At 70.9% G+C, this 57,179-nt stretch carries 51 protein-coding genes and 2 tRNA genes (1 of these 53 running past the window's edge); 20 read left to right on the top strand and 33 right to left on the bottom strand.

Features of this window, described 5'->3' with window-relative positions; translation table 11 throughout:
• Positions 1–190, bottom strand: partial view of a DUF3830 family protein gene (locus tag OF819_RS14205; protein WP_267243866.1) — the 5' end (the start) only. The gene continues 311 nt to the left of window position 1, outside the view; the window shows 190 of its 501 coding nt (coding positions 1–190); it begins with the start codon at positions 188–190; its stop codon lies beyond the left edge, outside the window.
• A gap of 42 nt (positions 191–232) precedes the next feature.
• Between OF819_RS14205 and ehuB the strand changes: the two genes are divergently transcribed.
• The 6 genes from ehuB to OF819_RS14175 all read left to right on the top strand — a co-directional run bounded on the left by ehuB (position 233) and on the right by OF819_RS14175 (position 4,307).
• A complete protein-coding gene (ehuB, locus tag OF819_RS14200) occupies positions 233–1,132 on the top strand; it encodes an ectoine/hydroxyectoine ABC transporter substrate-binding protein EhuB (RefSeq protein ID WP_267243865.1) in 900 nt (299 codons plus the stop codon).
• On the top strand, positions 1,129–1,803 hold the full coding sequence (gene ehuC / locus OF819_RS14195) for an ectoine/hydroxyectoine ABC transporter permease subunit EhuC (protein ID WP_267243864.1): 675 nt from the start codon (positions 1,129–1,131) through the stop codon (positions 1,801–1,803). The genes ehuB and ehuC overlap by 4 nt, the downstream gene beginning before the upstream one ends.
• Entirely contained in the window at positions 1,800–2,450 is a 651-nt protein-coding gene (gene ehuD, locus OF819_RS14190) for an ectoine/hydroxyectoine ABC transporter permease subunit EhuD (RefSeq protein ID WP_267243863.1), read from the top strand. Before ehuC ends, ehuD begins: the two co-directional genes overlap by 4 nt.
• On the top strand, positions 2,440–3,219 hold the full coding sequence (ehuA, locus tag OF819_RS14185; RefSeq protein WP_267243862.1) for an ectoine/hydroxyectoine ABC transporter ATP-binding protein EhuA: 780 nt from the start codon (positions 2,440–2,442) through the stop codon (positions 3,217–3,219). The genes ehuD and ehuA overlap by 11 nt, the downstream gene beginning before the upstream one ends.
• 165 nt (positions 3,220–3,384) lie before the next feature.
• Positions 3,385–4,146 carry an IclR family transcriptional regulator gene (locus tag OF819_RS14180; protein WP_267243861.1) on the top strand — a complete coding sequence of 254 codons (762 nt, stop codon included), beginning with the start codon at positions 3,385–3,387 and terminating at the stop codon, positions 4,144–4,146.
• An 84-nt stretch (positions 4,147–4,230) separates the two neighbouring features.
• Positions 4,231–4,307: transfer RNA gene (locus OF819_RS14175), tRNA-Lys, on the top strand.
• Between the two features lie 67 nt (positions 4,308–4,374).
• On the opposite strand, the gene OF819_RS14170 is transcribed toward OF819_RS14175, so the two are convergent.
• The 4 genes from OF819_RS14170 to OF819_RS14155 form a co-directional block, all read right to left on the bottom strand.
• Positions 4,375–7,728: an amidohydrolase family protein gene (locus OF819_RS14170; protein WP_267243958.1), complete on the bottom strand. Its 3,354-nt coding sequence runs from the start codon at positions 7,726–7,728 to the stop codon at positions 4,375–4,377.
• A 167-nt stretch (positions 7,729–7,895) separates the two neighbouring features.
• Positions 7,896–8,483, bottom strand: a complete 588-nt coding sequence (locus OF819_RS14165; protein ID WP_267243860.1) for a lytic polysaccharide monooxygenase auxiliary activity family 9 protein — start codon at positions 8,481–8,483, stop codon at positions 7,896–7,898.
• 188 nt (positions 8,484–8,671) lie between these two features.
• Complete coding sequence (locus OF819_RS14160; protein ID WP_267243859.1) at positions 8,672–11,179, bottom strand: SPFH domain-containing protein; 2,508 nt, start codon at positions 11,177–11,179, stop codon at positions 8,672–8,674.
• A gap of 56 nt (positions 11,180–11,235) precedes the next feature.
• A complete protein-coding gene (locus OF819_RS14155) occupies positions 11,236–12,549 on the bottom strand; it encodes a peptidoglycan-binding protein (protein ID WP_267243957.1) in 1,314 nt (437 codons plus the stop codon).
• Positions 12,550–12,744: 195 nt separating this feature from the next.
• Here OF819_RS14155 and OF819_RS14150 point away from each other — a divergent pair.
• From OF819_RS14150 to OF819_RS14140, 3 genes are all read left to right on the top strand, one after another.
• Positions 12,745–12,818 (top strand) — tRNA-Lys (locus OF819_RS14150).
• A 157-nt stretch (positions 12,819–12,975) separates the two neighbouring features.
• On the top strand, positions 12,976–14,781 hold the full coding sequence (locus OF819_RS14145; protein WP_267243858.1) for a glycosyltransferase: 1,806 nt from the start codon (positions 12,976–12,978) through the stop codon (positions 14,779–14,781).
• The gene (locus tag OF819_RS14140; protein WP_267243857.1) at positions 14,778–16,748 is read left to right on the top strand and encodes a kelch motif-containing protein; all 1,971 of its coding nucleotides are present in this window, start codon (positions 14,778–14,780) and stop codon (positions 16,746–16,748) included. Before OF819_RS14145 ends, OF819_RS14140 begins: the two co-directional genes overlap by 4 nt.
• Positions 16,749–16,880: 132 nt before the next feature.
• Here OF819_RS14140 and OF819_RS14135 read toward each other — a convergent pair whose 3' ends face one another.
• The 14 genes from OF819_RS14135 to OF819_RS14070 form a co-directional block, all read right to left on the bottom strand.
• A complete protein-coding gene (locus OF819_RS14135) occupies positions 16,881–17,885 on the bottom strand; it encodes a glycoside hydrolase family 6 protein (RefSeq protein WP_267243856.1) in 1,005 nt (334 codons plus the stop codon).
• A 175-nt stretch (positions 17,886–18,060) separates the two neighbouring features.
• The gene (locus OF819_RS14130) at positions 18,061–18,738 is read right to left on the bottom strand and encodes a class F sortase (RefSeq protein ID WP_267243855.1); all 678 of its coding nucleotides are present in this window, start codon (positions 18,736–18,738) and stop codon (positions 18,061–18,063) included.
• Between the two features lie 2 nt (positions 18,739–18,740).
• On the bottom strand, positions 18,741–19,574 hold the full coding sequence (locus OF819_RS14125) for a hypothetical protein (protein ID WP_267243854.1): 834 nt from the start codon (positions 19,572–19,574) through the stop codon (positions 18,741–18,743).
• A gap of 141 nt (positions 19,575–19,715) precedes the next feature.
• Positions 19,716–20,495 carry an HAD-IIA family hydrolase gene (locus OF819_RS14120; RefSeq protein ID WP_267243853.1) on the bottom strand — a complete coding sequence of 260 codons (780 nt, stop codon included), beginning with the start codon at positions 20,493–20,495 and terminating at the stop codon, positions 19,716–19,718.
• Between the two features lie 85 nt (positions 20,496–20,580).
• Positions 20,581–22,164 (bottom strand): alkaline phosphatase family protein, encoded by a 1,584-nt coding sequence (locus OF819_RS14115; protein WP_267243852.1) that lies wholly within the window; start codon positions 22,162–22,164, stop codon positions 20,581–20,583.
• Between the two features lie 33 nt (positions 22,165–22,197).
• On the bottom strand, positions 22,198–23,265 hold the full coding sequence (locus OF819_RS14110; protein ID WP_267243851.1) for a 2-aminoethylphosphonate ABC transporter substrate-binding protein: 1,068 nt from the start codon (positions 23,263–23,265) through the stop codon (positions 22,198–22,200).
• A 33-nt stretch (positions 23,266–23,298) separates the two neighbouring features.
• A complete protein-coding gene (locus OF819_RS14105) occupies positions 23,299–24,114 on the bottom strand; it encodes an ABC transporter permease subunit (RefSeq protein WP_267243850.1) in 816 nt (271 codons plus the stop codon).
• A complete protein-coding gene (locus OF819_RS14100; RefSeq protein ID WP_267243849.1) occupies positions 24,101–24,997 on the bottom strand; it encodes a 2-aminoethylphosphonate ABC transporter permease subunit in 897 nt (298 codons plus the stop codon). Before OF819_RS14100 ends, OF819_RS14105 begins: the two co-directional genes overlap by 14 nt.
• A complete protein-coding gene (locus tag OF819_RS14095; RefSeq protein WP_267243848.1) occupies positions 24,990–26,093 on the bottom strand; it encodes an ABC transporter ATP-binding protein in 1,104 nt (367 codons plus the stop codon). The genes OF819_RS14100 and OF819_RS14095 overlap by 8 nt, the downstream gene beginning before the upstream one ends.
• Positions 26,090–26,848, bottom strand: a complete 759-nt coding sequence (locus OF819_RS14090) for a phosphonatase-like hydrolase (RefSeq protein ID WP_267243847.1) — start codon at positions 26,846–26,848, stop codon at positions 26,090–26,092. The genes OF819_RS14095 and OF819_RS14090 overlap by 4 nt, the downstream gene beginning before the upstream one ends.
• A 5-nt stretch (positions 26,849–26,853) precedes the next feature.
• Positions 26,854–27,975 (bottom strand): TIGR03364 family FAD-dependent oxidoreductase, encoded by a 1,122-nt coding sequence (locus OF819_RS14085; protein ID WP_267243846.1) that lies wholly within the window; start codon positions 27,973–27,975, stop codon positions 26,854–26,856.
• A gap of 162 nt (positions 27,976–28,137) precedes the next feature.
• Entirely contained in the window at positions 28,138–28,899 is a 762-nt protein-coding gene (locus OF819_RS14080) for a GntR family transcriptional regulator (RefSeq protein ID WP_267243845.1), read from the bottom strand.
• A 224-nt stretch (positions 28,900–29,123) separates the two neighbouring features.
• The gene (locus OF819_RS14075) at positions 29,124–30,110 is read right to left on the bottom strand and encodes a hypothetical protein (protein WP_267243844.1); all 987 of its coding nucleotides are present in this window, start codon (positions 30,108–30,110) and stop codon (positions 29,124–29,126) included.
• Positions 30,111–30,490: 380 nt separating this feature from the next.
• Positions 30,491–31,741, bottom strand: coding sequence for an ROK family transcriptional regulator (locus tag OF819_RS14070; protein WP_267243956.1), 1,251 nt, complete (start codon positions 31,739–31,741; stop codon positions 30,491–30,493).
• Positions 31,742–31,803: 62 nt separating this feature from the next.
• Between OF819_RS14070 and OF819_RS14065 the strand changes: the two genes are divergently transcribed.
• Both OF819_RS14065 and OF819_RS14060 read left to right on the top strand, forming a co-directional pair.
• On the top strand, positions 31,804–32,883 hold the full coding sequence (locus OF819_RS14065) for a Gfo/Idh/MocA family oxidoreductase (protein ID WP_267243843.1): 1,080 nt from the start codon (positions 31,804–31,806) through the stop codon (positions 32,881–32,883).
• On the top strand, positions 32,880–33,359 hold the full coding sequence (locus OF819_RS14060) for a heme-degrading domain-containing protein (protein WP_267243842.1): 480 nt from the start codon (positions 32,880–32,882) through the stop codon (positions 33,357–33,359). Before OF819_RS14065 ends, OF819_RS14060 begins: the two co-directional genes overlap by 4 nt.
• A 143-nt stretch (positions 33,360–33,502) precedes the next feature.
• Here the strand turns inward: OF819_RS14060 and OF819_RS14055 are convergent, their stop codons facing one another.
• The 4 genes from OF819_RS14055 to OF819_RS14040 form a co-directional block, all read right to left on the bottom strand.
• Positions 33,503–34,363 (bottom strand): fumarylacetoacetate hydrolase family protein, encoded by an 861-nt coding sequence (locus OF819_RS14055; protein WP_267243841.1) that lies wholly within the window; start codon positions 34,361–34,363, stop codon positions 33,503–33,505.
• 120 nt (positions 34,364–34,483) lie between these two features.
• Positions 34,484–35,185 (bottom strand): YidC/Oxa1 family membrane protein insertase, encoded by a 702-nt coding sequence (locus tag OF819_RS14050; protein WP_267243840.1) that lies wholly within the window; start codon positions 35,183–35,185, stop codon positions 34,484–34,486.
• A 109-nt stretch (positions 35,186–35,294) separates the two neighbouring features.
• Complete coding sequence (locus OF819_RS14045) at positions 35,295–35,588, bottom strand: DUF6412 domain-containing protein (RefSeq protein ID WP_267243839.1); 294 nt, start codon at positions 35,586–35,588, stop codon at positions 35,295–35,297.
• A gap of 43 nt (positions 35,589–35,631) precedes the next feature.
• Positions 35,632–36,438 (bottom strand): class E sortase, encoded by an 807-nt coding sequence (locus OF819_RS14040; protein ID WP_416370539.1) that lies wholly within the window; start codon positions 36,436–36,438, stop codon positions 35,632–35,634.
• 109 nt (positions 36,439–36,547) lie between these two features.
• On the opposite strand from OF819_RS14040, the gene OF819_RS14035 reads away from it, so the two are divergent.
• The 3 genes from OF819_RS14035 to OF819_RS14025 all read left to right on the top strand — a co-directional run bounded on the left by OF819_RS14035 (position 36,548) and on the right by OF819_RS14025 (position 41,732).
• Positions 36,548–37,549 (top strand): SEC-C domain-containing protein, encoded by a 1,002-nt coding sequence (locus OF819_RS14035; protein WP_267243838.1) that lies wholly within the window; start codon positions 36,548–36,550, stop codon positions 37,547–37,549.
• A 71-nt stretch (positions 37,550–37,620) separates the two neighbouring features.
• The gene (locus OF819_RS14030) at positions 37,621–40,749 is read left to right on the top strand and encodes a DUF3427 domain-containing protein (RefSeq protein WP_267243837.1); all 3,129 of its coding nucleotides are present in this window, start codon (positions 37,621–37,623) and stop codon (positions 40,747–40,749) included.
• Positions 40,750–40,826: 77 nt separating this feature from the next.
• Positions 40,827–41,732 carry a restriction endonuclease gene (locus OF819_RS14025; protein ID WP_267243836.1) on the top strand — a complete coding sequence of 302 codons (906 nt, stop codon included), beginning with the start codon at positions 40,827–40,829 and terminating at the stop codon, positions 41,730–41,732.
• On the opposite strand, the gene OF819_RS14020 is transcribed toward OF819_RS14025, so the two are convergent.
• Entirely contained in the window at positions 41,702–42,370 is a 669-nt protein-coding gene (locus tag OF819_RS14020; protein ID WP_267243835.1) for an ATP-binding protein, read from the bottom strand. The two genes, OF819_RS14025 and OF819_RS14020, sit on opposite strands and share 31 nt — an antisense overlap.
• Before the next feature lie 203 nt (positions 42,371–42,573).
• Between OF819_RS14020 and OF819_RS14015 the strand changes: the two genes are divergently transcribed.
• Together OF819_RS14015 and OF819_RS14010 are read left to right on the top strand one after the other, a co-directional pair.
• Positions 42,574–43,419: a helix-turn-helix domain-containing protein gene (locus OF819_RS14015; RefSeq protein ID WP_267243834.1), complete on the top strand. Its 846-nt coding sequence runs from the start codon at positions 42,574–42,576 to the stop codon at positions 43,417–43,419.
• Entirely contained in the window at positions 43,419–43,613 is a 195-nt protein-coding gene (locus tag OF819_RS14010; RefSeq protein ID WP_267243833.1) for a DUF397 domain-containing protein, read from the top strand. Before OF819_RS14015 ends, OF819_RS14010 begins: the two co-directional genes overlap by 1 nt.
• A gap of 82 nt (positions 43,614–43,695) precedes the next feature.
• Here the strand turns inward: OF819_RS14010 and OF819_RS14005 are convergent, their stop codons facing one another.
• On the bottom strand, positions 43,696–44,961 hold the full coding sequence (locus OF819_RS14005; protein WP_267243832.1) for a VanZ family protein: 1,266 nt from the start codon (positions 44,959–44,961) through the stop codon (positions 43,696–43,698).
• 443 nt (positions 44,962–45,404) lie between these two features.
• Here OF819_RS14005 and OF819_RS14000 point away from each other — a divergent pair, with 443 nt between their 5' ends.
• Positions 45,405–46,145, top strand: a complete 741-nt coding sequence (locus tag OF819_RS14000; protein WP_267243831.1) for an alpha/beta hydrolase — start codon at positions 45,405–45,407, stop codon at positions 46,143–46,145.
• Positions 46,146–46,246: 101 nt separating this feature from the next.
• Here OF819_RS14000 and OF819_RS13995 read toward each other — a convergent pair whose 3' ends face one another.
• Positions 46,247–46,816, bottom strand: coding sequence for a maleylpyruvate isomerase N-terminal domain-containing protein (locus tag OF819_RS13995; protein WP_267243830.1), 570 nt, complete (start codon positions 46,814–46,816; stop codon positions 46,247–46,249).
• A 334-nt stretch (positions 46,817–47,150) separates the two neighbouring features.
• Between OF819_RS13995 and OF819_RS13990 the strand changes: the two genes are divergently transcribed.
• Positions 47,151–47,432 carry an acylphosphatase gene (locus tag OF819_RS13990; protein ID WP_267243829.1) on the top strand — a complete coding sequence of 94 codons (282 nt, stop codon included), beginning with the start codon at positions 47,151–47,153 and terminating at the stop codon, positions 47,430–47,432.
• Between the two features lie 51 nt (positions 47,433–47,483).
• On the opposite strand, the gene OF819_RS13985 is transcribed toward OF819_RS13990, so the two are convergent.
• Positions 47,484–47,750, bottom strand: coding sequence for a DUF1876 domain-containing protein (locus OF819_RS13985; RefSeq protein ID WP_267243828.1), 267 nt, complete (start codon positions 47,748–47,750; stop codon positions 47,484–47,486).
• Positions 47,751–47,772: 22 nt separating this feature from the next.
• Entirely contained in the window at positions 47,773–48,210 is a 438-nt protein-coding gene (locus tag OF819_RS13980) for an SRPBCC family protein (protein WP_267243827.1), read from the bottom strand.
• Between the two features lie 246 nt (positions 48,211–48,456).
• On the opposite strand from OF819_RS13980, the gene OF819_RS13975 reads away from it, so the two are divergent.
• On the top strand, positions 48,457–49,257 hold the full coding sequence (locus OF819_RS13975; RefSeq protein ID WP_267243826.1) for an excalibur calcium-binding domain-containing protein: 801 nt from the start codon (positions 48,457–48,459) through the stop codon (positions 49,255–49,257).
• A gap of 216 nt (positions 49,258–49,473) precedes the next feature.
• On the opposite strand, the gene OF819_RS13970 is transcribed toward OF819_RS13975, so the two are convergent.
• From OF819_RS13970 to OF819_RS13950, 5 genes are all read right to left on the bottom strand, one after another.
• Positions 49,474–50,799 (bottom strand): DUF445 domain-containing protein, encoded by a 1,326-nt coding sequence (locus tag OF819_RS13970; RefSeq protein ID WP_267243825.1) that lies wholly within the window; start codon positions 50,797–50,799, stop codon positions 49,474–49,476.
• Between the two features lie 123 nt (positions 50,800–50,922).
• Positions 50,923–51,660, bottom strand: a complete 738-nt coding sequence (locus tag OF819_RS13965) for a DUF1707 SHOCT-like domain-containing protein (RefSeq protein WP_267243824.1) — start codon at positions 51,658–51,660, stop codon at positions 50,923–50,925.
• Positions 51,661–51,936: 276 nt separating this feature from the next.
• A complete protein-coding gene (locus OF819_RS13960) occupies positions 51,937–53,031 on the bottom strand; it encodes an ABC transporter ATP-binding protein (RefSeq protein ID WP_267243823.1) in 1,095 nt (364 codons plus the stop codon).
• Positions 53,032–53,058: 27 nt separating this feature from the next.
• Positions 53,059–53,994, bottom strand: a complete 936-nt coding sequence (locus OF819_RS13955) for an ABC transporter permease (RefSeq protein WP_267243822.1) — start codon at positions 53,992–53,994, stop codon at positions 53,059–53,061.
• On the bottom strand, positions 53,987–54,787 hold the full coding sequence (locus OF819_RS13950) for an ABC transporter permease (protein WP_267243821.1): 801 nt from the start codon (positions 54,785–54,787) through the stop codon (positions 53,987–53,989). Before OF819_RS13950 ends, OF819_RS13955 begins: the two co-directional genes overlap by 8 nt.
• A 181-nt stretch (positions 54,788–54,968) precedes the next feature.
• Between OF819_RS13950 and OF819_RS13945 the strand changes: the two genes are divergently transcribed.
• On the top strand, positions 54,969–57,179 hold a 2,211-nt coding region (locus tag OF819_RS13945), incomplete at its 3' end, for a transglycosylase domain-containing protein (RefSeq protein WP_267243820.1).

The raw sequence follows: 57,179 nt of genomic DNA, 5'->3' as shown, positions 1-57,179 counted from the left end.
CGGTCTCGGCGAAGGCCGGGAGCAGGGCGTAGATCTCATTGCGGGCGTACTTGGCGTGGTAGACGTCCCCGGCCAGCGGCAGCGCGTCCCAGACCGCCGCGGATGTCAGGGGGGCCTTGTCATCGAGGAGCCGAGCGGTGCACTCAACTCCGCGCTTGTCGAGGGCTACGGTCACATATCGGTCGGCCATCCTCTACGCATACCCTGCTCACGGCCGGGTAGCCGCGCGCCCATGGCTCGAACACGAGGAACAGGATCGCGGGAAACAGGTGTGCTCCGCAGACGCTCCCTGCTGCTCGGCTCCGCCGCCCTCGGCGCGCTCGGCGTCGCGGGCGCGACGGCCGGTTGCAGCCGGGTGTCGTCGGGTGATGCGCTGGGCCGGCTGAAGTCGCAGGGCACCGTACGGCTGGGCATCGCCGGCGAGGTGCCCTACGGCTATGTCGACGAGCAGGGCGAGTTCACCGGGGAGGCTCCGGAACTCGCCAAGGTGATCTTCCAGCGCCTGGGCATCGACTCCGTGCAGCCGGTCGCCACCGACTTCGCCTCGCTCATCCCGGGGCTCAACTCCCAGCAGTTCGACGTGGTCTCGGCCGGGATGTACATCAACCCGGACCGGTGCGAGCAGGTGATCTTCTCGGACCCCGAGTACCAGATGCTCGACTGCTTCATCGTCCGCAAGGGCAACCCCAAGGGGCTGCACTCCTACGAGGACGTCGTGCGCACGAAAGCGAGGTTCGGCACCGGCACCGGGTATGCGCAGATCGGCTATGCGGTGGCCAACGGCTATCCGGAGGAGGACATCGTCATCCTCCAGGACCAGGTGGCGGGGCTGAACGCGGTCGAGGCCGGCCGTATCGACGCCTTCGCCGCCACGCCGCTGACCGCCCGCGGAGTGGTGAAGAACAGCAGCAAGGCGGAGGCCACGGAGCCGTTCGCCGCCGTCGTGGACGGCGAGGAGCAGATCGACGGCGGCGCCTTCGCCTTCCGCCCCACGGACACCGAGCTGCGCGACGCCTTCAATGTCGAGATCCACAAGATGAGGAAGAGCGGCGAGCTCTTCCGGATACTCAAGCGGTTCGGCTTCACGGAGAACGAGATGACCACCCTCACTGCCGAGGAGCTGTGCCGATGACAGCGGGACTCTGGCAGAACTGGGTGCTGCCCGGCATCTGGATCACCATCCAGCTGCTGGTCTACAGCGCTGCGCTGGCCGCGGTCGTCGCCTTCGGCGTCGGCATGGCACGCACCCACAGCTCACGTTTCGTCCGCTTCCTGGCGGGCTTCTACACCGAGGTCTTCCGCGGCACCTCCGCCCTGGTGCTGATGTTCTGGCTGTTCTTCGTGGTGCCTCCGCTGCTGGGCTGGCAGCTGGTGCCGATGTGGGCTGCGGTGCTGGCCCTCGGTCTCTCCTACGGCGCATACGGCGCCGAGATCGTCCGCGGCGCGCTGAACTCCGTCGCTCCCGCTCAGCGCGAGGCGGGGGTCGCGCTCAGCTTCACCCCCTGGCAGCGGATGCGGCTGATCCTGCTGCCGCAGGCCGTCCCCGAGATGATGCCGTCCTTCTGCAATCTGCTCATCGAGCTGCTCAAGGGCACGGCGCTGGTGTCGCTGCTGGGCGTGGGCGATGTGTCGTTCGCCGCGTATCTGGTGCGGCTGGCCACCCAGGAGAGCGCCCAGATCTACACGATCGTGCTGGTCATCTACTTCGTGCTGGCCTTCCTTGTGACCCGGTCCATGAAGGCGCTGGAGAACAAGACCAAGCGGAACGTCGGCATCAGTGTGGCAGGAGGCGCGTCCAAGTGAACTGGGACTGGTCCGCGATCGCGGACTTCATGCCGCGCTTCTGGGACGGCGTGCTGGTCACGCTGCAGATCCTGGTGCTCGGCTCGCTGATCTCCTTCACGCTCGGCCTGGTCTGGGCGATCGGGTTCCGGGCGCCGACCCGCTTCATCCGGTGGCCGGTGCATGTCTTCACGGAGTTCATCCGCACCACCCCGCTGCTGGTGCAGCTGTTCTTCCTGTACTTCGTGCTGCCGGAGTGGGGCGTGCAGTTCTCCGCGCTGACCACCGGCACGATCGCCATCGGCCTGCACTACTCGACGTACACGGCCCAGGTCTACCGGGCGGGCATCGACGCCGTGCCCGTCGGCCAGTGGGAGGCGGCCACCGCGCTGAGCCTGCCCGCCCACCGCACCTGGATCGCGGTGATCCTGCCGCAGGCGATCCGGCGGATCACCCCGGCGCTCGGCAACTACGTCATCGCGATGCTCAAGGACACTCCGCTGCTCGCCGCGATCGGCGTGCTGGAGATGCTGCAGCAGGCTCGGCTGGAGAGCGCCCAGACGTTCCAGTACACCGAGCCGCTGACCTTGATCGGCATCGCCTTCATCCTCATCGCCTACCCGGCTTCTCTTCTCGTACGAGCCCTGGAGCGCCGCCTTGTCCGCTGACACCGCATCCGAGACGACCGACACGACTGCCGCCAAGCCGCTGATCCGCTTCGAGAATGTGACGAAGCGCTTCGGCGAGAACACCGTGCTGGACAATCTGTGTTTCTCGGTGCAGCCCGGGAAGCATGTGACCCTGATCGGCCCTTCCGGCTCCGGAAAGACCACGATCCTGCGGCTGCTGATGACTCTCGCCTCTCCCGACGAAGGCACGATCGAGGTCAACGGCAGACACCTCTATCCGGCCGCGGAGAAGGAGCGCCGGGAGGCCCGCAAGCAGATCGGCATGGTGTTCCAGCAGTTCAATCTGTTTCCCAATATGACCGCGCTGCGCAATATCACCGAGGCGCCGGTGCGGGTGCTCGGCCTGTCGCGGGACGAGGCGGAGGCGCGCGCCAAGGAGCTGCTGGAGATGGTCGGCCTGGGCGACCGCTGCGACGCCAAGCCGACACAGCTTTCCGGAGGGCAGCAGCAGCGGGTGGCGATCGCCCGGGCGCTGGCGATGCGGCCGCAGGTGCTGCTGCTGGACGAGGTGACCTCGGCGCTCGACCCGGAGCTGGTCGCCGGCGTCCTCGATGTGCTGCGGGACATCGCGCACTCGACCGACATCACCATGCTGTGCGTCACCCATGAGATGAATTTCGCCAGGGACATCTCGGACGAGGTTCTCATGTTCGACGCCGGGAGGGTGATCGAATCCGGATCGCCAGAGAAAATCTTTTCCGATCCGGAGCAGGAACGCACACGCGAGTTCCTCAGCGCAGTGCTCTGACCTGTCATTCCGCAAGCAAGTTTGTCTCTGGCATATGCCGGAGAGATGCGCCCCAGCGTATAGCGCTGGGGCGCCTCATCATTTGCGCCAACAGCCGCCCACGAAGCGGCTCTTGGCCGCTATCGTGGTACGGAAGCTTGCGGTCACAACCTTGTAGGGGGAACCGTGGCGCTGAAGCCCGAGCCGCCGACCGCGCCGTTCCACTCGGTGCAGTACGTCCTGCGCGTTCTGGAGACGATCTCCAAGCACAGCGGCGGAGTCACCGATGTCCAGATCGCGCGCGAGACAGGTCTGCCGACCGGCCACCTCGCGCCGATGCTGGCCATGCTGCGCCACGAGAACTATGTGGAGCAGGTCGCGGACGGCGCGTATGTGATCGGCGACTCCCTCATCCTGCTGGGTTCCGGCGCGACCCGGCAGCAGGCGCTGGAGGCCAAGCTCCAGGACACCCTGGCCGAACTGCGCGACTCGGTGGGTGCGGCGGTCTACATCAGCCGCTATATCGACGGCGAGGTGAAGATCACCCAGTATGCCGACGGGCCGCGCGCCCCGAAGGTGAACGAGTGGGTGGACTTCCGCTCGGCGGCCCATGCGAGCGCGGTCGGCAAGTGCCTCCTCACCCAGCTCGACATCAACGGCCGTCGCGACCACCTCTCCCGTCACAAGATCGCCCGGCTCACCTCGCGCACGATCACCAGCGAGAAACTGCTCTTCTCCAAGCTGGACGCACAGCCGCCGACCGTCCCCGTGCTGGACCTCCAGGAGTACGCCGTGGGCACGGTCTGCGCCGCCGTCCCGCTGACGGCGGGCGCGGCGGTGGGCTGTCTGGCGCTGTCCATGCCGGTCGAACACGCCCACCGGCTGCGTTCCGCGGCGGACACGCTGAACAGGCGGGCGGCGCCGGTGGTGCTGTCGCTCGCGATCTGAGCCCGCTGCATGCTCCGGGTGACGCCGGAATCCCCGGCGGTCAGGAGCACCCTTCCGGACCAGGTACTATTTACGGGTCAGCACGCGCCGCTAGCTCAGTTGGTTAGAGCAGCTGACTCTTAATCAGCGGGTCCGGGGTTCGAGTCCCTGGCGGCGCACCACTGATCCTCTGGGGCTTCTCGGTCAGCCGAGAAGCCCCAGAGGCGTTTTCGGGGCCCGGCCGGCAGGTCAGCGGCGGGTGGCGCAGCAGCCCTCCCGGTCCATCAGGGCATCGGCCGCGGCCGCCCACACCGGGAGGCCGGCCCCGCCCCGCAGGCGGCCCGTGGCACCGGAGGTGTAGCCGGCCTCCAGCTCGGCACGGGCGTGCGGGCGGCCGGCGACCACCGCATGAGTCGTCCGGGCCAGCGCGGAGAAGTCCGTGAACGGATCGCCGTCGACGATCGTGAGATCCGCCAGTTTGCCGGGCTCTGCCGTCCCGAGATCGCGGTGGGCGCCGAAGACGCGCGCCGGGGTCGCGGTCACGGTCAGCAGCGCCTCGGCCGGGGAGAAGCCATGGGCGACCAGGGCGCGCAGCCCCAGATGCAGATGGAGCCCGACCGGGGTCAGCGGGCTGTCCGTGCCCAGGGCGAGCCGGCCGCCGGCGTTCAGGACGGCACGGCAGGTGTCGAACTCACGGCGCAGCGACAGCCGCTCGATGTCGGTGGCGGGCTTCTCGGCGCGCGCCTGGACGGCCAGGACGTCCCACGGCGGCAGCATCGCGGTCACCCTCGGGTCCTCGGCCAGCTCACGGTTCTCCGCGAGGAGGGTGATCGCGCCGAACGGGGTCTCGATCAGATGGAAGCCATGGGCGTAGTTCTCCACGGTGTCCTGGTGGGTCATCCCGTAGGCGGTCATGCCATGGCCGTACTCGGCCCGCTCGGTGGCTGCCAGATGGGTGGTGAGGTCCTGGCCGGTCTGGATGCCCTGGGCGCACAGATGCGATCCGGAGCGCACGCCGAGGCGCTCATGGCCGAAACGCGCCGCCAGGCCCATGGAAGAGGCGGGGGCGCGTACATATGTCTTGACGAAGTCCCAGTCGAGGGCCGCGCCGCGGGCCAGCGAGCGGCGCAGCCCCGCCTCGGTGCGGTGGGCGCGGCCCATGCTGTAGGCGACGCGGGAGCCGTCGAGCAGTTCGCCCGTGGTCAGCAGCCGGGGCCCGGCGAGCCGGCCGGAGGCGATGTCCTCGCGCAGTCTGGCCTGCTCGTACGAGAAGCCGCCGAGCGAGACGTTCGCGGTGATGCCCCAGGCCAGGCTGACGGCGGTCTGGCGTGCGCCGTAGGTGTACTGCCAGGGGTGGGTGTGGGTGTCCCACAGGCCCGGCAGGACGGTGCTGCGCGAGGCGTCGAGGGTGCGGGCGGCGCGGCGGCCCGAGCGGTGCGGCTCGATCGCGGCGATGCGGCCGTCGCGGATCAGGATGTCCACCTCGTCGCGGGGCCGGGCCTCGCCGCCGCTGCCGACGACGCCGTCCCAGAGGCGGCCCGCGCGGACCACGGTGTCGACGGGGGCGGGGCGGCGGTAGTGCAGCCGTACGGGAACGGTGTGCGGTGCGCCCTCGGGCCGGCCGTCGCCGTCGAGACGGAGGAGCCGCAGCCGGGCGGCGGACAGATAGAGCAGCCGCCGGGAGTCGGCGGACCAGGAGGGGTGGTCGGCCGGTTCGCCGGCCAGCAGCCGGGGCGGGCCGTCCGGCGTGCCGTCGGGGCGGACCGGCAGCAGCCAGAGCGCGGACTCGCTGACGCAGGCCAGCCACCGTCCGTCCGGCGACCAGACGGGTCCGCTGGCGTACCGGTCGGAGAGGGAGGCGTGCGGGGCGAGCGGGTGGAGGGCGGACTCGCCGGTGGCGGTGTCGATGACGCGGATGAGGTTGTAGCCCTCGCGGAAGCGGCGGTTGAGGCGGTTGCGGTCACAGAGCGCGATCCGGCGGCCGTCGGGCGACCAGGTCGGCGGGCCGGGGAGTCCGCCGCCGCCGAGCGGTTCGGCGAGCACCCGCTCCCCCGCCCCGCCGCCGGAGCCGCTGAGGCCGCCGGGGCTGCCGGAGCCGCCGAGGCTTTCAGGGCTTTCAGGGTCGCCGGGGCCGCTGGGGCTGCCGGGGCTGCTGAGGTCCATGACGAGCAGACGGCCCGCCAGATCGAGGCAGGCCAGCCGGGCGCCGTCCGGGGAGACGGCTGCGTGGATGCGGCCGCCCGCGGCGACCACCGTGTCCTCGCCGGTGGCCAGATCGCGGCGGCGGACGGTGTTCAGCCCGCCCTCGCGGTCGTCGACGTACAGCAGCGCCCGCCCGTCGGGGGTCCACGCGGGCTGCTGGAGGTAGGTGTCGGGCGGGGCCTGGAGCACCTTGCAGGGGCGGCCGCCGCGGGCACTGACGTGCGCGGTCCACAGGGCGTTGAGGCTGACGAAGGCGACCGTGCGGCCGTCCGGGGAGAGCGCCGGGAGGTGGATGCCGCGCACCGGCCGGGGGCGGGCCGGTTCAAAGCCGTACTCCTTGGTGCGGTAGCGGGGACGGTCGACGGGGAGCGCGGCGGTGAACGGAACACGTGTCCCGCCGCTGTCGCGATGCGGACGGACGACGGTGAACTGCCCGTCGACCGTGAGCAGCAGCCGCTCGTCGTCCAGCCAGCGCGGCGGCGCTCCGGTGATCTCCCCGTCCACGGCGGCGGCCTCGCCGTCCACCACCAGGACGATCTTCTCGTAGCGGGTGGTCGAGCCGATGGCGCGCAGCCAGGCGAGCCGTCCGCCCGGGGAGAAGGCGGGCGTGAGCAGGTTCCCCGGCTCGGTCTCGGCGTGCTCGACCGTGACGGGGCCGCCGTCGGCGGGCACAGCCGCCAGGGCGCGGGCCGCCACGGACCTCCCCTCCGGCTCGCCCCGCACGAAGACGATCCGCGTGCCGTCCGGGGACCAGGCGGGGTCGAAGTCCTCAAAAGACGTCGACGGGCCGTCCTGGCCGGGCAGACCGTCCTGGCCGGGCAGGCCGGTGAGCCGGGTGAGACGGCCGGTGCGCACATCGGCCGTCCAGATCCGGTAGGGGCTGCCGGCGACCGGGTCGCCGCCGCGCTCGGAGGAGAACACGACGCGGGTCCCGTCGGGTGACCAGGCGGGACAGCGGTCGTCCCAGGGGCCCTCGGTGAGCCGCCGCAGCCGGGAGCCGTCCGCGGCCATGGTCCAGATGTGGAAGTGACCGTCCTGGAACGCGGCCATCGCCACCTGCCGGCCGTCCGGGGAGCAGACCGGGCGGCAGGGTTCCAGACCGGGCTCGGTCAGGGCGCGGGCGGGCGAGCCGTCGCCGGGCAGGGACCACAGGACGTTCTGCACCTCGGCGATATAGCGGCCGCCTGCGGCGGGGGCGGCCGCGCCGTTGGTGGCGGCGGTGAAGCGGAGCCGCGCGGGCCGTCTCTCGGCGACGGCGGCCGAGGCGGGGGCAGGGGCGTGGGCGGGAGCGCTTGCGGCGGCCGTGGGGGCGGCTGCGGCAGGTACGGCGTCGAGCGCGGCTGCCGCACCGGCGGCCAGGGCGGCCTGAGTGGCGGTGTGCAGAAACTGGCGGCGCGGCATCGACGGCACGGCGGCGGCTCCCTGTCTGCGCTCGGGTCTCTCCGGGCCTGTGCCTTCCCTCCGTCCACCGCCGTCACGCGAGTCTGGCGTCCACTCGCCCGGAAATCGCCGCCGCGCCCGGCCCCCGCAGAAGCGCGGCGCGCGGCGGCGACCAGCCGGCCACTCGGTCAGAACTGCACGTCCGAGCAGGCGTAGAAGGCGTTGCCCGTGTCGTGCACGGTCCACACGGCCAGGATCAGATGGCGTCCGGACTTCTGCGGCAGCGTGCCGGAGTGGGTGAGGGTGGGCGGCGGCTGGTTCCCGCCGTACGGCACGGTCAGGAACGGCTGTGGCTCAAGCGCGGCGCGGGTCAGCTTCTGGCTGGGACTCCAGCCGTTCTTGGTGATGAAGTACTTGAAGTCGGTGGTGCGGTGGCGGGCGGTGAACTGCCAGCGGAAGGTGTAGTTCTGCCCGGACGAGACGCTGGTGGCGGGCCAGGCGCCGCCGCGCGGGTCGTCCAGCTCCGCGAAACGGCCGTTGCCGCCCGCGCAGATGGCGCCGTCGGCGGGCCCGGCGGCCGGGAAGCCCTTGGGGCCCTCGACGCTCTGCGGCTCCCACTGGATCTGGCCGCAGTTGGAGACGGTCTTGTTGGCGCAGAGTTTCTGGCGGCTGATGGGCGAGTCGGTGTAGCCATGGCTGCTGGCGCTGCCCGTGGCGAGCAGGGACACGCCGGTCACGGCGAGGCCGACGACGGCCGCGCCTATCTTTTTGCGCATGCTTCGCTCCTGAGAAGAACGTGGGGGAGTTCTGTGAGCCGTGCTGCACGCGTGCGTTGTGGAGTGCGGCGCGATCCCGGGGTTGGCGGTGCCGCGGGACACGCCGATCCAGGTCTAGACCAAGTTTCAATGTATGGAACGGAGTTCACCTTGTCCAGACCACTCGCTCCCCTGCCACGACCTCGCCCTCAGCCCTCCGGCCGCTGTGAACGCCCTGTGTAGAAGGCCACGGTGAGGTCCTTGACGAGCGCCTTGCGTTCGTAGTCGTCGAGTTCGACGAGGCCGCGCGAGGTCAGCCGGCTGACCGTGTCGTCGACCGCGTCCACGACCGACGTCAGCACGCTGTCCCGGTGCTTGGCGTCGATCGCCGCGATGCGCCTGCGCTGCATCGCCGCGGCCACCTCGGGCGCGTAGTCGATACGGGTGGGCTGTGCGGAGAACACCTCGATGCCGATGGGGCGGCACTCCGCCTGGAGCAGCCGGGTGAGCGAGTCGCCCACAGCCTCGGCGTTGCGCAGCGTCGGAGCGTCCTGGTGCAGCTGGTGGAAGACGTCGGCGGGAAGCTGGGACAGCACCCGCGCCATCGCGGACTCCACATGCTCGCGCAGAAAGCGTTCATGGTCCTCCACGCCGAGCGCCGCACGGACCGTGTCCTTGACCCGCCACACCACGAGCACGACGGCGCGCAGCGCGGTGCCGTCCGCGTCGACCACCGGCATCGGCTCGCTGCGCCAGTGCCGCAGCCGTACGTCGACACGGCGGCGGAGCAGCAGCGGGCTCACCCACAGCAGGCCGGTGCGGCGGACGCTGCCGCGGTACTCGCCGAAGAGCGTCAGCACCATGGCGTACCCCACGCGGCCGCGGCCAAGGCCGCCGAAGCCGAAGAGGGTGAGCAGGACGCCCAGCGCGAGCAGGCACCAGACGCCGAAGCCGATGCCGGTGTACGTGTACGAGGGGAGCCCCAGCAGCCGTGTCAGCCAGCCGGGCAGCACCCCGGCGCCCCACAGCACCGCGCCGATCCCGGCGGCGGCGGCCGACCCGGCGACCACCCCGATCCAGCCCGGCAGCGCGGGGCCCGGCCGCTCGGCCAGCTTGGGGTCGAGCAGCGGCGCGGCCCGCGGCGTCAGCGGCTCCGGCGCGATCGGCCGCGCCTTGGGCAGCTGCACCTTGGGGAACTCCCCGGTCAGGGGCTTTCGGTTCACCACCGCGGGAGGCAGTGGGATCGAGCCCGTGTCGTCGTCGCGGAACAGCAGATGCACGGGGATCTCGGTGGTCGTCTCGCTCGCGATGAGCGGGTTCCGGCGCGAGGAGCCGCCGGTCTGCTCGCCTGGCGCGCTGTCGGGGGGCGCACCCGCGAGCCGGCTCGCGTCTGACACGGCGGGCGCGTGCGGGGGGCTGTCCTGGCCGCCCGGAATTGATCCCGCGTGCCCCTGCCCGGCGGCGTCGTTGAGCAGATCAGCGGCGGAGGGCCCAACGGCGGCCATGAACACCGCCCGCGGGGACGAGCCCGCATCCCCGGGGGCGGCGGCTCCGGCCTCGCGCCCCGGCCCCTCCGGCTGTCCCGCCCCCCTGCCGCCGTACGACGCCGGACCCGCGCCGGACCCCGCCCGCGCGGCAGCGACCCCGTCGGCGTGGTCCGGCCCGCACGCCGCCGCACCCGCAGAAGAGCCGTTCCCGGCCGTGTGCCGCGACTGCGCCGCCGACGGTTCACCTCCGTCGGCGGACGCCTCGTCCGGGAGCCCCGGACCCGGGCCGCCGTGCGACGCCGGCCGCCCGCCGGCGGAGTCCGCGGGCACATGGCCGGCCTGCCCGCCGCCGTCTTCCGCCGGTCCAGGCTCGTACGACGGCACGGCGGTTGCGCCGCCGCCCTGCCCTGCCGACGACGCCTCGTCCACACCGGCGGCGGACAGGCCCGGGGCACTCGGGCCCCGGTCGCCGTCCGGGACCGAGTCCGCGTCGGCCCCCGGCCGGCCGGCGGTGGACCCGGTACCCGGCTGCGAACCGCCGGGCACGGGCTCGTGCCCCGCTGCCGACGCCACTGGTTCCGGTCCGGCGGCGGCCGGGTCGGGGGATGCCCAGCCGCCCGCCGGACCGTCCGGCGCGGGAGACGCCCCCGCCGCATACCGCGCCGTTGGCCTCGACCGCCCGCCGCCGGACGGGGTGTATGCCCGACCGGTCCGCTCGTCGGCCGCCACCCCGTCCGGGAGAGCCCCTCCCCAGCCGCCGCCCGGCTCCGCCCCACCGGGCGTACCGGCCGCCGGCGTCCTGTGCGCACCGGCGGAGTCCGGGCCGGTCCCGGCCCGCAGCCCCGAGGCCCGGCCGTCCGGCGTGCCATCCGGCGGAACCACGACCACGTCCGCGTACCACGGCTTCGCCGCCACCGGTTCTCCCGCATCGGCGCGCTTCCCGCCAAAGCCGCTGCCCGCCGCACCGGCGGAGGCACGGCCCCAGGGGTCCCTGGCCCGCGGCCCGTCCGCCGCAGAGCCGGCCGGTCCCGTCGGCGGGCGGGCCGGCGCGCCGCCGGTCCGGCCGCCCCTCGCCGCGTGGGCGTACGCGGTGCCCGCGCCGCCGGTGAGGGGGCGGACGTGCACCGGCGGATCGGGCTGTTCGCCCGGTGCGCCGCCGTACGCCCCGTCCGGGTGCTCGGGCGGCGGCTGGGGCTCGCCGTGCGGCTCTGCTGGTGGGGTGGTGTTCATGGCTGCCGCCTCTGCTGGTCGTTCCGGCGTTGCTGTCGTGATGCGTGGGGGGCGGGTCAGGTGAAGAGCCGCCGCCAGGTCTCCGGGCCCGGATAGCCGTCAGCCGCGGCGCCGCGCCAGCCCTGGGCGCGCTGGAATGCCTCGACGTTGCGGCGGTCGGCCTCCGTCCAGCGGGGGCCGGGGCCGGACCGGTAGTGCGTTCCGTATCCGCGGGCGACGAGCTGCTGCCCGAGACGGGTCACATGGCTGTTCGACTGGCCGGGCCGGAAGTGGCCCGGCCCCGGGAAGGCCGGGGGCTCCGCCGCCGTCCCGCCCGATCCGCCCGCACCGCTGGACCGTGCCGCCGGGATGTCATAGCCGGCCCCCGTCACCAGCCGCCGCCAGGTCTCCGGGCCGGGGATCCCGTCCGCGCCCGCGCCCCGCCAGCCCTGGGCGAGCTGGAACGCCTCGGTGGCGCGGCGGTCCGCCTCGCCCCAGCGGGGGCCGGGGCCCACGCTGTAGAAGCGCCCGCCCCCGCGGTCGACGAGCATCTCGCCGAGCCGGGTGACGTAGTGGTTGTCGGCGCCCGGCCCGAAGAACCCCGCGCCAGGGAACACATCGGTCGCACTCTCGCTGCCCCCGCCCCCGCCGCCGCTGGTCAGGCCCTTGTAGCGGTACGCCACATAGCTGCCGGAGTGGGTCCAGTACGCCATCGGCGTGGCCTGCTTGCGGGTGTGCGGCTTGGTCTGCTCGTACGCGACGTAGTAGTCGTGCGTGTAGTCCGTCCAGCCGCCGAAGATCGTGACGTGCGACCCGGTGGTCGGGTTCAGCGGGTTGTGGAACAGCAGGATGTCGCCCGGCTGCAGATCCTCCCGGGAGATCTTCGTGGCGAACTGCGCGAGGCTGCCGGTCCACTCGTTGCCCGGCAGGTTCCACGCCATGGAGACATAGCCGGAGCAGTCCTGGCGGTACCCGTCCGACCAGTACTTCTGCATGCTGTACGGGACCTTGGCCGCCACCCACTTCTTGGCCCGGTTGATGATCTCCGCCCGGGTCATGGGGCGGAGCGGAGCGGCCTCCTGGCCGTCGGCGGGGCGGCCCGCGGGACCGGCGAGCGGGCGGCCGTGCAGGGGGCCCGCGCCGCCCTGCTCGGACGGCGGGTCCGGCTCCGCCACCCGGTCCGGCCCCATGGGGAGCCCGACCGCCGCCGCGCCCCCGGCCCCGGCGCCGCCGCCGAGCACCACGCCCGCCGCGGTCACCAGGACCAGCGCTCTCCGGCAGCCGTGCGCGGCCGGGTGCCCGCCCGCCGCGAGGGCCCTGCGCCGCTCGGCGCAGCCCGGGCAGTCGCAGTCGGCGGCCGGCTCGTACTCCTGGAACACCGGGACGGTCATGCGCTCCCCTTCCACACCCATCAAGATCTTCTGACGCTCTGTCACGTGCGCCAGTGTCTCAATCGTCTGGACATAACGCATTTTGACGGATGAAAAGGAAAAAACGACAACACGACAGGCCGGTGAGCCGCGAAGACGATCACCCGGCGGTCCGGAGCACCCGCCCGCGTCCGGTAGAGTTATGCAGGTCAGCAGGCGCCGCTAGCTCAGTTGGTTAGAGCAGCTGACTCTTAATCAGCGGGTCCGGGGTTCGAGTCCCTGGCGGCGCACGCGCATACCAAGACCCCCTTCACCAGCAGGTGAGGGGGGTCTGGTCATGTTCTGGGCAGTTTTTCTCCCGCGGTCCCCCGGGCATCGTGCAACCGCTGAGCGAAGGCCGTGTGTCTGTAGAGACAGCGCGCAGCCGGAACACTGCGGGGGGTACGGATGGCATCTGAGACCGGGCGCCCTCCCGGCCGTCCGGCGACGGCCCTGCCGCGGTACGACTACGAGCACTACAGCCGGCTCGCGGGCCCCCTCACCAGCCCCGATGACGACGCTCCCGGCGAGCGCGCCCCCGGCGGAGGCCATACGCCCGGCGACAGCGGCGCCCCCGGCGGCGGCCGCGCCGCCGACGGCCCCTACCGGGTGCGCTACCGCTCGCTGCTGTCGCAGGAGCCGCACCGCATCCGCGCCGCCCTGCTGCTGGGCGCCGCACCCCTGGTGTCGCTGGGGCTGCTCGTCTGGCTGATGCAGCCCCGGCACTGGACCGAGCGCGACCCGAACCTCGACAACGACACCCTCCTCGTCCTCGACGCGATCATGCTCGTCTCGATCGGCCTGATCGAGCTGTTCCGCACCCTGAACGTCCTGTCGAACGCACACGCGACGCTCGTGGCCCGCGACCCCGTCCCGGTCGTCCCCGAGAGCGGCACCCGCGTCGCCTTCCTCACCTCCTTCGTCCCCGGCAAGGAGCCGCTGGAGATGGTGACGAAGACACTGGAGGCGGCCGTCCGCATCCGGCACCGCGGGCCGCTGGAGGTCTGGCTGCTCGACGAGGGTGACGACCCGGCCGTCAAGGAGGTCTGCGCCCGGCTTGGCGTACGGCACTTCTCCCGCAAGGGCGTCGCCCGCTGGAACCAGCCCACGGGCCCGCACCGCGCGAAGACCAAGCACGGCAACTACAACGCCTGGCTTCAGGCCCACGGCGACGACTACGACTTCTTCGCCTCCGTCGACACCGACCACATCCCGCTGCCCAACTATCTGGAGCGGATGCTCGGCTACTTCCGCGACCCGGACGTCGGCTTCGTCATCGGCCCGCAGGTCTACGGCAACTACGACACCTTCGTCACCAAGGCCGCGGAGTCCCAGCAGTTCCTCTTCCACGCGCTGATCCAGCGGGCAGGCAACCGCTATGGCGCGCCCATGTTCGTCGGCACCTCCAACGCCGTGCGCATCCGTGCGATCCAGCAGATCGGCGGGCTGTACGACTCGATCACCGAGGACATGGCCACCGGCTTCGAGATCCACCGCGCCCGCAACCCGGCCACCGGGCGGAAATGGCGCTCCGTGTACACCCCCGACGTGCTGGCCGTCGGCGAGGGCCCGAGCGCCTGGACCGACTTCTTCACCCAGCAGCTGCGCTGGTCCCGCGGCACCTACGAGACGATCCTCAAGCAGTACTGGAAGGGCTTCTGCTCAATGCCGCCGGGCAAGCTCTTCAACTACACCATGATGGTCATCTTCTATCCGATGTCCGCGCTCAACTGGATCCTCGCCGCCCTGAGCTGCGCGCTCTTCCTGGGAATGGGCGCCTCGGGCGTACATATCGACCCGGTCATCTGGATGATGCTGTACGGAAACGCCTCCGCGCTGCAGATCGGCCTGTACATCTGGAACCGCCGGCACAATGTCTCGCCCCACGAGCCGGAGGGCTCCGGCGGCCTCGCGGGCATGGTGATGTCCGCACTCTCCGCGCCCATCTACGCGCGCTCGCTGCTGGACGCCGTGCTGCGCCGCAAAAGCTCGTTCGTGGTGACGCCCAAGGGCGACTCCTCCAGCCCCGACACGCTCTTCGGGACCTTCCGCATCCATCTGTTCTTCCTCGCCGTCTTCGGCGGATCGCTGGTCTCCTCGTTCTTCTTCGGGCACGACCACCCCGCGATGATCACCTGGGCCGCACTCGCCCTGCTGATCACCGCGGCGCCGATCGCCATCTGGCGGCACGAGATCTGGGGGCACAGGACATGAGCAGCAACGCCGCCCGCCGCGGCAGTCGCACCCCCCTGGGCCGCCGCGCCCGCCGCATCGCGGTCGCCGCCGCCGTGGTGATCGCCCTGGCCGGGATGAACGGTCCGGCCCTGTGGCGCTTCGCCTCGGAGCAGTACCGCGAATTCCGGATCAGCCGGCCCGCGTACAAGGCGGCCAACGGCCACTGGGAGCTGCTGGACGTCCCCGGCGAGTACCGGATCAACACCATTCACGCGGCCCTGCTGCACACCGGCAAGGTCCTGCTGATCGCGGGCTCCGGCAACGACCAGAAGAACTTTGACGCGAAGAAGTTCGAGTCGGTGCTGTGGGATCCGGAGACCGGGGAGTTCACCAGGATCCCCACACCGAAGGACATGTTCTGCGCCGGGCACACCCAGCTGCCGGACGGCAGACTGCTGGTCGCGGGCGGCACCAAGCGGTACGAGAAGCTGGAGGGCGACGTCACCAAGGCCGGCGGTCTGATGATCGTCCACAACGAGGACCCGGACGCGCCCAAGACGCTCCCGGCAGGCACCAGGTTCACCGGCAAGGCGAACGGCAGGACCTTTGTCTCCAAGGACCCCGTCCTCATCGAGCGCGCGGAGAAGATATTCGACCCCGCCACCGGGAAGTTCCTGCGCACCGAGGCCGGACTCGCCCGTGTCTATGTGGAGGCCGAGCGGTCCGGGAAGCAGTACGAGACCGGCGCCGAGGACAACTATCGCATCCACGGGCTCACCGGCGACGACCGGCGCAATGTGTACGGCACGGCGCAGAAGCTGGCGCTCGACAAGAAGGACTTCCAGGGCATCAAGGAGGCCTTCGAATTCGACCCGGTCGCGGAGCGGTACATCCCCGTCGACCCGATGAACGAGGCCCGCTGGTACCCCACGCTGACCACCCTCGAAGACGGCAGGGTGCTCGCCCTCTCCGGGCTCGACGAGATCGGGCAGATCGTCCCCGGCAAGGACGAGATCTACGACCCCGGGACGAAGAAGTGGACGTACACCGGGATCGAACGCCGGTTCCCCACCTATCCGGCGATCTTCCTGCTGGCGGACGGCCGGCTCTTCTACTCCGGCTCCAACGCCGGATACGGGCCCGCGGACGTCGGGCGCGACCCGGGCGTCTGGGACCTTGAGACCGACACCTTCGAGAAGATCCCCGGGCTGAGCGACCCGGACATCATGGAGACCTCGGCGACGGTGATGCTGCCGCCCGCGCAGGACCAGCGCTTCATGGTGATCGGCGGGGGCGGGGTGGGCGAATCCCGGAAGTCGACGCCCAGGTCCCGGCTGGTGGACCTTCAGGGCCCCAGCCCACGCTTCCGGGACGGCCCCTCCCTCGACGAGGGCACCCGCTACCCCAGCGCCTCCCTGCTGCCCGACGACACGGTCCTGGTCACCGGCGGCTCCCGCGACTACCGCGGGCGCGGCGCCTCCAACATCCTCCAGGCCCGCCTGTACGACCCCGGGAGCGGCGCGTACCGGAGGGTCGCCGACCCCGGGGTCGGGCGGAACTACCACTCCGGATCGGTGCTGCTGCCCGACGGCCGGGTCATGATCTTCGGCTCGGACTCGCTCTTCGCGGACAAGGCCAACACCCGGCCGGGCGCCTTCGAGCAGCGCATCGAGCTCTACAGCCCGCCGTATCTCCACCGCGGCCCCCGCCCCGAGCTGACGGACGGCCCCACGACGGTGGAACGGGGCGGCACGGCCGTCTTCCGCACCGCCGGCGACCCCTCCGCCATCCGCACCGCCCGCCTGCTGCGGCCAAGCGCCGTCACCCATGTGACGGACGTCGACCAGCGCGCGATCGCCCTCAAGGTCACGGAGACGGAGGACGGGGAGGGCGTGCGGGTGACGGTGCCGGGGAACAGGGCGGTGGTGCCGTCGGGGTGGTACATGCTCTTTGTGGCGGATGGGGAGGGGAGGCCGTCGGAGGGGGTGTGGGTCCGAGTGCGGTGACGCCTGCGGCGGGCCTTTTCCCCTCCCCGCCCCTTCCCGAAACTGGGGGCTCCTCAAGCGCCGGAGGGGCTGGAAAATCCAGCCTCGCCGGCGTTTGAGGCGCGGGGGCCCGGGGGCGGAGCCCCCGGGGGGTCAGGGCGCGTTGCGGGCGAGTTCCAGCGCGTAGCTCGGCCACCAGCCACCCGCCCGCGGCCCGCCCCGGCAGTCGCCGTCGGACTCCCCCGGCCGCTTGATCCACAGATACGCGTCGACGAGCGCGTCCGCGGTGCGGGCCGTCGGAGGCTCACCGAGCGCCCGGCCGGGCGGATTGCACCAGTTCTCCGATGGATCGCCGCCGGTGTAGGGGCCGTTGCCGTTGCGGCTGGTGTCGACGACGAAGTGCTTGCCGCCGACCTTCGACGACAGCGACTTGCCGAAGGCGATGCTGGCGTCGGTCGGATAGAAGTTGGAGACGTTCACGGCGAATCCGTCGGCCCGCTCGATGCCGGCCCGCCGCAGCGGCTCGTGCAGGGCGTCGGGCCGGGACCAGCCGGCGTTGCCCGCGTCCAGGTACACGGTGGTGTGCGGCTGCTGCTTGAGGCGGGCGATCGCCCCCGCGAGCAGGGCGTACCGCTCCTCGTGGAACTCGGGGGGCGTACAGCTGTCGACCAGGTGCAGCACCGCGTCCGGCTCAAGGATCACCGTGGCCCGCCGGTCCCCGATGCCCCGTGCGACCTGGTCGACCCATGTGCGGTAGGCGTCGCCGTCGGGTGCGCCGCCCTTGGAGAACTGTCCGCAGTCGCGGTGGGGGATGTTGTAGAGGACGAGGAGCGCCTCCCGGTCCGCGGCTGCCGCGGCCTCGGTGAGCCGCCTGGTCTCGGCTTCCGGCTCATCGGTGCCGATCCACTCGGCCACCGGCCGTGTGGCGATCCGTTCGATCAGCTCGGCGTTCCGCGTCTCTCCTGCCGCGCGGTAGGCGGCGGCCTGCCGGGCCGCGCTGCCGTCCGGGTTGACCCAGTACGACGTCTCGGCGGCGCGTTTTCCGCCTGCGGCGGGCGGCGGGTCCCCGTCGCCGCCCGATGAACACCCCGCCGGGGACAGCGCCGCCGCCACCCCCGCCGTGACAGCCAGCGCCCTGCCAAAACGACCGAAGTACATCCGTTCCCCCTCGAACCCTGCCGAGCCGCACGTCATCGGGCGGTTTCATCGTGGCACAGGGCCGGGGCGGGGGCAGCCCGGATCGTGTTCTGGGCCTGGCGGGTTCGCCGCACGGGAGTGACCACAGCCCCGCGGCACGCATCGGTGCACCGGCGCATCGGCGCATCGGCGCGCGTCACGCCTTCCCGACACCCGTCAGATACGCGGACACGACGACATTGGCCGTGTAGGCGTTCGCCCGGCTGTCGAACTCCCCGCCGCAGGTGATCAGCCGCAGTTCGGCGCGGCCCTTCTGGTGCGGTCCGTACGCCTTGTGCGCATCGAAGCGGCCGCGCTCGAAGACCTGGACGTCGTCGACCGTGAACTCCGCGACCGAACCGTCGTCCCTGGCGACCCTGACCTTGGCGCCGGGCCGCATGGTGCTCAGCCCGTAGAAGACGGCGGGCTTGGTCAGGGTGTCGACATGGCCGACGAGCAGGGCCGGGCCCCGCGCGCCGGGCTGGGCGCCGGAGTCGTACCAGCCGACCGTGTGCGGCATGGCGTACGGCGGCGGGTCGACCGCGCCGGCGGCGTCGAGGCCGCGAGCGAGCACGGGCGCGGCGACCCCTATCGAGGGGACCTCGACGCGGTGGGGTCTGGCGGGCTCCAGCGGGCGGTGGGCGGGCGGCAGTTCGACACGCAGCGGGCGGCCGACCGCCGCCACATCGCCGGTCGTGGGCGCGGATGCGCCGCGCGGCACGGCGGTGATCTCCCGTCCCCAGAGCCAGATCGCCAGCAGGAGCACCGCCCAGACCACTCCAGTGAGCAGCCGGCCGTTCCCTGACGGGCCGTCGGCGGAGGGGGCGGGGGACATCTTCAGTCCGCGCCCGGCCGGCGACGGCGCGAGGAGCGGAAGGCCACGGCAATCGCCGCGACGCCCGCGAGCACCAGGCCGATCACGGTGTGCGGGGTGCTGGGGCCGGTCTCGGCGACGTCCGGACGGGCGGACGGCTGTTCGGCCGCCTGTCCTCCGGCCAGGGTGGCGGTTCCGCCGCCGCCCGCGCGCACGGGCGCCACCGGGCTCGCGGGCCGCGGCGATGCCTGCGGCCCGCCCGCGGAGGGCCGCGGCTGGCCCGACTGCCCCGGCCGGTCCGCCAGCTGATCCTGCGCCGACCGGTCCTGAAGCCGGTCCTGTGCCGGCCCCGGCGGGTCCGGCCGCTGCGGGCGGCCCGCGGAGTCCTTCGCCGGGTCCGCCCCCTCAGGGCGCTCCGACCGCTCGGGCCGCTCCGGGCGCTGTGACAGATCCGGCTTTTGCGACTGCCCCGGCTGCCGGGAGGGATGCGGCTGGGCGTACCGGTGGACGACCTCGATCCGGCCGGCCTTCGGATGTTCCCGGCCGCCGCAGTCGACCTGGATCTCATACGCGCCGACCTTCACCGTGGACTTGACGGTGGTGCTGCCGATCAGCCGAGTGCGGGCGCCGTCGTCGGCGGCCAGTTCGGCGTCGGCGACGAACGCCTTGGACGAGACCGTCCCTCTCGCCTCCGGGCAGCCGGTGACCCGCACCTCCACCTCACCGCCGGGAGCCAGGGCAGCCGGCGTCGGCGTGGCCTTCACAGGGTCCGCGGCATACGCGGCCGGGCCGGCAGGCGCGATGATCAGTACGCCTGCCACCCCGGCACCGCGGAGCGCAATCAGTCCTGAACGCATCGTGAACCTCCCATATCAGAAGGTTCGTGCCCGGTGCGTTGCTTCGCATCCGCAGGGGTGGCCGACTAGCCCATACGGACGGCCGACCGGGTCAGCAGCGGTCCGGTGCAGTCCGGTGCGCTCTGCCGCGTTCAGATGCGTTCAGATGCGGTCGACCAGATCGGCGATCGAGTCGACGACGGTGGACGGCCGGAAGGGATAGCGGTCGATGTCCCCGGGGCCGGTCAGACCTGTGAGCACCAGGAAGGTCTCCATGCCCGCCTCCAGCCCGGCGAGCACATCGGTGTCCATCCGGTCGCCGATCATCGCGCTGGTCTCGGAGTGCGCCCCGATCGCGTTCAGGCCCGTGCGCATCATCAGGGGGTTCGGCTTGCCCGCGAAGTAGGGCTCCTTGCCGGTCGCCTTGGTGATCAGCGCGGCGACCGATCCGGTGGCGGGCAGCGGCCCTTCGGTTGAGGGGCCGGTCTCGTCGGGGTTGGTGCAGATGAACCTGGCCCCGCCGTTGATCAGCCGGATCGCCTTGGTGAGCGCCTCGAAGCTGTAGGTGCGGGTCTCGCCGAGCACCACATAGTCGGGGGCGTGGTCCGTGAGGACATAGCCGATGTCGTGCAGAGCGGTGGTCAGCCCGGCTTCGCCGATGACGTACGCGGTGCCGCCGGGCCGCTGGTCGTCCAGGAACTGCGCGGTGGCGAGCGCGGAGGTCCAGATGTTCTCCAGGGGCACCTCCAGCCCCATGCGCGCCAGACGGGCGTGCAGATCGCGCGGCGTGTAGATCGAGTTATTGGTCAGGACGAGAAAGGGCAGTCCCGCCTCCCGCAGCTTCTTCAGAAAGGCGTCGGCGCCCGGAATCGGCACGCCTTCGTGGATCAGGACACCGTCCATGTCGGTGAGCCAGGATTCGATCGGCTTGCGCTCTGCCATCAGACGGACTCCTGCCGTGCGCGTGGTGCGGTGGGTGTGGTGCCAGGGGCGCCGCGACGACGGTGTGGCGACGCCCCCAGCCTAGTCAAGCCCCCGTGACCTTGACCCCGTCGATCACCCAGTACCAGTTGTTCGCCCCTGTGTAGCGGAAGCGGAAGCTGACGTGCATCGCGGCGGACGGGCCGCCGGGGACGGGCACGGTCAGCGACTGGGGCTGCGAGATCACATCGGCGTCGTAGCGCTTGACGAGCACCGGCGTGCCGCCGTTGAAGGAGGCCAGGACCTCGGCGCGCTGGCTGCCCTCCTGCCGGTAGAAGGCGGTGAAGTCGAGGCGCGCGGCGCTCGCGCCGGATATGTCGTAGGCGGGGGTGACCAGGGTGGTGTCGTACGGCCCCGAGAACGACCGGTCCGACCACTCGTCGGAGTCGGCGACGGCGAAGACGCCGCGGGCCCGCACATTCAGTTCACGTTGCTGGTCGCGGTGGGTGCGGGACCAGAACTCATCGGTGGCGAAGGACCAGCCGCGCCACTCGGTCACCCCGCCCATGCCCATCGCGCTGTTGTCGATGGACCAGCCGCTGGGCGGGGTGCGGGTGAAGCCGAGCACCCCGGCCGGGATGCCCGTCTCGTCGACCCGGCCGGACAGGGAGGGGTGCAGCGTGTCGAAGGCGTCGGCCGAGCGCTGCTGGAGGGGCTTGCCGTCCAGGCCCCAGGACGGATCGGGGTCGATGCCCAGCTGGTGGAAGACGGTGGCGGCGACATCGACGAGCCGGGTGTCGACGGGCCGCGCGCCCGCGGGGATGCCGGGGCCCGCGGCAAGGACGAAGGTGCGCCGCTCCTCGATCGAGCTGCCCCCGTGGCCTCCCGCGTCCACATGGCCGTGGTCGGTGCAGACGATGACGGTCCAGCGCTCGGAGGCGTATGTGGGGCGGGCCTCGATCGCGGCCCGCAGCCGCCCGGCGTAGGAGTCCTGGACGGCGATGGCGTCGAGGTAGCGGCGGCCTGTGCCATGGGCGTGGGCGACGACGTCGGTGTTGCCGAAGTACACGAACAGCACATCCGGGTTCCGCTCGCGCAGGACCGCCTCCGCCTGGTCCGCGATGGTCGCGTCATGGCCGGCGTAGCCGTCCCGGTCGCCGTCGAGGGCCAGGACGGCGTCCGCTCCTGCGGTGACGGCGCCCTGGGTGTGCAGCGGCTTCCAGTCGACCGCCGCGTACGTGGACAGCTCGGGCCGTACGGCGGCGAGGCGCGCCAGGAAACCGGGGTAGCGGTCGTAGTCCTTGCCCGCGAAGGAGTTGTCCCGCACGCCGTGCTTGTCCGGCCAGACGCCGGTGGAGATCGTGGACCAGCCGGGCCCGGAGGAGGTGGCGGCCATGGGGTTCGCGTACAGCAGGGACAGGCCGTAGGCGCCGTCCCGCATCAGCTGCTTGAGGTGGGGTGCGTCGGCGGCGTCGATGCGGTCGTGACGCAGCCCGTCCATGCCGATGACGAGCACCTTGTCCGTGCTGACGCCGTCCGGGAGGGCGGGTGCGGCCGCGGCGGCGGCAGCGCGGGCGGCTGCGGCAGGGGCCGCGCCGAGGGTGACCGCGGCCGCCGCCGAAGCGGTCAGAACGGTTCGGCGGGGGATGGAGCGGCGGGTGGTGGAGCGCGGTGTTCCGTCGTCGGGCATCTGATTCCTCCTGGTTTCAGAGCGGTTCGGGCCTCAACTGCCGGTCGCGGTCTTCCAGGCGTCGATGTACGCCGTGAGGTTCTTGCCGATGTCCTGCCAGTCCGGCTCGAAGATCTCCACGCCCTCGATGAGCTTGGCGAGTTCGATGGCGTTGGCGTCGGCGGGCTTGACGTCGCCGCGCGCGGGGAAGCCGCCGCCGACGGCGCTGACCTGCTTCTGGGCCTGCTCGCTGAGCATGTAGTCGAGCAGCTTTCTGCCGTTCTCGCTGTGCGGGGCGTCGGCGACGAGCCCTGCCGCGTACGGCAGGGCGAAGGTGGTGGGCTTGCCGTCCTTTCTGGCGGGGAACCAGATGGCCAGGTTCGGCATGGACTTGGACTGGGCGAAGTTCATCTGCACATCGCCGTTGGCGACGAGGATCTCGCCCTTGTCCACCTTGGGGGCCAGCTTGGAGGTGGAGGACGACGGGCCGACGTTGTTGGCCTGGAGCTTCTTCAGATACTCCATGGCCGGCTCCTGGCCGCCGAAGTCGTGCATGGCCTTGATGACGACGGCTGTGCCGTCGCCCGCGACGCCGGGCGTGGAGTACTGGAGCTTGTCCTTGTACTTCGGATCCAGCAGCGCTTCCCAGGTCGTGGGGGCCTCGGAGCCGGTCAGCTCCTTCTTGTTGAGGATGAAGCCGAAGTAGTTGTTGACGACGGACGTCCACTTCCCGTCGCCGGACTTGTCCGCGCCGCTGACCTGCTCGGCGCCCTGGGGCTCGTACGTCTGGAGCAGCCCCTTGGAGTCCGCCTGCTGGATGAAGGGCGGGAGGGTGACCAGGACGTCGGCCTGGGTGTTGGACTTCTCGCGGAGGGCGCGCTGCACGACCTCCCCGGAGCCGCCCTCCACATACTTGACCTCGATGCCGGTCTCCTTCTCGAAGTCCTCGAAGATCCGGTCGTACCAGCCGTCGCCGCCGTCGCCCTTGAGGCCGTCGGCGCTGTAGACCGTGACGGCCTTCTCGTCGGAGGCGGCCGAGGAAGCGCCGCCGCAGGCGGTGAGGGAGGCGGCGAGGGCGAGAGCGCCGCTGACGGCGGCGAGCGGCTTGAGGTGCGTGTTCATGGCTGAGGTTCTCCTAGCGGTACGGGCGCGGTGCTAGCGGTATGCGGCTTTGGTGCGGATACGGGAGACGGCGAGCAGGACCAGCAGCGTCGTGGCCATCAGGACCACGGCGAGGGCGGAGCCGGTGAAGAGGGACCCGCGGTCGGCAGCGGTGAAGATCAGCACCGGGAGCGGTGTCCAGTCCGGCGGATAGAGCATCATCGTGGCGCTCAACTCGCCCATGGACAGGGCGAAGCAGAGCCCGGCGGCGGCGTTGAGCGAGGGCAGCAGCAGCGGCAGCCGCACCCGCAGCAGGACGTACCAGGGGCGGCCGCCCAGGCTGGCCGCGGCCTGTTCGTACATCGGGTCCAGTCGTGCGAGGGCGGCCGACACCGACTGGTAGGCGAACGCGGTGACCAGGACGGCGTGCGCGAGGATCACGATCCAGCGGGTGCCGTTGAGCAGCAGCGGCGGCTGGGAGAAGGCGACGAGGACGGCGAGCCCGACGACCACGGAGGGGACGGCGACAGGCAGTATGAACAGCGCGTCCAGGGCCCTTTTGAGGCGGCGGCCGAGCCTGCCGCGCCCGCCCAGCGAGGCCGCGGCCAGCGCCGCCCAGGCGCCGGCGGCGAGCGCCAGCAGGCTCGCCGCAGCGGCCGTGAGGAGGCTGGTGACGAGCGCGTCGAGGGACTCGTCGCGCACGGCCTCCGCGTAGTGCTCGACGGTCGGCCCGGACGGCAGCGCCCCCGACCAGTTGGCGGATGCGGACGCGGCGGCGACGACGAGCAGCGGGAGCGCGAACAGGGGCAGGAAGAGCAGGCCGAAGAGCGCCCACAGGGCCCACTTCGCCTTGCGGCTATGCACCAACACGGCGGCTGACCATTCGGTAGAGACTGAACAGGCCCACGGAGAGCGCGACATTGACGACGGCGACCACGCACGCGGCCGCGTAGTCGGATTCGAGGATCGCCTTGCCGTAGACGAGCATCGGGAGCGTGGTGACGCCCTTCGCCCCGGTGAACAGGACGATCCCGAACTCGTTGAGGCACATGACGAGGACGAGGCTGCCGCCCGCCGCGAGCGCGGGCAGCGCCTCCGGCAGGATCACGGTCCGCACGATGCGCGCGGGGCGCGCGCCGAGGCTCGCGGCGGCCTCCAGCTGGGCGGTGTCCAGCTGTGAGAAGGCGGCGAGCAGGGGGCGCATCACGAACGGCGTGAAGTAGGTGACTTCGGCGAGCAGCACGCCCCAGGGAGTGGTGAGGAACCGGAACGGCCCCTCGGGCGCGCCGGTGACATCCGTCCACAGGCCGTTGGCCATGCCGGCGGTTCCGTAGATGAACAGCAGCGCGAGCGTGATCAGAAAGGACGGGAACGACAGGAACACATCGACGAACCGCGCGACGGCCCGTGCCCCGGGAAACGGCGCGAACGCGATGACCAGCGCGAGCGTGAACCCGAGAACCAGACAGCCGGCGGTGGCCCCGGCCGCCAGCCACACGGTGGTCCCCAACGCGTCCCGGAACGCCTTCGAGCCGAGGACCTCGCCGTAGGCGCCGGGTGCGAGGGACTCCTGGACGACCAGCCCGAGGGGATACAGAAAGACCAGCCCGAGCACGGCGACGGGCGGCAGCGCCCAGAGAATCCGGGGCAGGCCCTCGGCGCGCGGGCCGCCGCGGCCGGATGTCCTCGTGGGGCTCGGCGGCCCGGCCGCGCGCGACGGCCCGGCCGCCGGCGACGGCGGCAGGTCACTCATCGCCCGCCCCCGATCCCGTCGGCACCAGCACCGCGTCCTCCGGTGCGAAGTGCAGGACCACGGCGTCCCCCGCCCCTGGCGCGTCCCGCAGGTCCGGCAGGTCCGCCGCGACGGGGTGGCCGCCGACGTCCACGGACAGCCGGTGTGTCGCGCCGCGCCACTGTGTCTCGCGCACGACGCCCCGCAGTGCGTTGGGCCCGTCGCCGAGCCGTACGGCGTGCGGCCGTACGCACAGCGTCGCGCTCCCGCCCGGGACCGCCCCGCCCGCGACGGTCAGCGGAGTGCCCGCGAACCGGACGCAGCCCCTCTCCACCGCAACCGGCAGCAGATTCGCGCCGCCGACGAACGAGGCCGTGAACTCCGTCGCCGGCCGCCGGTACAGCTCCTGCGGCGTGCCGCAGTCCCGCAGCCGCGCGCGGTCCATGACGGCGATGCGGTCGGCGAGGGTGAGCGCCTCGACCTGGTCGTGGGTGACGTACAGCACCGAGACATCCGGCAGTTCCCGGTGGAGCCGCGCCAGCTCGCCGAGCATCCCGGACCGCAGCTGCGCGTCCAGCGCGGACAGCGGCTCGTCGAGCAGCAGCACCTGCGGCCGGATCGCGAGCGCCCGTGCGATGGCGACGCGCTGCTGCTGTCCGCCGGACAGCTCGCGCGGGTACCGCCGGGCATAGGCAGCCATGCCGGTCATCTCCAGCGCTTCGGCGACCCGCGCCGGTATCCCGGCCCACGGGGCCTTCCGGGCGCGCAGCCCGAAGGCGACGTTGTCGGCGACGCGCATATGCGGGAAGAGCGCGTACTGCTGCACCACCATCCCGATCCCGCGCCGGTGCGGCGGCAGCGCGGTGACATCGCGTCCGCCGATGAACACCCGCCCGGCGACGGGCTGGACGAATCCGGCGACGGCCCGCAGCGCGGTGGTCTTGCCGGAGCCCGAGGGCCCGAGCAGCGCCATCACCTCGCCCGGCTCGACGGTGAGGTCGAACGAGTCGAGGACGACGCTGCGGCCGTAGGCGACGGTGACGCCGTCGAACCGTATGCCGCCCGGTGTGCCGCCCGGCGCGCTTCCCTGCGTGCCGTCGGCGTCGGCGGCCGTCACAGCCCCTGCCCCGTAAGGTCCGCGAGGAGGCCGGGCAGTTCGGCTGCCGAACCCAGGATGTGCGTGGCCCCGTGCTGCCGCAGCCGCGGCTCGTCGTGCGCGCCGGTGAGGACGCCCGCCACGACCCCCGCCCCGGACCGTACGCCGCTGAGCATGTCGTACGAGGTGTCGCCGGCCACCGCGATCTGCCGTACGCCGTCCGCCGCCCGGGTGCGCAGGAAGGCGGCGAGCACCATGTCCGGGTGGGGGCGGCCGCGGCCGCCCGCGTCGGCGGGGCAGAGGGTGAGGTCCGCCAGATCGCGCCAGCCGAGGGCGTCGAGGATGGCGTCCTGGGTGACGCGGGCGAATCCGGTGGTGAGGACGACGGCACGGCCCTGACCCCGGAGTTCCTCGATCGCGGCGCGCGCTCCGGGGACCTGTGCGATCCGCCCGTCGGCGACGAGCGTTCCGTACGCGTCCTCGAACGCGGCGTTGGCGGCCCTCGCCTTCGTCTCGTCCCCGCCGAAAAGGTGGCGGAACGCGGAGATCTTCGATTCGCCCATGGTGGCCCGGACATGGCCGAGCATGGGCGCGGGGTCCTCGCCCAGGGCCTGCGCGGCGGCCGTGAAGGCCTGCTCGACCAGGCCGTCGTCGGCGACGGTCGTCCCGGCCATGTCGAGGACGACCAGCTTGATCTGCTCGTTCAGGGGCTCGCGCGGGGGCTCGTTCAGGGGCTCGTTCAGGGACTCGTTCAGGGACTCGTTCAGGGGATTCATCGGGTTCACCAGCCCAGTTCGCTTCCGGTCTGTTCGGCGATGGCGGGCGCGCAGGTCATGCCGCGCCCGCCGGGCCCGGTCACCAGCCACACGCCCTCGCGCACCTGTTCGCGGTGCACGACGCGGGAGGGGTCGGCGCACTGCGCGTACACCCCCGCCCAGCGGCGGCGGATCGCGGGCAGCGGTCTGCCGAGGAACCCCTCGACGACCTGCGTGAGGTGCTCGTAGGGGTCTTCGAGCGTGTCGAAGGCGAAGGGGTGCTCGTACTCATGGGTGTCGCCGATGGTCAGCCCGCCGTCGAGGCGCTGCACCATCAGCAGCTGCATCCGGTGCGCGGCGGCGGTCGGGGCCTGCGGCCGCGCGGCGTTGAGAGCGTCGAGCGCCTCGGAGGCGTACGCCGGGTAGTAGCGGAAGGAGTCGGCGTCGGCGACGGAGGTGGTCAGCTGCTCGCCGAGCGGCGCGGTCTGCGCCATCTGGAGGCGTACGCGGCGCACCGGGAGGTCCGGGGCGAGTTCGCGGACCAGTCCGCCGAGCCAGGCGCCGGTGGCGAGGACGACGGCGTCGCCGCGGTGGACGTCCCCGTGGTCGTCGCGTACCGCGCCGCGGCCGACGACCTCGCGCACCTCGCGGCCGGGCAGGAAGGCGTACCGGCCGGAGGCGCGCAGCGCGGTGCGCAGGGCGAGCTGGGCGGTGCGGGGTTCGACGGCGGCGTCGCGTTCGCAGTGCAGCGCGGCGGTGAACTCGCCGCGCAGCGCCGGGTTGACGGCGCGCGTCTCGTCGGCGGTGAGCAGCTTGTAGCCGCGGTCGGCGGCGTCCGGGCGGGCGAGGGCGGCCTCGGCGACGGCCAGTTCGCGCTCGCCGCGTACGGGGGTGAGCGAGCCGCACGGCCGGAAGCCGAGTCCGGGGACGCGCCGGCCGATCCGCTCCCACAGCTCGCGGGCGCGCAGCGCGGTCGCCAGCTCCTCGCCGCCCGCGCGGCCGCTCACCCATATCTGCCCGAAGTTGCGCAGACTCGCGCCCCGGGCCTCCTCCTCGCGCTCGATCTGGACGACCTCGTGGCCGCGTTCCACTGCGTGCCAGGCGTGCAGGGTTCCCACCACGCCGGCTCCTACGACGATGACTCTCACGGCGGCAACGGTGCTGCGGGGCGGTGTCCCGGCGGGGGGCGAACGGCGACGGCCCGGTGAACGACAGCTCAATCTTGGCCCAGACCCGTTATCTTTTCGTGATGATCCAGCGAGCCGGGGCGGAGGGGTCCGCGCCTGCCGGCCCGCCTCTCAGCGTCCCTCTCAGCTCCCCTTCAGGTGCGTGGTGAAGCTGAAGCGGTCCCCGCGGTAGAGGCTGCGCACGCGTTCCAGCGGCAGGCCCTCCGTGTCCCGCGACAGCCGGTGGATCAGCAGCATCGGCAGGGCGGGCGGGGTGCCGATGAGCAGCGCCTCACGGGGGGTGGCGAGCACCGTCTCGATCCGTTCGTCGGCGTCGCCGAAGACGATGCCGAGCCGCTCCCTGAGGTAGGCGTAGAAGGACGAGTCGGGGTCGAAGTCCACGTCGAGCCGGGGCGCCCGGACGACGGAGACATAGGTGCTCTCCAGGCCGACCCGCTCATCGTCGGCGAGCAGCACCCGCTCCAGATGCCAGACCGGCTCGCCACGCTCGACGCCGACCTCCGCGGCGAGCCCGGCCGGACAGGGGAAACGGTCCAGGGTGATCAGATTGCGGCCGGGGGTGCGGCCCTGACGGCGGACGCCCTCGGTGTAGCTGGCGAGCGTCAGCGGCTGCTCCAGCTTGGGCCCGGCGACGACGGTGCCCCGGCCCTGCCGGCGCAGCCGCCCCTCCAGCAGCAGCTCGCGCAGCGCCTGGCGCACGGTCTCGCGGGAGACCTCGTAACGCAGCGCGAGGTCGCGCTCGGTGGGCAGCGGCCCTCCTTCGCCCAGCTCCTCCGTCAGCGCCGCGATACGGGCCTTGACGGCGTAGTACTTGGGTATGCGCCCGTGTTCCGGGATGCCGGACCGGACGGGGGCGCCGGGGGCCTGGTCGTTCGGGTAGTCCACGGGAAGATGCTCGCAGATCTCGGAGCCGTCGGTGATCTCGTCGCTCGCCTGGTCCGACCACCTGGTCCGACCGCCGCCGGGGCCGACCACCCGGACCGACCGCCTGGACCGACCGCCGCCGGGGCCGCCGCCGGGACCGCCGTCCAGGAGGCCGCGCCGCCGGAGCGCAGGCGGGCGGGGAGTCCGGCGTCAGCGAGGCGACCGGGTCAACGGGGTCAACCGGGTCAGCCGCGGCGACGGCCGCCCGTCCTGCGCGCCGCCAGCAGCAGCCCCGCGCCGCACAGCGCCACAGCGGCCGCCCCGGCGCCCAGCCACGGCAGCGCCTGCGCCCCGGTGGCGGCCAGCTCCTTCAGCACTCCGGCGGGCTCGTCCTCCTCCGCGTCGTCGTCGAGGACGGCGAACCGGTAGTCGCCCGACTCCCCCACCCAGTCGCCGTCGCCGCCCTTGCGCTGCACCACCGCGGCGTTGGCCGTCACCCGGACGGGAGCGCGCGTTTCCGCGTCGAAGGCGAGCCGCATGCGTACGGGGACGGAGTCACGCGCGGGCACGGCGAAGCCGGGGAAGCCGGGAGCGTCGACGACGCCGACGATCTCGTCCTCGGACGTCTTCTCCAGAGCCACCGGGCGCCAGCGGCCGGCCTCGGATTCCTGGAATTCGAGCCGCAGCCGGTCGGCGGTGAGGGCCGCGGGGTCGTCCGGGGTGAAGACGACCACCGGGTGGATGTTGTGGCAGGTCTCGCGGGTGGTGTTGCCGAGGTCGAGGGACCACTCCTGGAAGCCCCCGCCGGGCCGGTACTCCCCGGGGCCGTCCTGGACACGGGTCTCGATCGGGAACTCCGGGTCGGACCGGTCGCCGCAGGAGGGCTGCCGGCCGGCGGACCCACGGCGGTCGGGCCCTCCGCCCTCCGGCGAGGCCGGGTCGAGCACCGGGGCGGGCACGGGTACGGGCGCGCGCGCCGGTGAGGGGGCGGGGACGACCTGCGGGACGGGCCCGGGGACCGCCGCCGGGGCGGGCTTCGGGGCGTGCCCCGGGACGGACGCCGGTACGGCCCCGGGGACGAGGACCGCGGCAGGGCCCGGCGGTCCTGCCGCCCGGATGTCGGCCGGGCCGCGGGCCAGCGCCGCCGCGGCCAGGGGCGCGGGGACCGCCACGGGTGCGACCGCGGCCGCGGTCACGGTGAGGGTGACGGTGACGGCGTTGCGCAGTCGCATGGGGTGCCTTTGCTGTCGCGTGCTGCTCGCGGACGGCGGTGCGGCGGAAGCGCGCCGGCCGCCCATGGACTGTCTGCCCCGCGGGCGGCGCGACTCGCGCATCACGGCACAGGACGACCCAACTGCCGTGCGGCTTAGCCCCATCAGCCTAGGTGCGGCCGCAGTCCGAGCGCCGTTCGGCCATCATCGGGACACCGCCCCCGCGATCCCGGTGCTCAGACCGCCGATCGGCCGGGCCGGCGGCCGGAGACGCCGTGATGCGCGGCGGCAAGCGCGCGAGCAGCCGTGGCAGGCGGCGGGCAGGCAGGCGGCAGGGCGGCCGTGGCAGGCGCGCAGGCGGGAACACCGGCCGCACCGGCGACGCCCGGCGCGCCGGGGTGCTACCGCCGGGCCACCGGGACCGCCGGAGTCACCGGGACCGCCTGAGCCGCCTGAGCCGCCTCGGTGACCGGGTGCGCCGGGACGGCCTCCGCCCGTCCGAACACCGGCGCGAGCACCAGCTGTGCCGCCCCCTCCGCGACCAGCCGCGCCCCGCCCGCAGCGACCGGGACGGCCTCGGCGACCACGCCCGTACGCGACGCGGCGAGGACCTCGTCCACCCCCCGTACGAACACCTCTTCCGCCCCCGCGACCACGCGACCGCCCAGCAGCACCCGGTCGACGTCGAGAAGCCCCACGAGGTTCGCGGCCCCGACGCCGAGGACCCGCGCCGCCTCCGCCAGGTCGCCGCGGGCCGCGGCGGCGAGGCACAGCGCCTCGATGCAGCCGCGGTTGCCGCACTCGCACAGGGGCCCGTCCAGCTGGACGACCTGGTGGCCGAACTCCCCCGCCCCCGTACGCGCCCCCCGGTACAGCGCCCCGCCGAGGACAAGCCCCGCCCCCAGCCCGGTACCGAGATGCAGGTAGGCGAATGACCCGCCGGGTCCGCCGGGTCCTCCGGGTCCGCCGGGTCCGCCTGACCCGCCGGATGCGCGCAGAGCGAGGCCGAGCGCCGCGGCATTGGTGTCCTTGTCGAGGACGACGGGCAGGGCGAGGCGGCGGGCGAGGGCGTCACGCAGCGGATAGCCGTCCCAGTGGGGAAACCCGGTGACCCTGCCGGGCACACCGTGCGCATGGTCGAGCGGGCCCGGCATGGCGACCCCCGCTCCGAGCACCCGGCCGTCGTCCGCGGACCGCCCCCCGGAGTCCGCGACCGCACCGACAACCGCCCCGACGACCACGTCCACGACCGTCTCGACAACCGCCTCCGGGTCCGCGCCGAGATCCAGCGGCCTCGTCTCGTACGCGACCGTCTCACCGGCGAGGTCGAGCAGTACGGCCGTCAGCTCGTCCCGGTCGAGATGCAGCCCGACGGCGTGCCCGGCGGACGGGACCAGCCGGAGCACGGCGCGGGGCTTGCCTCCGGTGGACGGGCGGCGGCCCGCCTGTGCCGCCAGCCCTTCGTCCCGCAGCCGTGCCGTGATCTTGCTGACCGCCTGCGGGGTGAGCCCGGTGCGCTCGGCGAGTTCCGGCCTGCTGATGCCGTCCTCGCCCGCCGTGCGGAGCAGATCGAGGACGAGCGCGGCGTTGTGGCTGCGCAGGGCGGGCAGTCCGGCGCCGGCGGGAGACCGCCCTGTGCCTCGGGGAAACATCGTCACCTGCCCATTGTCCGGCCCGCTTGCACTTTGGCAACAGCGTTGCTTAAGTGAGCTCCATGAAGAGTGCCCTTCGCGTCGGACTCGTCGGCTACGGCCTGGCCGGTTCCGTCTTCCACGCCCCGCTCATCGCGGCGACCGAGGGCCTCGCCCTCGACACGATCGTCACCTCCAGCCCCGAGCGCAGGGAGCAGGCGCGCGCCGAATTCCCCGGCGTACGCTTCGCCGAATCCCCCGAGGAGCTGTGGGAGAGGTCCGGCGAGCTCGACCTGATCGTGGTCGCTTCCCCGAACAAGACCCATGTCCCGCTCGCCGCGGCCGCGCTGCGCGCCGGTCTGCCGGTCGTCGTGGACAAGCCGGTCGCCGGGACCGCGGCGGCGGCGCGCGAACTGGCGGCGCTCGCCGAGGAGCGCGGACTGCTGATCTCCGTCTTCCAGAACCGCCGCTGGGACAACGACTTCCGCACTCTCCGCGGACTGCTGGCGAACGGCGAGCTGGGCACGGTGCAGCGTTTCGAGTCCCGCTTCGAACGGTGGCGGCCCCAGCTCAAGGGCGGCTGGCGGGAGTCCGGCGACCCACAGGAGATCGGCGGACTGCTGTACGACCTGGGCAGCCATGTCGTCGACCAGGCGCTCACGCTCTTCGGCCCGGCGGTCCGCGTCTACGCCGAGGTGGACGTACGCCGTCCCGGCGCGGAGACGGACGACGACACCTTCATCGCGCTCACGCACGCGGGCGGGGTGCGCTCCCATCTGTACGTCAGCGCCACGGCCGCGCAGCTCGGCCCGCGCTTCCGGGTGCTCGGCTCACGCGCGGGCTATGTCAAGTACGGCCTCGACCCGCAGGAGGCCGCCCTGCGCGAAGGACGCCGGCCGGGCCCGGAGGAGCCGGCGTGGGGCGTGGAGCCGGAGTCGGCGTGGGGCCGGGTGGGGGCGGGCGAGTCCCCGCTGACCGGCGGCGGCCGGCCGCTGGCCACCGTGCCGGGCGACTACCCGGCGTACTACGCGGCCGTGGAGCGGGCCCTGCGCGAGAAGACCGCCCCGCCCGTCACCGTCGAGGAGGCCGCCGCCACACTGGACGTCCTGGAGGCGGCCCTGCGCTCCGCGCGCGAAGGCGTGACCGTGGAGCTCGCGTCATGAGCGTGACGCACGCACTCACCGCCGAGGAGATCGAGGCGCAGGAGCGCAGGCTCACCCTGCCCCGCTTCACGTACGACGACGCCTGGACGCTCGACAACCTGCTCGTCTCGCTGGCACGGGAGCGCCGCGCCCCCGTCGCGATCGACATCCGCCGCGGCCCGCAGCAGCTCTTCCACTGCGCACTGCCGGGCTCGAGCGCGGACAACGACGCCTGGATCGACCGCAAGCGGCGGGTCGTCGAACGCTACGGGGCAAGCTCGTACCTGGTGGGCGCCAGGCAGCGCGCCAAGGGCACGACGTTCGAGGCGTCCTCGCGCCTCGACCCCGACGTGTACGCGGCGCACGGCGGCTCGTTCCCGATCACGGTCGACGGCGCGGGCGTCGTCGGCACGGTCACGGTCTCGGGCCTGCCGCAGGCCGAGGACCACGCGCTGGTGGTCGAGGCGCTGGAACGCTTTATGGAGTCTCACCTGTGACCGGGGCCAGGCGCCCCCGGACACGGCCTGTCGGCCGTGCCCCCAAACAGGCAGCACAATCAAGCCCCGCCGACGCTTGAGGCGCAGGGGCCCGGGGGCGAAGCCCCCCGCAATCAAGCCCCACCGGTGGCTCCCCCGTCCGGCTACGCGTCCTTGAACTCCTGCCGCTGCCGCCCCAGCCCCTCGATCTCCAGCTCCACGACATCGCCCGCGCGCAGAAACGGCTTCGGCTCCGGCTGCCCGAGCGCCACTCCGGCCGGGGTGCCGGTGTTGACGACGTCGCCGGGGTACAGGGTCATGAACTGGCTGACGTACCGGACGACGTCCGCCACCGGGAAGATCTGGTCCGCGGTGCTGCCGTCCTGCCGGAGCCGGCCATTGACCCACAGCCTCAGGGACAGCGCCTGCGGATCGGGCACCTCGTCGGCGGTGACCAGCCAGGGCCCGAGGGGGTTGAAGGTCTCACAGTTCTTGCCCTTGTCCCAGGTCCCGCCGCGCTCCAGCTGGAACTCACGCTCGGAGACATCGTGCGAGACCGCGTATCCGGCGACGTACGACAGCGGGTCCTCGCTGTCCGCCAGATAGCGCGCGGTCCGGCCGATGACGACGGCGAGCTCCGCCTCCCAGTCGGTCTTGCGGCTGCGGCGCGGCACCAGGACGGTGTCGTACGGGCCGACGACCGTGTCCGCCGCCTTGAAGAACACGACCGGCTCCGCGGGGGGCTCCGCGCCGGTCTCGGAGGCGTGGTCGTGGTAGTTCAGCCCGATGCACACGACCTTGCCGATGCGGGCGACGGGCGGTCCGATGCGCAGCCCGGCGGCGTCCAGCGCGGGCAGCACGCCGCCGGCCGCCGCGTCCCGCACCCGGGCGAGAGCGTCCGGGTCGGCGAGCAGTCCCCCGTCGATGTCCGCCACCAGCCCGGACAGATCCCGCAGGGTGGTCCCGTCCTCGTCGAGCAGCGCCGGACGCTCCGCGCCCGCCGGGCCGACACGCAGCAGCTTCATGGTCTTCTCCCTGTGGTCGAGGTGAGGCCCCGGCCGATGGAGTGCGGCCATCGGAGGATTGGCCGATCCTCCAAGAGCCCCGGCCACTCTGCAAGACCCTGTTCACCACCTGGACCGCCGCTAAGCGGTGAGGAGCGCCCGCTCCGCCGCGGTCCAGGCCGTGCTGACCGTGATGTAGAGGGCGGCGGCGAGGGGGACGACGGCCACGGTGATCAGCGTGCCGAACGACAGCAGCGGCAGCGCCTTCGTCAGGCCCGCGGACACCCCTTCCGGCACCCCCTCCGGCACCGCGCCGCCCGGCACCGCGCCGCCCGACGCCGCGAACTGCCGCTTCGCCCTCACGTACATGAACGTGGCGACGGCCGCGACAATCAGGAACAGGACGACGTACACCAGGCCCGCCGGACCGAACACCCCGCCCTGGCCGATCGCGGACAGCCAGTTCCCCGCGAGCGGCGCCGCGAGCAGCGTCCCGCTGACACTGCCGCCGGCGAACAGGTGGTACATCAGCAGGAACGCGGGCAGCTGCAGCAGACTGGGCAGACAGCCCGCCAGCGGAGACACCTTCTCCTTGCCGTGCAGCTCCAGGACGGCCCGCTGGAGCCGCTCGGGGTCGTTGCGGTACTTCGTGCGCAGCGCGGCGACCTGCGGCGCGAGCTGGGCCCTGGCCCGCTGGCCGCGGGCGGCGGCACGGGAGAGCGGATGGATCGCGAGCCGTACGAGCACGGTGAACACCACGATCGCGGCGGCGGTGGCGGAGGCGTGGAACAGCGGCTGGAGCAGCGCGGCGAGCTGCTCGACAAGCGTGGCGAAAGCGGACATGGGTGACATCAGTGAGCCCTCCGGGGTCTCGTCGTGCCGATGGAGAACATACGTGCGGCATGACGACCACGGAGAAACGCCGTAATGGCTGGCTGGTGTTCGCTCGCCCCTACGCGGCCGTCACGAGGAGACGCCGCCCGGGAGCCCGGGGCCTGGTGCGCCCGCGGGCGTCCGGATCGCGCTGAGGGAGGAAGGCGGTACGCCGCTCACGGTCGCGGATGGCGGTGCGGACGCGGGTACGGGGCACGGCTGGCGCACAGCGCGCACTGATGACGGCGCAGACGGCGGCCGCGGCGAAGGCGAGGGCGACCGCGGCCAGACCGCCGTCGCCGTCGATGAGGAGGACCTCGACGAGCAGCAGGAAGAGGAACGCGACCGACCGGAACACACTTCCTCCCCTCATACGTACATCTGTCCACTCCGTTGTTCACACCCGTTATACACGACTACCGCCCCCGCACCGCGGCCAACTCCCCCCACACCACCAGCCGATAGGCCGAGCTGAACTCCGGCGTGCAGGTGGTGAGCGTGAGGTAGTGACCGGGCCGGTCATATCCGGCAGAGGGCCGCACAAGGCTGCGCGGCACGGGCTGGATCACACCGACGTCACCGGGCGTGGTCTGCCTGAGGGTCTGGTCCACCTCGTAGACGTACACGCCCTGCGCGGTCTCGATCAGCACCTCGTCGCCCTTGCGCAGCCGGTCGATACGGCGGAAGGGCTCGCCATGGGTGTTGCGGTGCCCGGCGACGGCGAAGTTCCCGGCGCGGCCGGGCGCGGCGGAGTCCGGATAATGCCCTGCAAATCCCCTGTCCAGCACACCTCTCTTGTCAACCCCGCGGGCGACGGGAGCGACGACGCCAAGGCGGGGAATGCGGAGGACGGCGTAGCCGCGGAAGGAAGCGGCAGAAGCGGCGTCCGGCGCATCCCTCTCCCCACCCCCGCCCTCACCGTCCACTCCCTCGCCCCCGCCCTCACTCCCGCTCACAACGGGCTGCTCTCCCCTCTCCCCTTCGCCCCTCCTCTTTTCGCCCGTCTCCTTTTCGCCCCTCTCCGCCCGCTCCCACTGCTGCTCAAGGACACGGACGTACTGCCGGGCGTCCTGACGGACCTGGAGGTTGGTCCACCACAGCTGGTGTACGACGAGAAGCAGGACGACCACCCCGAGGGTGACGGCCAGCTCGGCGACGCCCCACAGCACACGCGCGAAACCCGTACGCCGCGCCCCCGCGCGCGCCTGCACCACGACCGCCATCCGCTGCTGCAGCACGGGCGCACGATAGGCGGCGCCGGTCCAAGTCACCAGGAGCAGGTGAGAATCGGGTCACCCCGCTGGACCCGCCCACGGCAGTACGGTGTCTGGCATGCGCCCCGACACGCCTGCCGACCACTCCGCCGAAGCCGAGCGCCTGCTGCGCACCGCCGAGCGCTACCCCGAGGACACCGAGCCGCTGCTCCTGCGGGCCGCGGCCCATCTCGAACTCGCCGGCGCCCGCGAACGCGCCTCCGCCCTCTACGACCGTCTGCTCACGGGCTCCCCGGAGCACCCCCTGCTGGTCAAGGCGCTCCAGGCGGCCAACCTCTGGGAGTACGGACACGAGGCCGAGGCCCGCACCCTGATCAACGGCGTCCGCGCGGCCGCCCCGGCGGACGCGGCCCCATGGGAGATCATCGCGGAGACGCTGGAGTCCCACGACGAGCTAGAGGACTCCCACGACTGCTTCACCGCGGCCCTTGAGCTGCTCCTCCCGGCAGGCGAGGACGACGTCCCCTACTCCGTCCAGTCCCTGCTCACCGGCCGCCATCGCGTCCGCCGCCTGCTGGGCCTCCCCCACGACGACCGCGACGCCCTGGCCGACCGCGTCCACACCGGCGACATCTCCCTGGACGAACTCCACGACCCCAAGCGCCTGTGGGCCCTGGGCTCCGACAACCCCGCGGAACTCCAGGCCGAAATCGCCCGCCTCCACTCCGAACTGGGCTCCTACCGCTCCGCACTCTCCCGCCCCTTCCCGGTGACCGTCCTCCACTGGCCGGAGCCCGAGTTCCACGAACTCCTCACCGCCTGCCCCGAGCTGCAGACGGAATACCCCACGTACGAGGCCCACCTCACGGACATCGAGGCCTCCCTCCGCGAACTCGCCGCCACCGGCACCCGCAACCTGGGCATCGTCCGCGGCACGGTCCCCTCCTACGAGGCCTTCGCCGCCTCCGAACAGTCCACCCCCGCCAACCCGGCGCTGCTCCCCCAATACGCCACCACCCTCGCCGCCCGCGGCCACGCCACCCCGTGGCCACCCCCCAAGGACACCCCCTGCTGGTGCGGCTCCCACACGACCTACCGCGACTGCCACGGGGACGGCTAATACCTGATCCATGTCAGTGGGGCCTGGTACCACTAGAGCAACAAACGGGAGGGACAGAGGTGACCGGCTCCATGGATACAGATCAGCCTGTTGCCGGGCTGTATGAGCAACTCATCACGCTGCGGCTTGAGCACCAGCTGGAAAACCTCAGCCACGGCGGTAGCTGGCAGGCCATCGACGATGCGGTCAGCCCGGATTCGACACCTCATATCCTGGCGCGGCATGTGGCGGCGACGACACAGCGGATCCTCGAACGACTGCCAGCTGATGAACGGGTCCACGCGGCGAATCACATCCTCGAGTCCATGAACACGCTCGAGGGAGCCCGTGAGTGGGTTGACTTGGTCGCAGCCGGTCCGCGACAGCTACTTGCCATCGCCGAGCAGGAGGCCAAAGGTGTCTATGCCACCCGCCCGGCGACGCCGCTCTCCGAGACAGCGCTCATCACCAATTCACCGGAGGACCCAAGCCTAGGGTTTGAGCTTCGTGCTGAACTCGCCACTGCCGATAGAGTCGACCTCCTGTGCGCCTTTGTGAAGTGGCACGGGCTCCGTGTTATCGAGCAGTCACTTGAAGCAGCCCATGCACGTGGAGTACCCATCCGCGTCATCACCACGACGTACATCGGAGCTACGGAGCGACGAGCCCTGGACAAACTGGTCCAGCGTTTCAACGCCGAGGTGAAGGTCAATTACGAGCTGCGATCCACTCGGCTCCATGCCAAGGCATGGTTGTTTAGACGCAAGAGCGGCTACGACACCGCATACGTCGGAAGTAGCAACCTCTCCAAGGCCGCGCTGCTCGATGGCCTGGAGTGGAACGTTCGTCTCTCCTCCATTGCCACTCCTGATGTACTCCGTAAGTTCGAAGCGACCTTTGACTCCTACTGGAGCGAGTCGGCTTTTGAGCAATATATGCCGGACAGGGACTCGTCGCGTCTTGATGAGGCACTCCAGCGTGCGGCGCGAGGCACCAGCACCGCCCCGGGTGGACGTATCACGCTATCGGGCTTGGAGGTTCGCCCCTACCCTCATCAGCGCGACATGCTGGAGCGGCTTGAGGTGGAGCGCACGGTCCATGACCGCCACCGCAATCTTCTGGTGGCCGCCACCGGTACCGGAAAGACCGTCATGGCCGCCCTTGATTACAAACACCTGCGACAGCAGTACGGTCGTGACCTGCGACTGCTCTTCGTTGCGCATCGGCAGGAGATTTTGCGGCAGTCCCTGCGCACGTACCAAGACGTACTCGTTGACGCCAACTTTGGTGAGCAGCTACACAGCGGCATTGTACCGGAAGACTGGCGGCATGTCTTCGCGAGTGTGCAGTCACTCAACGCTCGCTCCCTGGAGCGCTTTGCGCCCGACCACTTCGATGTCATCGTCATCGACGAGTTTCACCACGGCGTATCCCCTACCTACAGACGGATCATCGACCACTTCACCCCCTTGGAGTTGCTCGGCCTTACCGCTACGCCGGAGCGCATGGACGGACGCAACGTCCAGGATGAGTTCTTCGATGGGCTCATCGCCGCCGAAATGCGCCTGTGGGAAGCCCTTGAGAACGATCTGCTCAGCCCCTTTCACTACTTTGGCATCACAGACAACACCGATATGAGCGCCGTTGCCTGGAAGCGCGGATCATACGATGTCTCAGAGCTCGACAACCTCTTCACAGGGAATGACGCTCGGGCACGTCTCATCGTCCGAGCGGTCATCGACAAGGTTACTGACCCGCACTCGATGCGAGCCCTCGGGTTCTGCGTCTCAGTAGCGCACGCGCACTTCATGGCACGATTCTTCGAGCGTGCAGGGTTCAAGGCATGCGCTCTCTCCGGGGAGACACCTCAAGAAGAACGAAAGGCGGCTCTCGATGCTCTCAAGTCGGGCGAGCTTCAGATCATATTCTCTGTAGACATCCTCAACGAGGGCCTCGATATCCCAGACGTCGACACACTGCTGCTTCTGCGCCCCACATCGAGTGCCACCGTCTTTCTCCAGCAGCTCGGCAGAGGGTTGCGGCGAACCGAAAATAAACCGGTACTGACCGTGCTGGACTTCATTGGGCAGCACCGCAAGGAGTTTCGATTCGAGGAACAGTTCCGGGCTCTCACAAATCTCACTCGTAACCGCTTGCTGGACAGCATGGAGCATGACTTCCCCCAACTGCCGTCCGGCTGCCAGATCATCCTTGAGTCCAAGGCCAAGGAAATGATCATCAACAACGTCCGAAGCCAGCTCAGCGTCAATGTGACACAACTCGCCCGCGAGGTTGGCCAGTTCGGCGAGCTTCATCTCTCCACCTACCTGAGAGAAAGCGGCCGGGAGTTGAAGGAGCTTTACCGCGGCAACGGCAACTCCTGGACAGGGCTGCTCCGTCGCGCGAACCTGCTGCCCAAGGAAGGTCCTGAGGGGGAGCACACGCTACTGAAGCGCGTATCGGCCTTCCTGCATGTCGACGACCCGCAGCGGGTTGCCACCTATAGCAGACTGCTGGACGATGACGCACCTGCGTACGCTGAGCTCGACGAGCGAGAGAAGGCTTATGCGCGCATGCTCTACTTCTCGCTCTGGCCCTTGGGAGGCTTCGCCTCCTACCAGGAAGGGCTGGCTTCGCTCCGCCCGCACCACGCCTTTCGCAATGAGCTCCGTCAGGTCCTGGCACACACCCTCGACCGAGCCGATCACGTACCCATCGCACTCACCGGCGACCTAGCCGATCTACCGCTGACGGTCCATGCCTCTTACAGTCGCGAGGAGATCCTCCCGGCATTGGGCCAGTCATTCATTGGTGGATTTATGCCAGGCCACTTCCGCGAGGGAGTGAAATGGTGTGAAAGCATCAGGACGGATGCGTTGCTGATCACCTTGGAGAAGGATGCCAAGGACTTCTCTCCGCAGACGCGCTATCGCGACTATGCCATGAGTGACTCGCTCTTCCATTGGGAGTCTCAGAACCAGACATCGGAGACTTCCCCGACCGGCATCCGCTACCAGACCCACGCCACCCAAGGCAGCCATGTACTGCTCTTCGTCCGTCGCTACAAGAAGACCGATATCGGTGGCCCACAGCCGTGGATGCTCCTCGGCCCCGCCAACTATGTGGAGCACAAGGGAAGCAAACCCATGGGGGTTACCTGGGAGCTCAGACATGAAATGCCAGCGGATGTCTGGACCTACTCCACGATTGCCGCAAGCTAGCGGTTAATCATCCCCCGACCTCATTCCTTGCACGACTAACGAAGAAACGATTCACCGACGACACCGAGGGCATTTTTATGCTGGACATACAAGTTGACGAGCACCGTCGACGTCAGGAGATCCACGAACAATACGGTGGTAGCCCCCAAGGGGGAATCTGCCCCTCCGGGAAGGGGCCTTATATATTCCTCTTCACCGATCACACCAAAGGCCCGCAGTACGGCTACAGAGACGGCTGGGGGACAGATGGCTACTATCACTATTGCGGAGCGGGTCGACACGGAGATCAGCAAATAACCCGCGGCAATAAAGCAGTCTTGGAACACACCAAAACCGGAAAGTCGCTCCACCTATTTGAGGGGATAGCAGCTGGCGTTGTCGCCTACCGAGGCGAGTTTGCGCTGGCGAGTGATAAGCCCTGGTATCGAACCGAAGCTCCTGACGTCGAAGGCATCCAGCGATCGGCCATCATGTTCCGCCTTATGCCGGTGGATGCTTCTTCAGCAAGAGAGCCAAGGATCAACCGAATCCCGGCGTCACAGACGGAAGTTGAAACTACTCCGGTAGAACGCAACCTCACCCCCACGACGTCCGCTAACCGCTCTAAGGAATCGATCATTATAAAGCGGCGGGAGTCGGAGCTAGTCGGCGACTACCGTGATCACCTCGTCAACCTGGGGCATCAGGTCAGTCGATTCAAAATACGACCACAAGGAGAATCCAACTCCCTCTTGACCGACCTCTATGACGCCACCACGGACACACTGATAGAGGCGAAAAGCGCCGCCACACGCGAAGCCATCCGCACGGCGATCGGCCAACTCTTCGACTACCAGCGTTTTATAACGCCAACGCCGTCGCTTGCGATCCTCACGCCTTCTGAGCCACGCAAGGATCTGCGCGACCTCTGTGCCGCGCTCTCCATTCAGACGATCTGGCGGACGGAGCAGGGCTACGCCAGCAGCGAGACATCGTCGGAGTAGGCTTCGGCCTCAAACAGCATCTGTGCCCGGTCCAGCGCTTCGTTGGGATCGCACCCATGGGCGCGCATCCAGTGCAGTAGGTCGGCCATGAGGATGACCGCGTCTCGTTGTGCCTCGCGGACGCCCATCTGACCGAAGACCTCCCACCTCTCTGGCGACGCGCTACAGATCGCCAGAACAGCCTCAGCCTTGCTCACCCGGACATCCTTGAAATGGCCACGCGCCGAATCGAGCCCGGTAGCAAGTTCACACCATGTGATCTTCGAGTCGCCTTTGAGGACGACACCCCACCGCTCGGCCGTCGCGTCGACCAGCGCCATGCCTCTCCCCTCCTCGTCGTCCACCTGCGTTGACACGAGCGTGGGGAGAGCCCGCGCGTCAGGGTCGCGGATCTCGATACGAACAGCAGGGCCGCTCGTCGACACGGCAAGTGTCGCGGGTGTTCCTGACCCCACGTGACGGACCACATTGCTGACCAGTTCAGTGACACACAGCTGAGCCGCTTCGATCACGTTCGGCAGACCCCAAGTCGTCAGGTGCAGCCGCATCACCCGCCGCAGCCCGGCTACCTCCCGCGCCTCCGCAAGGAACGGAAGTTCCCAAGGCTTCCTTGGGACTTCACACCGACACTCGTGCATTTCCAGTCACCTCTCCGGCAGACGGTAGTTACACGCGGTAGCGCCTCGCACCGCTATCGTGACAGTGGAACTCTCAAAATGAAACTCTCATCACTGATGTGAGGGAGCGCAGAACCACATGTGCGCGCTCCCCGCGCACGCACCTTGTCTGTGCAGCGGGTAGGCATGCACGCTCGGGCAGATCAACACGAAGGGCCACAGCAATGGCAGTTGGACCGACCACACGCAGGCGACAACTCGGGGCCGACCTGCGTCGCCTACGGGAGCGCGCAGGCCTCACCCTTGAGGAAGCGGGGGCACGCGTCGGTATCTCCAAGGCGACCCTGAGCAGGTACGAGACCAAGGAGGGAAGCGTCAAGTGGCCCGCTGTCGATGCCTTGTGTCGTGAGTACGGTTCGAGTGAGCAAGAGCGGAGCACACTGGTTGAACTGGCCAAAGGCGCCAGGATCAAGGGCTGGTGGCACTCCCTCGCCGACCCGATCCCCGAGTCAATGAACCTCATGCTGACCTTGGAGGACGAGGTCGTACGCGAGGACCATTACGCCTGCATGTACGTCCCCGGGCTGCTCCAGACACGGGCGTATGCCGAAGCTGTCCACCGCGCTTCCGAAATGCGATGCAGTGAGCAAGAGATCGCACACATGGTGGACATCCGCATGAAGCGACAAGAGCTGCTGGACAGAGAGGAACCGCCACATATCTGGGCCGTGGTCGACGAAGCCGTCATCCGCCGGGTCGTCGGCGGGCGCAGCGTGATGCGCCGACAACTGGACCACTTGAGGGCGCTCGCGGGCGAGCCCCATATCACCGTTCAAGTGCTGCCCTTCGCAACGGGGGCTCACGCTGCTGCCGTGGGCAGCTTCGTCGTCCTGGGCGGTCCCACTCCTGAGCTGGATGTGGTGTACGTGGACATCATCGGGGGTGGCCTGTTCATGGAGAAGCCCGAGGAGCTTGACCGCTATAAGCTGGCATTCGAATATTTGCGCGCCCAGGCGCTGGACATTCCATCCTCGGTCGCGCTCCTCGACCGGGCCTGCAAGGAGCTGTGATGGACAGCGACAACCTCAAGTGGATCAAGTCCTCGCACAGCGGCGGCAGTGGCACCGAGTGTGTGGAGGTAGCTCGGCTCAACGCGCGTACAGCGATACGCGACAGCAAGGATCCGCTGGCCGGGCAGCTCGTGATCCCCGCGCAGGCGTGGGGCGTCTTCATCGGAGCCGTGCGGGAAAACTGCCTCGGCTGAGTCGGGTCGGCGCGTGTGCCACCTGCGCACGCGAAGCACGGCACCCGCCACCGACGACGTCATTGTTCGATTCCCGCACTCACTAGACGTCGGGTGTCACCAGGTCCCCGGTAACGGCGTCGATGAACACGTCGGACTCGTCTTCACCTTGCACGCCCACCATCCATACCGGGCGCCACTGGCCACTGACCTTCTGGGCAAGGAGGACCGAGGCGACGGGGTCGCTGCCCGAATGCTTGCGGACCACGTCCGCGAGACCAGCCTGCGTGACCTTTGAGCGGGGCATTACGGGGTCCGTCACTGGGTCGGCCGTGAAGCCCAGCAGTCGGCCGGCCGAGGTTACCGTCAGGTCAAGGCGCATTGGCATCATCACGCCGTCCCCATAGCGCCGGTAGGTAAGTTGGTGCATGGCCCGGTTTCCGGTGTCGGCAGCCAGGATGTCGGTGGTCAGCCTGGCACCATGGATCTGTTCGGGGAACCACTGCTCGGCGAATCGCTTGCCGACCTGTACGGCCTGCTCGTGGGTGAGATCGCCCGGTTCGGCCTCGTTGTCGTTCACCGCAGCGGCGACAAGGGTCTTGTCCGGCCACCGTCCCGTGATCTGGCCAAGCGATGTGGTGGCAGTGATGAGCCCTTCGGCTTTGTCGTACTCGGATCCTTCGTACTCTGCGTTGGGCCCGAACATGTCGCGGGCCGCTTCCGTGATCCACGCGTCGGCGTTGTCCGCCTGTTTCTCCATGGTGCGCTGGCGGGCGTGTTGTGCAGGCTCGTCATAGGCACCCAGGTCGGCAGAGCGTACCCATACGACGAGGACGACGGCAGAAACGCCGAGGACGGCGGCCGATGTGGCGAAGTCCTTCCACACCGGCCGCCTCCAGGTGCGGACCAGAGCCCAGCCAGCCAGGGTGCCGATCAGCGCGCCTGCCGTGTTCATCACCGAGTCGGTGACCGAGCAGGACCGCCCGGCGACCACCGTGGCCTGGGCCATCTCGATCATCCAGCACGCGGCGACCGAGCATCCTGCGACAGTCAGCGGCCGCTTGAACAGCATCGTCAACAGCAGTGGCGCGGGGATGAACAGCGCAACGTTCAGCCACGCAGACGACGAGCCAGCGGCCTGCGCCAGGGACCATCCCGTGTCGCATGCCGACTCGCCGGCCGCCCCCGCCATGCCGGGCATCAAAGTGATGGTGACGATCCCGCACACCGCTCCAGCCGCGAGGACAGGCAGGAGCACAGGCCGGTCGCGGCTACGGGTAACGAGCGCCACCACGGCAGCGGACATCGCCCACAGCACAGCGAATGCGGCCAGCAGTCCGGGGACCGCGCCGATGGATGCTTCAATCACGTGCGGGCCCGTTTCAGCAGAATTTGACCGACGGACATCAGCACGGAAGCACGACAGTGAGCCTCCGTCAACTTGAAGTCGCAGGTCAGATGGCTGGCGTGCCGGTCTGTCGGGGTGCTCACGCTGGTCATGGGCGGCTGTCTGCGCAGTAGATCGTCCGTCAGCGGTTGGTTGCCGGTTTTCGGTGCTCGAATCGGTGGCGGACGTGCGCTTCCCGACCAGTGACAGACGTGACTCCGACGCGGTGGTGTTCGGCCACAGAGCCTCCGCAAAAACCCGTTGGCGGAACCACGGCGGCCACTGCTACGTTTCCGGAGGCTGTGCAAGACAGCGAGGAGGTGGTACCCGTGAACGTATCGACATGGGTGCTCCCCTCCGGGGTCACGGTCGGGCGATAGGTCGTCCGGGAGCGCCGTTCAAGGGCACTCCCGAAAGGTACGACCATGCAATTCACTTCCGAACAGCGTCTCGACGACGCTGTTCTCGAGCGTGAATTCACCCTCGGCGAGATCCCCGGCATCCTGTGGACGCCCGGATCCGCATCCACATCCGCACCGGCGCCGCTGATCCTGCTCAGCCCCCCTCCTCTCGGGCTGCGCAAGGCGTACCCCCGACTGGTGGCCCGAGCCCGGCACTCCGCGGCGGACGGCTTCGTCACGGCCACCATCGAGCTCCCCGGAAGCGGCGACCGGTCCCGCCTGACCGCCGCCGAGCAGGCCCTCGCCGACTTGCGCCGGGCTATGGAGGCCGGCGAGCCGGTCAGCGACGAGATCATCGACGCCCTCATCCTCCCCCTGGTCGACAAGGCAGTCCCGGAATGGCAGGCCGCCCTGGACGCCCTCCTGTCGCTGCCCGAGATCGGCGGCCCGGTCGGGTACTCGGGGGGAGTGATCTCCATCGGGACCCGGCTGGCGGTCGTCGAGCCGCGCATCTCGGCCGCTGCTTTGTTCGCCGGGAGCTTCGTCCCTCGCGCCATGTTCGAGGAGGCCCGCCAGGTCACCATTCCTCTGCACGTCCTGCTGCAGTGGGACGACGAAGGGAACGACCGGCAGGCGGCCCTGGACCTGTTCGACGCCTTCGGCTCCAAGGAGAAGACGCTGCACGCCAATATGGGCGGGCACACCGGCGTCCCGCAGTTCGCGGGGGACGCCGCGGCCCAGTTCTTCACCCGACACCTGAAGTGACGCCGGGCCGTCAGGCCACCAGCAGACAGACGGTAGCCGTGTTGGCCAGGATGCTGCTCATCTAGTGCTATGACCGCATAGGTTCACCGAGTTGAGTGCGCTCAGTCGAGCAGTGCCGCCTTCCACACCCACGACGTCCGGCGGGGCAGACCGTCTAGGTCCCCGCGTCCGGTGCACCACAGCAGCACTCGGACGGGCTCGCCGGGCGGGGCGTCGGGGAACAGTCGGTTGAGCACGGCCGCGCATAGCGGTGTCGGCGGCAGCCAGTCCACGCCCAATCCGCGGGTGATGTCGTTGGTGTGCAGCAGGATCTCGGCGACGCCCATCGCCGCGAACCCCGTCGGGTCGCACGGGCCCCAGTGCCAGGCCCGCAGGGACCGGTCGGCGGTGGCCAGCGCGCTGCCGAGTAGTCCGCCGCAGGCGGCGGCCACCTGCAGCACCTCGGCAGGCGAGGCGGTGGGTCGCACGCGCAGATCGAAGGGGAGGTAGGCGTCGGCCGGGCTCGCGGCGAGCTGGCCCGCGTAGGCCAGCAGGTCGTGGCCGATGTGCGCGGCCGTCTGCTGGCAGCTCCACTCCAGCGGGCCGGCCGGAACCGTCCAGTCCTCGCCCGTGCGAGGCCCCAGTACCTCCAGCATCTCCGCCACGGCGGCTTGAACGTCTTGGTGGTCCATGCTCAGCCCGCCGAATAGGTCGTCTTGGCGTGCGCCACAGTACCCGTCGTCGCAGCCAGGGCTGCTGTCATGACTGCTGCCGCAGTGGGTAAGTGATCCGGCCGACCTCGCCGTCTCGTTCTCCAGCCACACGGTCAGGCCGCGGTTGCGTTGAGCGAGCCAGCGAGGTCGGCCAAGCCCCGCGATGCCGAAGCCTGGCCCGATACGCCGGTCGGCCGCCGTACTGACGTTGCTTCGGGGCAGCGCAGCGTACGAGGAGATCGAGCGGCTGAGTCGGGTCGGCGCGCCAGGGGAATGACCCGGATCGGGGCGTGGGGCTCATAGCATCCGGGGCATGGTCGTGCGGAAACGTGTCGTGGTCGGCGGGGTTGTGCAGGGTGTGTTCTTTCGGGATACGTGTCGGCAGACCGCCCAGGAGCACGGGGTCGCCGGGTGGGTGCGGAATGTGGGGCGGGGGGAGGTCGAGGCCGTGTTCGAGGGGGAAGAGGACGGGGTCGAGGCGCTGGTGCGGTGGGCGCGGCGGGGGCCTGCGGCTGCTGTGGTGGAGCGGGTTGAGGTGCGGGATGAGGCGCCCGAGGGCTTGGGGGCGTTCGAGGTGTTGCCCAGCGTGCGGTGACGCGGGGCCGGGGTGAGGGGGAGAGAGCGGCCCCGCGTCGTCGGGGGTTGGTCAGATGGTGAGGTCGGCCGGCCTGTGGGTGTGGCTCTCCACGTCCGCGGCTGCCTGGCCCACAAGCTGGTGGGCCAGTTCGGAGCAGGCACGGGCCGCTGCGAGTTCTTCGCCGATCTTGGCGTCTGGAGTGTCGGCGGGATTGCGCCTGGCCACGCCCATGCCCTGGACCGCTGGTGCTTCCGGTCCGCTGAGCGAGGCCTTGCACGCGGTGCGCGTCCCGTCCTCTTCGAACGACAAGTCGATGTTCCAGTGCTGCGTCGTCATGACGGATCACCTGCGCCGTGCTTCATCGGGTGGGATGTGACTCCACCAGGTCTCTGAACTGCTGCAGGTCTTCGCGGACCATCCGCTCGATCGCGGAGGACTGGGCGAAGCCCTTGGGGCCCCCGAAGGCGCTGTGCGCCTCGTGGGGGTCGTACTCCATGCGCACCTGCACTCTGGTGTGGTCCGAGTCGATCGGCAGGAGCGAGACGGAGCCGCTCAGATGCGAGCCGTCCGTGGTCCGCCAGGTCATCGTGGACTGCGGGCGCAGGTCCTGGGTGTCGGCGTCGATGCCGTGGGCCGTGCCGCGGGTGTCGACGTCCAAATGAACCCCGGTCGCTCCCTCGCGCCGCGCGTCGCGGCAGCCTTCGACGAACCGGGGATAGTCCTCGACCTGGTGCAACTGCTCCCAGACCGCGTCGCCGGATGCTTTGATGTCGATCTGTTCCTCAAGTGTGGGCATGACGGTCTCCCTGTCTTCTTCCAGGGTGCGTCCCCACAGCGCACCGCCGCAACGCAGGCGTGCGCAGGCGTATTCATCCGACACATGCCGTCACAGCTTGATTACGGCGGGCACGCCGTCCCGTGCGGCGTGGAAGCATCTGGCCCTTCTTCCGTTTCATCCGTACCGGAGAGCCTTGGGGGGCCAATGAACGCTGGGGAGATACGCAAGAGGACATCAGGACGCCGGAAACTGATCGGGACGGCTGTGGCGCTGGGGATCTCGGCCGTGGGCTGCGGAGGCGGTGCGGGCAGTGCGGGCAGCGCCGACAGCACAGGGGGCGACAAAGCGGGAGCCGCCGTCCCGTCCGCGGTGAGCGCCACGCCGCTGGACGCCGACGCCACGGCGTCCAACACGCCGAGCCCCACGCCCACCTGGTCGTTCGCCCTGCGCGACGACGCGGACAGCACGGAAGCCGGCAAGCGGGTCGTGATCGCGGTGCTGGACAACGACACCGTCACTTCGCCGTCCGGCGCCACGAAGGGCCTGGACCTGGATCTGACGGTCGACGCCGCGCCGGGCCATGGCACCGCGACCGTCGACGGCGCGCGCATCGCCTATCAGCCGACGGCCGGGTACAGCGGGCCGGACGAGTTCACCTACCGGGTCGAAGGCGGCGACGGGACGGGCGGCACCGCCGTCGTACGCATCAATGTGACGGCCCCTCCCCCGGTCTACTACCGCAACTGCGATGCCGCCCGCGCCGCCGGAGCCGCGCCCGTGCACCGCGGCGACCCCGGATACGGACGCCACCTCGACCGCGACGGCGACGGCGTCGGCTGCGAGCCGTACAGCGGATCGAGCGGCGGATCGAGCGGGGGTTCAAGCGGAGGGTCGACCGGCGGGTCCAGCGGAGGGTCGTCCAGCGGAGGGAGCGGAGGCGGGGGCAGTACGTACTACAAGAACTGCACCGCCGCCCGCGCCGCCGGAGCCGCGCCCGTGCACCGCGGCGACCCCGGATACGGACGCCACCTCGACCGCGACGGCGACGGCGTCGGCTGCGAATGAGCCCGGAACAGGCTGCGAATGAGCCGACATTGTGGCGGGCCTGAACAGGAGCGAGCTGAGCATGGCTTGAGCAGGGCCCGCCGGGCCTGAGCCGGGCCCGCCGGGCCTCAGCGGGTACTGAGCCGGTGAACGCAGGCCGCACCCCCGGCAGCCGGCGCGCCTCACAGGAGGCTGGGCGCCGGCCGCCGGGAACGCTCCCTCCGGCAGCCGCCGGTCTCACGCGCCCAGCGCATGCGCCACCGTGTAGATCAGCAGCCCCGCCAGCGCGCCCACCACCGTGCCGTTGATCCTGATGAACTGCAGATCCCGCCCGATATGCGCCTCGATCTTCCGCGAGGTGTGCTCGGCGTCCCAGCTCGCGATCGTCTCGGAGATGAGCGCGGTGATCTCGTGGCGGTACGTCGTCACCACATACACCGCCGCGTCCTCGACCCACCCGTCCAGCTTCGACTGGAGCCTGCCGTCCGTCGCCAGCCGCGCGCCCAGCGACAGCAGGGAGGCGCGGGCGCGCAGCCGCAGCTCGCTGCGGTCGTCCTCCGCCGCCGAGATGATCATGGTGCGGACGTTGCCCCACGCCGAGGCGATCACATCCTGCACCTCCGAACGCGACAGCAGCTCGGACTTCATCCGCTCCACCCGCGCCCGGGTGTCCGTGTCCGCCTGCAGATCCCTCGCGAAGTCCGTCAGGAAACGGTCGATCGCGCCGCGCGCCGGATGCCCGGGCATATCGCGCATCTCGGTGACGAAGCGCAGCAGTTCCTTGTAGACGCGCTCGCCGACCTTCCGGTCGACGAACCGCGGGGTCCAGCCGGGGGCCCCGCCCTCCACCGCGTCCATCACCGAGTCCCCGTGCAGAACCAGCCAGTCATGGGCGCGGGCGCAGACCAGATCGACCGCCCGGTGGTGCGCGCCGTCGGCGACGACCCGCTCCAGGGTCTTGCCGATGCCGGGCGCGACCTCCGCGGCGTCGGCGCGCCGGGTAATCGCCTCCCCCACCACCGCCTGCACATCGGAGTCGCGCAGCACGGTCAGCGCGCCGCGCAACGCCGTGGACAGCTCAGCCGTGACCCGGTCGGCGTGGTCGGGGTAGGCCAGCCACGCCCCCAGCCGGCGGCCGATGCCCACGGTGCGCAGCCGGGCCCGTACGACATCGCCCGACAGGAAGTTCTCCCCGACGAACGAGCCGAGCGCCGTGCCGAGCTGGTCCTTCTTCGTCGGGATGATCGCCGTGTGGGGGATGGGCAGCCCGAGCGGCCGCCGGAACAGCGCCGTGACCGCGAACCAGTCGGCCAGCGCGCCCACCATGCCCGCCTCCGCCGCGGCCGCGACATACCCGGTCCAGCCACCGAGGCCGACGTTCTTCCCCCAAGTGGCGAGGGCGAAGACCAGGGCGACGAGCAGCAGCATGCCCGTGGCGGTCGCCTTCATACGGCGGACGCCGCGCTGCTTCTCCGCGTCGGCGTCGGTGTATGCGAAGGCGGGGAGTCCGGTCGCCGGCGCACCGCCGCCGGCCCGTGTGCCGCCCCGCTCAGCAGTCTCCATGCCGCTCCACCCGTCAGCCCCGTCACCGTCAGACGTCCACGCGCGCGTGGACGGTACGCATTGTCCCTATATCAGGTACTCCCGGAGCGTGATCTGAGTTCCCGGATCAGTCGAGTTCCCGGATCAGTCGAGTTCCCTCGTGCCGTCCTCGCCCTTGTCGAGCCGTGGCCGCTGCTCCCGCTCGACCTGCTCGGCCCGCTCGGCCTTGAGCCGCCGCTTCTCCGCCTTGGTGCGCTTGCGCTCCACACCGACCCCGCCCATCAGCGCAAAGCCGGTGACAGTCACCCGCGGCGCGGCCGGATCCGGCGCGGCCTCCACGGAGCCAGAGCCGGAGCCGGACTCGCCGAAGCCGCCCATGAAGCCGATGCCGGTGACGACGACATTCAGATCGGGCGGTACGACGACATGGACGCCGCCCATGATCGAGAAGCAGCGGATCACTGCCTCCCGGTCCTCGAAACGGGCCTCGCGCAGATCCAGCTCGCCGCCGCCCATCAGCGTGAACGCGGTGAACCTCCGGCCCAGGGTCCAGCCGCCCCTGCGCCCGAAGCCCCCCCAGCATGCGAAGGCCCATCGGGAGGTGGCCGTACCGCCGATGCGCCGGGCCCAACCGCCGGGCGAGCGGTCGCCGGTGGGTGCGATCTGCGATCCGCCGTCGCCCGCGCCCGGGTCCGCCGCCGCGGGAAGGTCCCGTACGAGCGGCTCCAGATCGCCATGCGTGCGGGCCTTGTACGCGGCGTCCAGCCGCTCCTCGAACTCCTGCATGTCGAGGCGGCCTTCTGCGACGGCGTCGCGCAGCCGTTCGGCGACGCGTTCTCGCTCCGCGTCGGAAGCGCGTGTCTCGGGGAGTTCGTTTGCCATAGCGGCAGCCTAGGCGGTGTGGGCGGGGCTTTCCCCTCCCCTCCCCTTCCCGTAACTGGGGCTCCGCCCCAGACCCCGCTTTACGGGGGCTCCGCCCCCGGACCCCCGCGCCTCAATCGCCGGCGAGGCTGGGTTTCTGGCTCCTGCGCCTCAAGCGCCGGCAAGGCTGGATTTCCGGTCCCTTGCGCCTCAGTCGTCGGCGGGCTCATTTGAGCCCGTCCGGCGCTTGAGGGACACTGCCGCAGGCCGTACGGGGGTCTGGGGGCTTGCCCCCAGTTACGGGAGGTGGGGGTCCCCCACGCCCCCAGGGCGTAGGGGGAGGCGAGGGGAAAGACCCGCCGCAGGCGACCCGCCCTCCGTCCCCGCGGGCTCACCGTCCGCCCCGACGCCCCCGTCCCCGTCCCCACCACCCCGCCGCTCCTCGTACATTCTCGCGATCACCGCCTCGATGTCCGGCTCCCGCACTGACAGGTCCACCAGGGGATGCTCCGCCGCCAGCGCGGCCACCAGGGGCGCCGCCGAGGCGGAGGCCGGGAAGGCCAGCCACTGCCGCGGCCCTTCCACCCGCACCGTCCGCGACCCCGGCAGGGCGATGGGCGGCAGCTCGCGCTCCAGATCCACGATCAGCGTCCGCTCGCTCCGGCCCACCTCGTGCAGTCCGGCCGTCGGCCCGTCGTACATCAGCCGCCCGTGGTCGATGACCATCACCCGGCGGCACAGTTGCTCGATGTCGGTCAGATCGTGCGTCGTGAGCAGCACGGTCGTGCCGCGCTCCGTGTTCAGGTCGCGCAGAAACTCCCGCACCTTCGCCTTGGAGACCACATCGAGGCCGATGGTCGGCTCGTCGAGATAGAGCACGTCCGGGTCGTGCAGCAGGGCCGCCGCGATGTCGCCGCGCATCCGCTGGCCGAGGGAGAGCTGCCGCACCGGCACGCTCAACAGGTCGGCCAGTTCGAGGAGTTCCACGCAGCGCTCCAGGTTCTCCCGGAAACGCCCGTCCGGGATGCGGTACATCCGGTGCATCAGCCGGTACGAGTCCCTCAGCGGCAGGTCCCACCACAGCGTCGTACGCTGCCCGAACACCACGCCGATCCGCTGTGCCAGCCGGGTGCGCTCCCGCGACGGGTCGATGCCCGCGACGCGGAGCCGCCCCGCGCTCGGTGTGAGGATGCCCGTCAGCATCTTCACGGTGGTCGACTTGCCCGCGCCGTTCGGGCCGATGTAGCCGACCATCTCGCCGCGCGGCACGGTGAAGCTGAGGCCGTCGACGGCCCTCACCCGCCGCCGCTCGCGCCGCCATCGCCGCCCTCCCGCGTCCCGACGCCGTACGTCGAAGACCTTCTCGACGCCGTCCAGCTCGATGAAATCCACGCCCTGCCCCTCCCGTCTCCTCAGTCGCTAGTTCCCCGTGGAGCGGTACGCGCGCAGCCCGGCCCGCCACGCCAGCCCCGCCAGGGCGCAGCACCCCACGGCCACCAGCGGCGAGGCGAAGGCCGTCCACTGCGGCAGATCCAGCGGATACGGCCGCCCCAGCACGTACATCGCGGGCAGCCAGTTCACAAATGCCAGCGGCACGACGAAGGTGACCCCGCGCACCAGGTCCCGCGCGAAGATCGTCGGCGGATACTGCAGCAGGGTGTTCCCGCCGTACGTGAAGGAGTTCTGCACCTCCGCGGCGTCCTGCGCGAAGAACTGGAACGCCGCCCCGCCGACGAACAGCGCCCCGAAGATGCCCGCCCCGCCCAGCAGCATCAGCACCACGGTCAGCGCCCGCGGCACGGTCCAGTCGACGTCCAGCGCGTACAGGCCGTAGCCGAGCACCAGCAGCCCCTGGGTGATGCGGCCCAGCCGGCGCAGCGCGAACCGGTCCGCCGCCACCTGGACCAGCACTGGCACCGGGCGCACCAGCAGCGTGTCCAGCGTCCCGTCGCGCACCCGCCGCCCCAGCCGGTCCACCGTGCCGAGCAGCAGATCGACGATGCCGAAGGACGTCCCGGCGGCCCCGTACAGCAGCGCGATCTCGGGCAGCGAGTAGCCGCCCAGAGCGTCCACATGCGTGAACATCAGCAGGATGGCGGCGAAGTCGAACGCAGTCGCCGCGAAATTGCCGAACGCCGTCATCGCGAAGGACGCGCGGTAGGTCATCGTGGAGCGGATCCACATGGCCACGATGAGCCGGTACACGCGCAGCCCGTGCAGCACGGTCTCGCGGACGGATTCAGCTCCGTGGACGGCATCGGCCCCGCGGACGGGGCCGGCTCCGCGGACGGGGCTGGCTCCGCGGACGGATTCAGCTCCGCGGACGCGGCCGGCTCCGCGGACGGGATCAGCCACCCTGCACCACCACCCTCCGCGTGGCCGCCGACTGCAGCACCCGCCCCGCCCCCAGCAGCACCAGCGCCCAGCCGCCCTGGAAGGCGTACGCCCGCGCCAGCTCCCAGCCCGTGACCTTGCCCAGCAGCACATCCGCCGGCACCTGGAGCAGCGACGACCACGGCAGAGCGCGCGCTGCCTCCCCCAGCAGCCCGGGAAACAGCGTGAGCGGCAGCAGCATCCCCGAGAAGAACAGCCCCGCCAGCCAGGAGAGCTGGAGCACCCCCGCGCCGTCCAGCAGCCAGAAGGCGCTGAGCGCCACCGCGAACCGCACCGCGAAGCTCACCAGCACCCCCAGCGCCGCCGACACCAGGAAGGCCAGCCAGGTCAGCGGAGAGACGGGCAGCGCCAGTTCAAAGGCCAGCGCGCCCAGCGCGAGCGGAACAACCCCGCGGCCCACCAGATGGAAGGCCGCCCGGCCCAGGTCGGAGGCGAGCCACCACAGCTGGAGGTCCACGGGACGGTACAGATCCACCGCGATGCCGCCGGAGCGGATCCGCTCCATCAGCTCGTCCTCGAAACCGCCGCCCATCATGGCGCAGGTCATCAGCAGCGCCTGCCCCAGCCAGACATAGGTCAGCGCCTGCGGGAGGTCGTACCCGCCCAGCCCCGGACGCTGCTCCCACAGGGCGATATAGGTGTACGCCAGGATGAAGCCGAAGACCACATTGGTGACCATCCCCGCCGCCGTCGCCACCCGGTACGTCGCATAGCGCCGGAACCCGCCCGCCGCGACGACCGCGTACAGCCGCACCGCACCCTCCCCCTCCCGCCCGCTCACTCGCTCACTCGCCCGCTCACTCGCTCACTCGCTCGCTCGCTCGCCAAAGCGCACGACGCTAGCGGGACCGCGCCGCCCTCCGCGACCCATTTACACCCGGACAGCGACCTGACGGTTCATTGGATTTTGGGATGAAAAGTGCACTATGGGGAGCATGAGCGAAGCGCCACGGGAATCGGGTCAGGGCTGGCAGAGCTGGCAGGGCTGGACGCCCAGGGACGCCACCGCCGCAGGACCGCCCCCCGCCGCCGACACCGCGTCACAAACCCCGCCGGGCACGGCGTCAGGAACCGCCGGGAAGCGCCGCACCCGCCGCCGCACCGGTCTGCGGCGGCTCATCCCCACCCGCCGGATGGTGCTCGGCTCCCTCCTCGCCGGGCCCCTGCTCCTCCTCGCCGCCTTCGCGGCCGGCTATCTGCTCTTCGACATCCCGCCCGCCAACGCCGCGGCCACCGCCCAGTCCAACGTCTACTACTACGAGGACGGCACCCAGATCGTCCGCGACGGCGAGGTCAACCGCGAGAACGTGCCCCTCGACCAAGTGCCCCTGACGGTGCAGCAGGCCGTCCTGGCCGCCGAGGACCGCGACTTCTACACCCAGAGCGCCGTCGACCCCAAGGCCATGCTCCGCGCCGGCTGGAACACGCTCACCGGCAAAGGCGCCCAGTCCGGCTCCACGATCACCCAGCAGTACGTCAAGAACTACTACCTGAAGCAGGACCGCACCATCACCCGCAAGGTCAAGGAGTTCTTCATCGCCCTCAAGCTGAGCCGCGAATCGAGCAAGCGCGACATCCTGCAGGGCTACCTCAACACCAGCTATTTCGGGCGCAACGCCTACGGCATCCAGGCCGCGGCCCAGTCGTACTACGGCAAGGACGCCAAGGACCTCGACACCGCCGAGGGCGCATACCTCGCCGCCCTCCTCAACGCCCCCAGCGCCTACGACGTCGCCGCCCACCCCGACAACCGGCCCGCCGCCCTGGCCCGCTGGAACTACGTCCTCGACGGCATGGTCAAGGAGCTGTGGCTCAGCCCGGCCGAACGGGCCGCCATGGCCTTCCCCGCGCCCCACCAGGCCAGGCCCGCGGACGGCCTGTCCGGCCAGCGCGGCTATATCGTCCAGACCGTCGAGGAGTATCTGACCGGCAACCAGATCGTCGACGCCGAGGCGCTGGCCGCCGGCGGCTACCGGATCACCACCACCCTGCAGCGGGCCCGGCAGGACGCCCTCGTCCAGGCCGTCGAGGAACAGGTGATCTCCAGACTCGACCCCGGCAGCCGGGCGGAGGACCGCGCCGTCCGGGTCGGCGGCGTCGCCGTCGAGCCGCCCTCCGGCAAGGTCGTCGCCCTCTACGGCGGCGTCGGCTACACCGAGCAGTACGTCAACAACGCCACCCGCCGCGACTACCAGGTCGGCTCCACCTTCAAACCCTTCGTCTTCGCCGCCGCCGTCCAGCACGGCGCCACCACCCAGGACGGCCGCCGCATCACCCCCGGCACCGTCTACGACGGCGCCAACCAGCGCACCGTCGAGGGCTGGCGCGGAAAGCCGTACGCCCCCGAGAACGAGGACGACGCCTCGTACGGGCCCATCACCGTCAGCACCGCCACCGACCGGTCCGTCAACTCCGTCTATGCGCAGATGGCGGTGGACGTCGGCCCGGCGCGGGTGAAGCAGACCGCCATCGGCCTCGGCCTGCCCCGCACCACCCCCGATCTGAAGGCCTCCCCCTCCATCGCCCTCGGCCCGGCCACCGCCAGCGTCCTGGACATGGCGGGCGCGTACGCGACCCTCGCCAACCACGGCCGACAGGGCGCGCACGGCGCGTACACCATCGTCCAGAAGATCACCAAGAACGGGGCGGAGGTGCCGCTGCCCGCCGGGCCCGGCAAACAGGCGGTCAGCCGCGAAGCCGCGGACACGACCACCGCGATGCTGCGCGGCGTCGTCGACTCCGGCACCGGCACGGCGGCGCAGGCCGCGGGCCGGCCCGCGGCGGGCAAGACCGGCACGGCGGAGGAGGACCGGGCCGCCTGGTTCGCCGGCTACACCCCGGACCTGGCGACGGTCATCGCGATGATGGGCCAGGACCCCGTCACCAATGCGCAGAAACCCCTGTACGGGGCGCTGGGGCTGCCCCGCGTCAACGGCGGCGGGCCGCCCGCGCGGATCTGGGGGCAGTTCACCGCCGCGGCGCTGGACGGCCGGCCGGCCCGGGACTTCGAGCTGGAGCTCGCGGACGGCATGGCGGACGGGCTCCCGCAGGAACTCCGGCAGCCCTGGGAGGGCGACGGCACACCGTGGGAGCCGTACCCCTACGGGGCGACCGAGGAGGCGGCCGCGGGCGAGGCACGGGGGCCG

Origin of the sequence: Streptomyces sp. PR69 (genome assembly GCF_026420845.1) — a bacterium.
Classification (GTDB): domain Bacteria; phylum Actinomycetota; class Actinomycetes; order Streptomycetales; family Streptomycetaceae; genus Streptomyces.
The sequence above is the reverse complement of the archived record's forward strand: the minus strand, read 5'-3'. Positions and strand labels throughout refer to the sequence as shown.

Coding starts and splice junctions, on each gene's coding strand:
- ehuB (WP_267243865.1), top strand. CDS start 233: ATGGCTCGAACACGAGGAACAGGATCGCGGGAAACAGGTGTGCTCCGC.
- ehuC (WP_267243864.1), top strand. CDS start 1,129: ATGACAGCGGGACTCTGGCAGAACTGGGTGCTGCCCGGCATCTGGATC.
- OF819_RS14170 (WP_267243958.1), bottom strand. CDS start 7,728: ATGCCGCGCCGCCAGTTTCTGCACACCGCCACTCAGGCCGCCCTGGCC.
- OF819_RS14165 (WP_267243860.1), bottom strand. CDS start 8,483: ATGCGCAAAAAGATAGGCGCGGCCGTCGTCGGCCTCGCCGTGACCGGC.
- OF819_RS14160 (WP_267243859.1), bottom strand. CDS start 11,179: ATGAACACCACCCCACCAGCAGAGCCGCACGGCGAGCCCCAGCCGCCG.
- OF819_RS14155 (WP_267243957.1), bottom strand. CDS start 12,549: ATGACCGTCCCGGTGTTCCAGGAGTACGAGCCGGCCGCCGACTGCGAC.
- OF819_RS14145 (WP_267243858.1), top strand. CDS start 12,976: ATGGCATCTGAGACCGGGCGCCCTCCCGGCCGTCCGGCGACGGCCCTG.
- OF819_RS14140 (WP_267243857.1), top strand. CDS start 14,778: ATGAGCAGCAACGCCGCCCGCCGCGGCAGTCGCACCCCCCTGGGCCGC.
- OF819_RS14135 (WP_267243856.1), bottom strand. CDS start 17,885: ATGTACTTCGGTCGTTTTGGCAGGGCGCTGGCTGTCACGGCGGGGGTG.
- OF819_RS14130 (WP_267243855.1), bottom strand. CDS start 18,738: ATGTCCCCCGCCCCCTCCGCCGACGGCCCGTCAGGGAACGGCCGGCTG.
- OF819_RS14125 (WP_267243854.1), bottom strand. CDS start 19,574: ATGCGTTCAGGACTGATTGCGCTCCGCGGTGCCGGGGTGGCAGGCGTA.
- OF819_RS14120 (WP_267243853.1), bottom strand. CDS start 20,495: ATGGCAGAGCGCAAGCCGATCGAATCCTGGCTCACCGACATGGACGGT.
- OF819_RS14115 (WP_267243852.1), bottom strand. CDS start 22,164: ATGCCCGACGACGGAACACCGCGCTCCACCACCCGCCGCTCCATCCCC.
- OF819_RS14110 (WP_267243851.1), bottom strand. CDS start 23,265: ATGAACACGCACCTCAAGCCGCTCGCCGCCGTCAGCGGCGCTCTCGCC.
- OF819_RS14100 (WP_267243849.1), bottom strand. CDS start 24,997: ATGAGTGACCTGCCGCCGTCGCCGGCGGCCGGGCCGTCGCGCGCGGCC.
- OF819_RS14090 (WP_267243847.1), bottom strand. CDS start 26,848: ATGAATCCCCTGAACGAGTCCCTGAACGAGTCCCTGAACGAGCCCCTG.
- OF819_RS14075 (WP_267243844.1), bottom strand. CDS start 30,110: ATGCGACTGCGCAACGCCGTCACCGTCACCCTCACCGTGACCGCGGCC.
- OF819_RS14070 (WP_267243956.1), bottom strand. CDS start 31,741: ATGTTTCCCCGAGGCACAGGGCGGTCTCCCGCCGGCGCCGGACTGCCC.
- OF819_RS14065 (WP_267243843.1), top strand. CDS start 31,804: ATGAAGAGTGCCCTTCGCGTCGGACTCGTCGGCTACGGCCTGGCCGGT.
- OF819_RS14060 (WP_267243842.1), top strand. CDS start 32,880: ATGAGCGTGACGCACGCACTCACCGCCGAGGAGATCGAGGCGCAGGAG.
- OF819_RS14055 (WP_267243841.1), bottom strand. CDS start 34,363: ATGAAGCTGCTGCGTGTCGGCCCGGCGGGCGCGGAGCGTCCGGCGCTG.
- OF819_RS14050 (WP_267243840.1), bottom strand. CDS start 35,185: ATGTCCGCTTTCGCCACGCTTGTCGAGCAGCTCGCCGCGCTGCTCCAG.
- OF819_RS14045 (WP_267243839.1), bottom strand. CDS start 35,588: ATGAGGGGAGGAAGTGTGTTCCGGTCGGTCGCGTTCCTCTTCCTGCTG.
- OF819_RS14040 (WP_416370539.1), bottom strand. CDS start 36,438: ATGGCGGTCGTGGTGCAGGCGCGCGCGGGGGCGCGGCGTACGGGTTTC.
- OF819_RS14035 (WP_267243838.1), top strand. CDS start 36,548: ATGCGCCCCGACACGCCTGCCGACCACTCCGCCGAAGCCGAGCGCCTG.
- OF819_RS14030 (WP_267243837.1), top strand. CDS start 37,621: ATGGATACAGATCAGCCTGTTGCCGGGCTGTATGAGCAACTCATCACG.
- OF819_RS14025 (WP_267243836.1), top strand. CDS start 40,827: ATGCTGGACATACAAGTTGACGAGCACCGTCGACGTCAGGAGATCCAC.
- OF819_RS14020 (WP_267243835.1), bottom strand. CDS start 42,370: ATGCACGAGTGTCGGTGTGAAGTCCCAAGGAAGCCTTGGGAACTTCCG.
- OF819_RS14015 (WP_267243834.1), top strand. CDS start 42,574: ATGGCAGTTGGACCGACCACACGCAGGCGACAACTCGGGGCCGACCTG.
- OF819_RS14010 (WP_267243833.1), top strand. CDS start 43,419: ATGGACAGCGACAACCTCAAGTGGATCAAGTCCTCGCACAGCGGCGGC.
- OF819_RS14000 (WP_267243831.1), top strand. CDS start 45,405: ATGCAATTCACTTCCGAACAGCGTCTCGACGACGCTGTTCTCGAGCGT.
- OF819_RS13995 (WP_267243830.1), bottom strand. CDS start 46,816: ATGGACCACCAAGACGTTCAAGCCGCCGTGGCGGAGATGCTGGAGGTA.
- OF819_RS13990 (WP_267243829.1), top strand. CDS start 47,151: ATGGTCGTGCGGAAACGTGTCGTGGTCGGCGGGGTTGTGCAGGGTGTG.
- OF819_RS13985 (WP_267243828.1), bottom strand. CDS start 47,750: ATGACGACGCAGCACTGGAACATCGACTTGTCGTTCGAAGAGGACGGG.
- OF819_RS13980 (WP_267243827.1), bottom strand. CDS start 48,210: ATGCCCACACTTGAGGAACAGATCGACATCAAAGCATCCGGCGACGCG.
- OF819_RS13970 (WP_267243825.1), bottom strand. CDS start 50,799: ATGGAGACTGCTGAGCGGGGCGGCACACGGGCCGGCGGCGGTGCGCCG.
- OF819_RS13965 (WP_267243824.1), bottom strand. CDS start 51,660: ATGGCAAACGAACTCCCCGAGACACGCGCTTCCGACGCGGAGCGAGAA.